The following is a 57,671-nucleotide window of genomic DNA, read 5'->3' on the forward strand; positions in this document are numbered from 1 at the left end:
GCACCTAAGAAAAACTAGGAGCGCACCTAAGAAAAACTAGGAGCGCACCTAAGAAAAACTGGGAGCGCACCTAGGAAAAATTAGGAGCGCACCCGGTTAAAATTTGCCTTCCTCAAATTTTTCTTTCCCTTCCTCTAGTTTTTCTTTCCCTTCCTCAAATTTTTCTTTCCCTTCCTCAAATTTTTCTTTGCCTTCCCATAGTTTTTCTTAGCCTTCCCCTAGTTTTTCTTAGCCTTCCCCTAATTTTTCTTAGCCTTCCCCTAGTTTTTCTTTCCCTTCCCCTAATTTTTCTTAGCCTTCCCCTAGTTTTTCTTTCCCTTCCTCAAATTTTTCTTTCCCTTCCTCAAATTTTTATTTGCCTTCTTCAAATTTTTCTTTGCCTTCCTCAAATTTTTCTTTGCCTTCCTCTCTCCAACTCTTCCTCTCTTTGTCTCTTTGTCTCTTTGTCTCTTAGTTCCCATGTAGGGTTCAATGCAGGGTTTGTGTAGGATTTTTGGTTCAAACCCTACACATCGTAACACGCGGAGAATCAGCGAGATACGAAGAAAATGTAGGGTTCTGTGTAGGGTTTGCAGGATTTTTATTTCCCCTTTATTTATGTATGTAGATGCTGCGTGCCGGTGCATTTTCTTCATGACGAGTTTCAGTGGTGCACCGTTACGTCCGCAGTCTTCTTTGCACTGTTATTCCGCAGTCTTTTCGCACTGTTATTCCGCAGTTTTCTTCGCACTGTTACGTCCTCAGTCTTCTTCGCACTGTTATTCCGCAGTCTTTTTCGCACCGTTATTCCGTCATCTTCCGCAGAGTTTTCGGTAGTTGCATTGCTTACAGTTTCTTTCGTTCAAGGTAGGTTGGAAGGGGATGTCCGGATTGAGAATCTCTTCAAAGAGCGCGCGTAGGTTTGCCTCCACTTCCGCTGCGATGCTTCGGAAGTCTCGGAGTGTTTCTTTAGCGATGTTGAGGTAGGGATTATAGTCTTTTGCTGCAGCGCGGTGAATGAAGAAGAGTGCCGGCATGAGCGGTCGTGCGACATATTTCTCAGCGTCTTTGCATCCGAGGAGCATGTAGGCGTAGAGGCAGGTTTGTAGGGTATAGCGCGGGTGCGGGTGTCCCTCCTCGTCAAATTGGAAGAGCGCTTCCACGTCCGCTGCTTTTTCGACGTGTCCCCCTGTTTTGTAGTCCACGATGCGCCAGACCATTTCGTTGTGTCCTTCGATTTGCGCCAGGTCGAGTCGGTCAATGATACCGTTGAGCGTGATGGTTTTCTCTGTTTCTCCGACGCAGACCGTGATTTTTCGTTCCACCTTTTTTTCCGCCTCGCAGACTGTGAAGTTCGTGGCGGGTAGTTCGGCAGGCGTTTGTCCGGCTTCGTAGGCGAGGAGGCGTTCCAGGTATCGCATGACCGCTTCGTGAGCAAGAGGCGGTGCGGTGATGTTTTCAGTGTGGAACGCTTCTTCGACGAGTTCTCGGAGTCGTTTTTTTTCTTTGGCGAGAGGTGCTAAGTTTGTCGGTGTGAGAGGTTTGCCGAGCAAGGGTTGGTAGAAGAGTTCCGCTGCTTTGTGGCAGACCGTTCCGAAGTCTTGAGGTAGGATGACGGCGTCGGCGGGCGTTGTGTCCGGTAGTTTGCAGACATAGTGAAAGTAGAAGGAGAGTGGGCATCGCAGATAGGTGTTGATGGCAGAGGGCGACAATCTCTCCAATTTCATGTCTTTTGGCTTCTTTCCTTCTTCCAAGATGCGGTGTTTCGGAAGTGGGTGTGCTTCGAGGGTGAGTCGGCTGATGGGGTGTGGGCTCTCCACGCAGAGTGCTCGAACGAAGCGGCTCATTTCTCCTCGGTTCATGCCGGAGGTGGAGGAGTCAAAGACAATCTCCACGTCGGGGCAGCGTTGCAGGAGGCGGTGGAAGTAGTAGGAAAAGACTGCGGTGGTGAGGTCCGCGGTTGTCAGTCCGTAGCGTTTTCTGAGCAGTCTGGGAATGAAAGAGTTCTGTGCCTCCTCCGTTGGGAGTTTTCCTTCGTTGACGGAAAGGAGGATGAGGTGTTCGAAGTCCAGGCATCTCGATTCGAGCACCCCCATGAGTTGCAATCCCGAGAGAGGTTCTCCGTGGAAAGGCACAGTCAGCGTTCTCAGCACTGTCAGGAGTAGTCGTCCTTTCATTTTTTCGTCGCCGAGGGGCAAGTTCCCCTCTTCTTCCATCGCCATCAGGTGGGCGACGGCAGTGAGGCAGCGATAGGTAGATTCGCAGCGCAGATTCTCCAACCAAGTTTTGCCGGCGTCCGTGTTTTCGGAAGTGGTCGTGCTTTCGGAAGTTATGTTTTCTTCGTTGTCCTCTTCGGTGTCTTCGTTTTGACGAATCATTTCTTTTTGCAGGGCTTGGTATATTTCCGCCAGTGAACTGCCGTTTTCCACCATGCGTGTGGCGAGGTCGAACGCCGGTGTCTGACTCAGCGGGAAACCCTTTGTCACGTTCACCTCCTTCACCTGAGCGGGTAGGGTGTTGAGCATGGGTTGCAGGAGTGTTTCGTCGCAGAGGACGACGGCAGTTTTTCTTGCCTGCTCCGCCGCGAAGTGCTGTCGGTCTTTCAGCCAGAGCGCGGCGTGGTGCGCTTGTGCCACGCTTCCCGGTGCATCCACGATGGTGATGTGGCGCGCCGGTTCGGGGGTGCAGAAATTGTGGAAGCATTTTTCGGGCAGTGCAGACGGATTTTGGGCGAGGTTTCGTCTCATGAAAAGTCCCGCTTCGTGAGCCTCGTCCTGCACGTAGGAATCGTCGTAGTCCCAGTAGAAGAGCACGTAGTCCTTCCATCCTTTTTTCTCCCCGTGTGCTTTGAGTGCGTCGAAGAGCGTTTGTGTGGCACGGTCGATGACGTTGAGTCCGACGAAGGCGATGTGTCGGATGGTTTGTGGCGGTTCGAGTGTTCCGTTCTTCAGTTGTTCCGCCACGTCGCGATAGAGTTGCCCCTCGTATGCCAGCCCCTCCGCCGCGAGTTCCGAGCGCAGGGCTTCGTAGAGCGGGAGGAGGTTCTGCCAGAGTGCGGCATAGCGTTCGCGGAGCACCGATTTCCCCTTTTCGAAATCCGCGAAGAAACGTCGCAGTTCCTCTCGCTGTTCGAGAGTGAGGAAACTGTCGTCCACGAGTTCCTCCAGTTCTTTGAGGTCTCCGAAGACCTTGCTTGCCGGTGCCATGTTTTTGTCCACGTCGTCAAAGTCAGAGAGAATGCGTTGTCCCCAGCCATAGAAAAGTTCCGGCGCGAGTGTGCTGTCGGTCAGGCGAACGTAGTGGGCGTAGAGTCGGAAGACCGTCTCAATCGGGTCTGCGACGCGCAGCGTCGAGAGCGAGCGGAAGAACTCCGCGATGGTGAGGTAGCGCGGTGTCCAGATGGGTTGGTCGGCTGCGAGGCTCTCGTTGAGGAAGAGGGCGGGGCGTTTTCCGGGAAAGATGACGAGCGTGTGGCTGAAATCGTGTCCGATTCGTCGTTTCAGGTCTTCGGCGACCAAAGAAAGGAATGAGTTCATGGGGACTATGTAAGAGCGTGAGGCGTATATATATATAATAAGGAGTCCTATATGTGTACCTAAAGAGTCCTATATATAATTAAGGTATATGATGATTTAGAGGGTTCAGACGGCGCGGAGTTCGTCGTGGAGTACATACCAGACGAAGCCGCTGACTTTTTCGTATCCCATTCGTCGCAGGAGTTCGACGTATTGGGCGACTTGGCGTCGGTGCGCTTCGGTGGGACGTGCGAATTTGTAGTCCACCACCACCGCTTCTTTCTCTTTCACCATGACGCGGTCGGGTCGTCTTGACACGGGTCTCCCCGCAGCGTCTCGGAAGAGGATGGCGCACTCGTTGTAGAGTTCGTAGGTTCCGTCGAACCACTTTCGTGCGTGGGGTGCGGCGATGCGTTTGGCGAGCAGTTTTTGAATGTGGTCTGCCTCGGAGCGCCGTGCGAAGAGTCCCTCGTCGCGGGCTGCGCGAACCGCTTTTTCCAAGTCATCGGCGGTGCGCACATTCTCCAAGATTCGGTGGCACGCCGCACCGAAAGCCATGTCGTTGGCGGGTGACTCTCCATCGCCGTTCTCGGCGGCACCTTTGAGGTTCTCGGCAAAGGTGCGCGCGGCGTTCGACTGCAGCAACGTCACTTGCGGCGCTTTGGGCTGCAGCGCTACCGGCAGGACCGGGAGACTGTTCTCGCCAAAGGGGTTGGCGGACTGCTCCTTCGTTTTTTCTTCCCATTTGACCGGTTCGCCGCTGAGGAAACAAAGAATCGGTTCGGGTGTTTTCTGTTCTTCGTCGTTGTCGGTGGTGTTGTCATCTTCTTCGGTGGCTTCCTCTTCGCAGCACTCAAAGATGTTTTCCAGTTCCACCTGCTCCAGCCCTGTTTCGGGAAGAACTTCCGCCATCAGCGTCGCCATGTCCCCCCCCTTTTTTCTCGGTGTGCCCCAGATGCAGAGGTGTGCCACGGCACGAGTGAAGGCGACGTAGAGCAGGTTCAGGTTGTCGATGTGTTGCTGTGCGATTTCAGTCAGATAGTCCTCCGCATAAATCGAAGCGGTGACCGTCTTGGAGGCGTAAGTTCCAACCGGCACTGAGGGCAGTTGGTTGAAGGGCGAGAGTTCTTTCGGCGGTGTGCACCAAAGCACGTCCTCCGGGCGGCGCGTCTCCATTGCCCAATCCGCGAAGGGCATGAAAACCGTGTGGAACTGCAGACCTTTTGATTTGTGTATGGTGCAGATGCGAACGGCGTCACTGTTCTCCGTGTTGCTCGGGACAGATTTTGAAGCGAGGTTTTCGTCGCACCAGGCACAAAATCGGGTGATGTCCGAGGAATGCTCGCAAAGGAATTCCAGGACTTGGTCGAAGAAGGCAAACAGATAGGCAGACTGACCGTGCGCTGCCCGCTCCGGTGAGTCTTCGCTGAGTCCGAAGCGTTCGGCAAGGTTGGAACACAGTTCAAAGAGCGGCATGTCCTTGAGCGATTCGTCAGCCAGTTCCGACAGGTCGTGAGAGGGGAGAAGCAGAAGTTCGCATTGCCGATTGAAGACCGCCTGCTGCAGCGCGCGCTCCTCGTTTGCAATCCATTTCAGTGCCGCGACGAGCATCAAGACGGCAGGGGAGGAGAGGAGGTGATAGGCTTCATCCGAGGAAACCGGTACGTCGGGATGATGAACCGAAAAGTGAGAGGCGACGAATGCCGCTTCGTTGTTGTAGCGCACGAGGATGCCCATCTTGCCGTAGGGGACACCTTGATTTTCATGAAGGTCAGTCATGAAGGCATGAAGATGCTCCAGCACCGCCTCGCTGCTCATCGATGAGGGCGGCAGACACACGCTGACGAGTCCGCCGTTGCGTCCACTGCGTGGTTCCTGCACGACGTCGGCATAGAGTTTCGCCATGTTCAAAGGCTTCGTCGCGCCGCTCTTCTTCCACTGCTCGTCCAAATGGGCAGCAGCCAGTTGAAAGAAGACATTGTTGAAATCCACCACGTTCGGCAGACTGCGGAAGTTCGTGTCGCAGGGCATTTCGCCCTCTTTGGCGGGAGCGTCCAAGGACTGACCTTTCGTGTTGAAGACCGCGGCGGGAGGCTTCGAGTTCGGACCGAGGGCAGAGAGAATGTTCCAACTGCCACCGCGCCAGCGATAGATGCTCTGTTTGATGTCGCCGACCACCACGCATTTCTGCCCGCTTGCCACCAACTCGTCAAGCAACATTCGGAAGTTGTCCCACTGCATTTGCGAGGTGTCTTGAAATTCGTCAATCATGACGTGGCGCAGGGTGGTTCCAATGCGCTCATAGATGAACGAGGCGTCACTCCCCTTCACCATGTTTCCGAGCAAAACGGGCGTTTTGGCAAGCATGAAATGTCCGGCGGTACGGTTGGCGGCTTCGACCTCGGCATCCACGTGGGTCAGCAGGGTCAGCGGCGAGAGCAACTGCAGCGTGAGCCGAATGCTCGTCAGCGTCAGTGCTGCGTTCCTCCGTCTCTGTTCCAGTCCGCCAAGTTTTTCGGAAACCGTTTCGGCGGCGGTGAGCATGTCCCCATTCTTCGCATCCGCTTTCTTCACCAGCGTCGAGGAGTCCTCCATGTTTTTCAAGAGCGTGGCAGAAGGTTCGGTGATGAAGTCGCCGTCGGCGATTTTTGAAGCGTATGTCATCAGAGACTTTCCGCGCGAGAAGGCGGTGTAGTCGAACGGCAGTTCTTGCAGTATCTTTTGATAAGCCTGTGCCTCTTGGTGCAGTTTCTCGGTCTCTTCCTTCTCTGCCGCGCGGAGGCATCGTCGCAGGTCGTTCATTTTCTGTGGGTCGTCCGTCACTTTTCGAATTTCACGTTCGTGGCGGAGGTAGGTGTCTCGGAAGAGGTTTGAGCCGGCGAAGGATTTGAGCGATTTAGAAATGTTCCACCCCTGTTCGTCCTCGATGTGCTCTTCCATGTAAGCCACCAGGCTCTCCATCAGTTTTTTCTCGTCTGCGCATCCCTTCTCCGGGTTTGTCTGGGCGAGGAGTTTGTCCACCGCCTTCGCAATGATTTCCTTGTCGGCGAGGTCGATTCGGAAGCCGCGCATGAGTCCGAGTTCGTAACTCATGTTTGCCAGCACCGCTTGAAAGAAGGCGTCAATGGTTTGAACCCGGAAGTTGTCGTAGTCGTGGAGAATCGCTTTGAGCAGCGCTTCGGCTCGTGCGGCGAGTAGGCTCGGGGCAAGTCCTGTTTCTTGGGCGAGTGAAGCCGCAAAGTTCAGGTCGCCCGTGCCGCGGGCGATGTCAAAGAGATAGGCAAGGATTCTGTCTTTCATCTCTCCCGTCGCCTTGTTGGTGAAGGTGACGGCAAGGATGTGTCGGAATTCGCCGGGATCTTCGCTTCCGAGAGCGGCGGTGAGGTATTCGAGCGCGAGACGATAGGTTTTTCCGGAGCCGGCAGAGGCTTTATAGACGTGTAGCATAGATTGTTTGCAAGTTCGTTGTGCGGGAACGTTGCCCCAGTGTGTTGTTCGCAGCAAGACGTGTGGGCAACGCGGTGACAAATTTACACATATCTTTTTTTCCGCAATGAAGACAAAAGAAAGGCTTTGCGTTTCATTCCTTCTGGAAAAAAGGCGCGTTTCTGTCAAGTTCGGTGCGCAAAAACGCCGGTTGATTCACTCATCTGCTTGAAATACAACAAAAAAACGTGATTTTATTTCTCAGTGTTTGCCAAAATGAACTAATTTTGCAGTGCGTTTCAGAGAGTTGCGAAAGAAACTCCCGGAAAGAGAATCCGGAAACGCGTCCCTCAAAAGATTATATTTTTAATATTTCCTTCATTTATTAACCAATTCAAAACTAATTATGTTTGAAGAAAAGACCGGTGCATTTGCCGGAAAGATTTGGGAAGCCCTCAACGAAGGCGGCAAACTCACAGGCAAAGAATTGAAAAAAGCTGCAAAACTTCGCACTGACAAAGAACTCTATCTCGGCTTGGGATGGTTGCTCCGCGAAGGTAAACTCGTGATTGAAGAAGTTGAAAAGGACATCGAGGTAGCTCTCGCCTAATCCTTCTCCGACACAAACCCAAAATGAATTTTCGCCGACTTACATATAATAATGTGTAGGTCGGTTTCGTTAAAAGAAGCGAGTGAGGTCCACTTTTCCTTTTGAAGTGACTTCGCTCGCTGCTTTGTTTCCAAACTTCTTTCTGTCAGTTTTTCTTCATGACGGACACGACTTTCAAAGACGGCATCTCGGTGCTCATTCCGGTCTATAACTACGACTGCTCCGCCTACGTTCGCGGACTCTCCGAACAACTCCGCGCCCTCTCGGCGGAAGAGGGTGGGGTGGAGCATGAGATTCTTCTTTTTGACGATGCCTCCACCGATGTCGTGACGCTCCAAGCCAACCGCTCACTGCACCGTGTCCCCGGCGTCCGAGTTTTTGAAGGAGAGAAAAACATTGGCAGAGCCCGCGCACGGAACTTCCTGCTCGACCAAGCGCGCCATCGCTTCGTCCTCATCACCGATGCCGACGCTGCGCTCATCAGCCCCCGTTTCCTGGCGACCTATTGGCAGCGGCGCGCCGAAGCGTCCGTCCTGGTCGGTGGACTGACCTCCGCCGTTCCCAAACAGCGGGGACACGAACTTCGCTTTCGCTATGAACAACATGCCGAACTGCAACGTCGGCGACGTGCCGCGCAGAGTCAGAAGAGCGAGGCGGACGATGCCTATCACCACTTTTCGACTTTCAACGCCTGGCTGGATTGTCGCGCCGTTGCTTCCCAGCGTTTTGACGAACGATGTGAGGAGTATGGCTATGAAGACACGCTCTTCGGTCTCACGCTCCGCGAGCAGGGCATTTCGGCGCGCATCATCAATAACCCTTTGGGGCATCTCGGCATTGACAGCAACGAAAGTTTCCTCGCCAAGACCGAAGCCTCGCTCCGCACCCTCTCCCGCCTGACAGGCATCATGCAAGACACAGCAGGCACCTCGCGCCTCTGGCAAAGCCTCCGGCGCGTCGGGCTTTCCGGGCTCGTGGCACACCTCTTCCGTCTGTCGCAACCCCTTTTGCGCCGACAACTCCTCAGCCGACACCCCTCGCTTTGGGTTTTCCAACTCTACAAATTGGGCTACTATGCCGTGCTCATGAAGAGCCAAAGACAAGACAAAAAACAAAATTAAAAGCATTTAAACTTTGCTCTTTGAACGCGACACCGTAACTTTGCCGTGTATAACCAAACGAATAGCAACGCTTACACTAATTTCTTAAATAAAACAATTACCATGAGTAAGAAAATTCTTGTGACCGGCGGAACCGGTTTTATCGGTTCTCACACAACTGTCGAACTGCAGAATGCAGGCTATGAGGTAGTGATTGTGGACAACCTTTCCAACTCAAAAGCAGACGTGGTGGATGGCATCGAAAAGATTACGGGCATTCGTCCCGCCTTTGAAGAAGTCGATTGCTGCGACCTCCCCGCTCTGGAAGGTGTCTTCAAGAAATACCCCGGCATTCAGGGCATCATCCACTTCGCTGCCTCCAAGGCTGTCGGCGAGAGCGTGGAGAAACCGTTGATGTACTATGAAAACAACATCGTTTCTCTCATCAACCTCCTCAAACTCATGCCCGAGTATGGCGTGAAAGGAATCATCTTCTCTTCTTCCTGCACCGTCTATGGTCAGCCCGACCCCGAGAATCTCCCCGTCACCGAGGAAGCTCCCATCAAGAAGGCAGAAAGCCCCTACGGCAACACCAAGCAAATCAACGAAGAAATCGTGCAGGACTTCGTTCACAGCGGTGCCCCCATCAGCGCCATCCTGCTCCGCTACTTCAACCCCATCGGCTCTCACCCCTCCGGCATCATCGGCGAAATGCCCAACGGAGTGCCCGCAAACCTCATCCCCTATCTCACACAGACTGCCATCGGCATCCGTCCCTGCCTCAAGGTGTTCGGTGACGACTATGACACGCCCGACGGCTCTTGCATCCGCGACTACATCTACGTGCTCGACCTCGCAAAGGCTCACGTGGCTGCCATGGCACGCATCCTCGAAGGAAAGAACGCTGATCCCGTCGAAATCTACAACGTCGGCACGGGCAAGGGTGTCAGCGTGCTGGAACTCATCAACACGTTTGAAAAGTGCACCGGTGTGAAACTGAACTACGAAATTGCTCCCCGTCGTGAAGGCGACATCGAAAAAGTTTGGGGCAACGTGGACAAAGCCAACAAGGTGCTCGGCTGGAAAGCCGTTCACACGCTCGAAGAATCCCTCTCCTCTGCTTGGAACTGGCAGAAGAAGTTGCGTGAACGCGGCATCATGTGATTTGTAAACTTCGTCCTGAGGGTGTGTCAAAATGCACATTTTGGCTTCACCCTTGAAGGTGCGTCAGAATGGCTAAGATGCAAGGCGCCGAGGATGAGGGCGCAGGGAGTGTACTGAAGTACATGACCAAGCCCGAATCCGATAGCAACACAGCAGATTGGCTATTATGACACACCGCCGGAATGAATCTCTTTGATAATATCGGACACTGCCGTCACTTCCTGAGTCCTTGGAAGTCGCTCCGGCAGTGTCCGTTTTGTTTGTACGCTTTTTTTGCTATTATGTCCCGACCTTACTATCTCCTCGAAGAAACGCGCCTGCGGAAAAATCTTTCGCTCATCAAATCTGTGGCGGAACACACCGGCGCGGAGTTCATCCTCGCCTTCAAAGCCTTCGCACTCTGGAAGACCTTTCCCATTTTCCGAGAATACATCTCCCACACCACTGCCTCCTCACTCCACGAGGCTATGCTCGCCTTCCACGAGTTCGGAACGAAAGCCCACACTTATTCTCCCGCCTACGAAGAAGACACCTTTGACCAAGTCGCAGCGTGTTCTTCCCACCTGACCTTCAACTCCCTCTCGCAGTTTGAACGCTTCCTGCCCCGCCTGCACCAGATGGGAAACAGCGCACCCTCCGTCGGACTGCGCATCAATCCGGAGTATAGTGAAATTGAAACGGAACTCTACAATCCCTGTGCGCCGGGAAGTCGCTTCGGCGTGCTCTCCGACGAACTGCCCGACGAACTGCCCGCAGCCATCGAGGGCTTTCACTGTCATTGTCACTGCGAAAGTTCGGCGGAAAATCTGGCGCGCACGTTGGTGCATCTTGAAGAACGCTTTGGACGCTGGCTGCCCCGCCTCAAATGGCTGAATCTCGGCGGAGGACATTTGCTGACGCGAGAAGGCTACCACGTCGCTTTGCTCGAAGAAACACTCCTTGGGCTGCGTCGCCGCTATCCCAACCTGCAAATCATTCTTGAGCCCGGCTCCGCCTTCGGCTGGCAGACCGGCTCGCTCTTCGCTCAGGTCGTCGATGTCGTGTGTCACCGCGGCGTCTCCACCGCCATCTTGAACGTCAGTTTCACCTGCCACATGCCGGACTGCCTCGAGATGCCCTATCAGCCCGCCGTCCGCGGCGCCGCCTCGGTGGAGGACAGCGAGGCGAAGAACCCGAAGGAAGGAGACTTTGTCTATCGTCTCGGCGGCAACAGTTGCCTCAGCGGAGACTACATGGGAGCCTGGCGTTTTGACCATCCGCTGCAAGTCGGCGAAGAGGTGGAGTTTTTGGATATGTTGCACTACACCAACGTCAAGACCACTCAGTTCAACGGCATCACTCTTCCCGACATCCGACTCTTGAAACAAAACGGTGAAGTCGAAGTGCTCCGACGCTTCACCTACGAGGACTATCGCGACCTCATGGACTGACGATGCTGAGGCTTTTTCGCTCGTCCGGCTCTCCGTTTGGGCGCATAAAATGATTCACAATTCCCTTCTTTGTTTCCCGCTCCGCTCCTCCTTTCAAACTTCATGGAACTCTCCAATAAGTTCATTTAATGAACGTTTAATGAATCAGTTAGTGAGCACAGTTTTTTCAATTCCGTTTGACTATCAACCCCAACTGCTTTGATTCTTCTTCCCCAACATCTTCCCGCAGCAGAAATTTTGAGAAACGAAGGCTTCGATGTACGTGAAGTCCCCTTGGAGTCTTTCTCTCAGCCAGCCCCCGGCTTCTCCGACGTGGCGGTTTTGAACCTCATGCCCGTCAAGCCGACCACCGAACTCGACTTCGCACGAGTCTGTGTCCGCACCGGACTTTCGCTCCGTCTCTGTTTCTTTCGCCTGGACGGTCAGACCTTCAAACACACTTCCGAGGACTACATCCGTTCCTTCTATCTCTCTTTCTCGCAGTTGCGACAGTTGCCGCCGCGCCGCCTCATCGTCACCGGTGCTCCACTGGAACAAATCGCTTTTGAAGACGTGCGCTATTGGCAACCGCTTTGCGAACTTATGGATTGGGCGGACCGTCACGTCCCCTCCACGCTCTATGTCTGCTGGGCGGCACAGGCTGCGCTCTACCATTTCAATCGTGTGCCGAAACACGCCATTCCCGAAAAGCGTTTCGGCATCTTCCCTGTGGAAACCGCCGGAGAAGACGTGTTGAAGACGGCTCCCGCGTGTCGTCGTTTTCTCGAGCCGCTCGCACCTTGTTTCATGATGCCCCATTCCCGCCACAGTGAGGTGCGTCTCGCAGACTTTCCGACCACCGGTGCCGATGCACCGTTGCCGCTCGCCTCGGGAGCAGACTGTGGGCTTTCGCTGGCTGCCACAGCCGATTTGCGTCGCGTTTTCGTCACGGGTCATTTGGAATATGCTTCCGAAACGCTTCACAACGAGTATCAGCGCGACCTTGCCAAAGGGCTTCCCATTCAGCCGCCTTTGAACTACTACTCTCCCGAAGGGGAAATCCAAAACCGCTGGCTTCCCTCTGCCGTCACTTTCTACCGCCGCTTTTTGGAATAAGGTTTTTTCGCGCTTTCGCGAAGGCGTGCGGAGTCTTTTCGATGGGTTTTGACGCCGTGCAGCGTCAAAGAAAATTCTGCTTCGTTTTCACAATAAGCCACGCAGTTTTCCGTTATATGTAAGTTATGATAGATTATATTCGCGGAACAATAGATAGTCTGACCCCGACGGAAGCGGTGGTTTACACCCCCGGCGGCGTGGCATATTCCTTAGGTATCTCTTTGAACACCTTCACCGCCCTGGAAGGCAAGGAGGAAGTTCGGCTGTTCGTTTATGAGAGCATCCGAGAAGACGCTTGGCAACTCTTCGGTTTTTCAACCCGCGAGGAGCGCGCCATCTTCCTCTGTCTGATTTCAGTGCCCGGAGTGGGCGGTCAGACAGCACGAATGGTGCTTTCCTCCTTCACGCCGAGCGAACTCATCGAAGTGGTCCGTCGCGAAGATGCTGCTGCGCTCAAGCGTGTCAAAGGCATCGGACCGAAGGCGGCAGCTCGCATGATTGTCGATTTGCGTGACAAAGTCGAAGTGCTTTCGGGCGAGATGGCCCTGGCAGACACGCCTGCGCCCAAGTCGGCGGCAGCGTCTGGCATCGCCCACGAAGCCGTCGATGCACTCGCCGTGCTCGGCTTCCCGCCTGCCATGGCGCGCAAGGTTGTGGCAGCCGTTCTTGACGAAGAGCCCGACGCCTCCGTCGAAAGGGTCATCAAGTTGTCGTTGAAGAGAATGTGATTCTCCGTAGCATAGAAAAAACACTCCCTTGAAGGTATCGCGCAACATATTAGTAGCAGTTGGAATCGCGGTGGCAGCAATGGCTGTCGCCTCGTCCCGTTTTGTCGCGTTCCCTTCCTCCCGCTCCGCCGAAGTGTCTGCCGAAGTGTCCGCCGAGACTGCAACTCCTGCCGAGTCCTCTGACGCATCCGTCGCCGCACCCTTCCACTCGGAACTTCCCGCCCTTCCCGCCGAGGCGGCAGACACGGTCAAGAAGTCCGGACTCGTCACCCTCGCCGACACAGCACACGGCGTCATTGACCTGAAAGACCCCGAGAACCTCCGAACCGAAGCCACCTACGATCACAAGAGCGGAAACTTCCTCTTCGGTACGAAACTCGGCACGGGCGACAAGGCGACCTATGTCGATGTGCCGTTCTCTTTGGATTATAAAGAATATTGTGAACTCATGGCTCAGCGCAGCCGTCGTGCTTTCTACAAACAAAAGAACGCCGAGGAGTTCAAGGCAAAAGGAAAAGAGAAGTTTGACTTCACCGACATGCACTTCTCGCTCGGAAAACTGGAAAAGATTTTCGGTCCCGGCGGCGTCAGAATCAAAACCCAAGGTTCGGCAGAACTCAAAATCGGTGCCAACACCCGCTTCACCGACAACCCCTCGCTCAGTGAGAGAAACCGAAAAGTCTTCGGATTCGACTTCAACGAAAAGATAAACCTCAGCCTGAACGGTAAGGTCGGCGACAAAGTCAACATGGACTTCAACTATAACTCCGAAGCCACCTTCGACTTTGACGCCCAACAAATCAAATTGCGCTATGAGGGCAAAGAAGACGAAATCATCAAACTCATCGAAGCCGGTAACGTCAGCATGCCTTCCAACTCGTCGCTCATCAGAGGTGCCAGTTCGTTGTTCGGCGTGCGCGCCGACTTGCAGTTCGGCAAACTGAAACTTCAGACCGTCGTGTCGCAGAAAAACTCTACTGCCACAACCGTCAGTTCCAAAGGCGGAAGCCAACTCTCCTCTTTTGAAATTGCTGCCGATGCCTACGACGAGAACCGCCACTTCTTCCTCAGCCATTTCTTCCGCGACCGCTACGATGCCCTCATGAAGCAGTTGCCCAACATCACCTCCGGAATCACCATCAACCGCGTCGAGGTGTGGGTCACGAACAAAACGGGACAGACCAACGACACCCGTAACATCGCAGCCTTCACTGACCTCGGCGAACACGACCGCATCAGTAGTCCCCTCTGGGTTCCCGGCGCAGACACGAACCCCTCCAACCAATCCAACGACCTTTACACCTCGCTCGTCAACACCCTCCCCGGCGCCCGAGCCATCTCCACCGTCACACCCACACTGGACGGTGTGGGACTTGTTGGCGGAAGCGACTACGAGAAACTCGAGTCCGCACGTCGTCTGTCTTCCTCAGAGTATGTGCTGAACAGCGCACTCGGATTCATCTCTCTCAAACAAACCCTGCAGACCGACCAAGTGTTGGCGATTGCTTATGAGTACACCTACAAGGGCGTGACCTATCAAGTCGGAGAGTTTTCCACCGACCGCAAAGACAACACGGAAGTGCTCTTCGTCAAGGCACTGAAGAACACCGCCTGCGTGCCCGGCATGGGGAACTGGGACCTCATGATGAAGAACGTCTATGCCCTCGGAGCCACCCAGGTGCAGAAAGACAAGTTCCGCCTTGATGTCAAATTCCTCTCGGACACCACCGGCGTCTATCTTTCCTATATTCCCGAGCCGGCGGTTAAAGACAAGAAAATCATTCAACTCCTTGGTGCCGACCGCCTCGACAACCAAAACAAATTGGGGGCGAATGGCTATTTTGACTACGTCGAAGGCTACACCGTGCTTTCCCAAAGCGGCAGAGTCTTCTTCCCCGTCGTCGAACCCTTCGGCAAGGGATTGGCACAGGCTCTCGGCAGCGAAGAACTGGCAAAAAAATATGCCTTCCAAGAACTCTACGACTCCACACGCACCGTGGCGCGACAAGTGGCGGAAAAAAACAAATTCATGCTCACCGGCGAGTATAAAGCCTCACGAAACGACGAGATTCAACTCGGCGCGATGAACATTCCCCGCGGCTCCGTCGTTGTCACCGCCGGAGGACAAACCCTCGTGGAAGGAGTGGATTATACCGTTGATTACAATGCCGGCATCGTTCGCATCCTCAACCAAAGCATCCTGGATGCCGGCACGTCGGTCAGTGTCAGCCTTGAGAGCAACACCGACTACGGCATGCAGCGCAAAACCATGGTCGGTTTGAACTGGGACTATGAGTTCTCGAAAGACCTGCAGTTCGGCGGTACGATTATGCACCTCGGGGAGAAACCGCTCACCACGAAAGTCGCCATGGGCAGCGAACCCCTCAACAACACCCTTTGGGGACTCCACATTTCTTGGAAGAAACAAAGTCAACGGCTCACCGACTGGCTCGACAAACTCCCGCTCCTCCATTGCACCGCACCCTCCAGCATCAACTTCACCGCCGAGTTCGCACAACTCATCGCCGGAAAAAGCCAAGGCGCACAGGGAGATGCCTCCTACATCGACGACTTCGAAAACGCCAAGTCAAACATCGACATTTCCACACCGCAGGAGTGGACGCTTGCCAGCGTGCCCTCCATGTTCCCCGAAGCGAGTCTCACGAACGACGTGCGCTACGGCTACAACCGCGCCCTCTTCTCATGGTATTTCATCGACCCGCTCTTCACCCGTCGCTCCTCCAGCCTCACGCCCGGTCACATCAAGAATGACCTCGTTCAACTCTCTGACCCCGACGTGCGAGAAGTCTATCGCAACGAACTCTTCCCCAACAAGAGCATCAACATGCAGGAGGCAAACACACTCAATGTCTTGAACCTTGCCTACTATCCCAATGAGCGCGGTCCCTACAACCTCGACCCCTCGCTCGACAACGACGGTAAACTCCTTGACCCCCGCTCCCGCTGGGGCGGCATGATGAGACGCTTGGAAAACTCCGACTTTGAGACCTCCAACATCGAATACATCGAGTTCTGGATGCTCGACCCCTTCATCAAAGCCCGTGACAACGGAACCACCTTCGACGGAGACCTCTATTTCAACCTCGGAGAAATCAGCGAAGACATTTTGAAAGACGGAAAGAAGTTCTACGAGAGCGGACTTCCCGTCAATGACGACCCGACGCAATTTACCGAAACCATCTGGGGACGCGTGCCGACGCAGTCCTCCGTCACCTATGCCTTCAACACTTCCAGCGGCTCGCGTCAAAAACAAGACGTCGGCTTCAACGGACTCACCTCCGAGCAAGAGCGCGACTATCCCGCCTACGCACAGTTCCTCGCTGCCGTGCAGGGAAAGGTGAGGGGAGAGGTCTATGACTCACTACTCGCTTCCCCCTCCGCCGACAAGTATCACTACTTCCGCGGTTCGGACTACGACCTCGCGCAGCGCTCCATCCTCGATCGCTACAAATACATCAACAATCCCAACGGCAACTCCGTCGATTCCGACCACTCGCCCGAAAGTTATAGCACCGCCTACAAAACCACGCCTGACGTCGAAGACCTCAACCAGGACTACACCCTCAACGAGTATGAAAAGTACTATCAGTATCGCGTTCACATCGCTGAGGAGGACATGCAGGTCGGAAGAAACTACATCGTCGATAAGCGCGTCGCCAACGTGAAGACCCGCGACAACAACCGCAGAGACTACACGTGGTATCTTTTCCGCATCCCCGTGGATCAGTACGAAAAGAAAGTCGGCGGCATCAACGATTTCTCCTCCATTCGTTTCATGCGCGTCTTCATGACCGGCTTTGAGAAGCCCGTTGTGCTCCGTCTCGCCACCATGAATCTGGTTCGCGGCGAATGGCGTGGCTACGAACAGGCACTCTATCAGGGCAGCGCGCCCGAGACGAGCGGAACACTTGCCGTCAGTGCCGTCAGTTTTGAAGAAAACAACGACAAAGAGCCCGTCAACTACATCCTCCCGCCCGGCATCAGCCGTGTGCAAGACCCCGGACAGACGCAAATCCTCCAAAACGACGAGCAGTCCCTCGCTCTCACCGTCAAAGACCTCTCACCCGGCGACGCCCGTGCCGTCTATAAGAACACCACGCTTGACCTCCGCCGTTACAAACACATCCAACTCTTCACCCACGCCAACACCGTCCCCGGTGCGGACGAGGTGCAGGACGGTCAGATGTCACTCTTCGTGCGCTTCGGCTCAGACTACAAGAGCAATTTCTACGAATATGAAATCCCTCTGAAAATCACACCGGCAGGAAAATATGCCGACAACAACACCAACGCCCTCATCGTCTGGCCCGAGAGCAACATGCTCGACATCGACCTCTCCGTCCTCACCGACGTCAAACGCAACCGAAACAAGCAAAAGTCGCTCGGCTTGGCATCCTACTCACAAGCCTACTCCGAATTTGACCCCGCCAAACCCGCCAACAAAGTGACGGTGATGGGTAACCCCACGCTCGGGGAAGTGCGCACCATGATGATTGGCGTGCGCAACAACTCCCGCCGAGTGCAGAACGTAGAAATCTGGGCAAACGAACTCCGATTGCAACAGTTCAGCAACAAAGGCGGATGGGCTGCGCAGTCCCAACTCAACCTCCAACTCAGCGATGTCGCCACCGTCAACCTCACCGGACACATCGAGACCGAGGGATTCGGCGGACTGGAAGAAACCGTCAGTCAGCGCCGCGACGACAACCTCTACGAATACTCCATCACCACCAACGTCCAGGCAGGACGCTTCCTCCCGGAAAAGGTCAAACTGAACGCGCCCATCTACTATTCCTACTCCAAACAACGCACCTCGCCCCGCTACAATCCTCTCGACAGCGACATGGAACTCGATGAGGCACTGGACGCCATGGCGACTCAGCACGAAAAAGACTCGCTCAAAAACATTGCCGAGAAAGTCGTCATCACCAAAAACTTCAGTCTGTCCGGCGTCAGATTCAACATCGCCACCAAGAACCACCCGATGCCCTACGACCCGGCAAACTTTACCTTCGGCTATGCCTACTCCTCCCGCAACACGAGCGGGGAAACTACCGCGTGGGAAAAGAGTCAGAACTGGAAATGGTCGCTCAACTACAACTGGTCGCCCAACTTCAAAGCCTTCGAACCTTGGAAAAAGTCCAAGAAAAAATCCAAGTGGTTCAAGATTCTCAAAGACCAAAGTTTCAACTTCCTGCCTCAGTCCGTCGGTTTCAACTCTGACATAACCCGTTCTTACTATGAACTCCAGGAGCGTGACATGGAGAACCTCGAAAACAACTCCCTGCCCCTGACCTGGTCCAGCGACTTCCTCTGGAACCGTACCTTCCAACTGCGATGGGACCTCACGAAGAATCTTCACGCCTCCTTCAGTTCCGGGACAAACGCAGAAATCGAACAACCCTACACCGCCGTCAACAAAGACCTCTATCCCGACCGCTACTCCGCTTGGAAGGACTCCGTCTGGAACTCCATCAAAGAAATGGGACGCCCCTTGACTTACCAGCAAACCTTTGATGCTTCTTGGAAACTGCCCATCAATAAACTGCCCATCTTTGACTGGGTGACAACCGACGTGTCCTATAACGGAACCTACAACTGGGCACGCGGAACGGAACTGCAAGACGGAAGTACGCTCGGAAACACCATCAATAACTCCCGAAGCATCACAGGCAACGGACGTCTCAACCTCGAGACGCTCTACAATCACGTGCCCTTCCTCAAAAAGGTGAACAAGAAATACTCACAAACGCCGAAAGACAACAGCAAAGAAAAAAAAGACGAGAAGAAGAATTTCCAAAAAGAAATCAAACTCCTCGCCGACACCACGCAAATCGTGCCCCACAATCAGCGCACCAAGAAAATCAGAGTCACTGCCCTCCGCGCCGACGGCAGCCGCTATCCCATTCGCTACAAAGTGCTTGATGCCAACCGAATCCTGGTGCTCACCCAAGACACTGCCAAAATCAAACTCTCCGTCAGTCCGAGAAAACGAACCGAAGACCAGAAATGGTATAAGTTCCTGCAAATGGGCTCCCGCTTCCTCATGATGGTGCGAAACGTCAGCGTGAACTACTCCAACAAATTCAGCATGAGCATCCCCGGCTTCCTTCCCAACGTCGGAGACTACTTCGGTCAGCGCAGCGGTGGCGGACTCGCCCCGGGTTTGGACTTTGCTTTCGGCTTCACCGATGAGGGCTACATTCGCAAGGCGGCAGAAAGAGGCTGGCTGCTCATGGCAGACAGCGTCACCACGCCTGCCACCACCAACCTCACCGAAACGGTGCAACTGCGTGCCACGCTGGAACCCTTCCGCGATGTCAAAATTGACCTCACCGCCAGCCGCAACACGACGAAGAACCGCAGCATCCAGTTCATGTTCGACGGTATGCCTGCCACCGAGACCGGCTCCTTCTCCATGACCACCATCTCCATTGGCTCCGCCTTCGAGAAAACCGGAAACCCCGACAAAGGCTACACCAGCAAAACCTTCAACAAGTTCCTCGGACTTCTCGAAACCTATCGCCAGCGCGTGGAGAACAAATTTGCTGATGCCGTCTATCCTGCAGGCACTGCCCTCGCCGGGCAGCCGTTCAATCCCGCCAACGGAACCGTCAGCCCTTACTCCTCCGAAGTCATGATTCCTGCCTTCCTGGATGCCTACACCATGGGCGGTGGTGGGCTGGACATCTTCCCGTCCCTGCTCAAGATGCTTCCCAACTGGAACGTCTCCTACGGCGGTCTGGCGAAACTGCCTCGCATGAAAAAGGTGTTCAAGAGTTTCAACCTCAATCACGGCTACAAGAGCGTTTATTCCGTCGGCTCCTATAACACCTATACCACTTTCATGGAGTATATGGGCGGTTTCGGCTTCATCAACGATGTCGCCTCCGGCATGCCCGTGCCGAGTTCAATGTATGACGTCTCGACCGTCAGCATCAACGAGAGTTTCTCTCCGCTCGTGGGCATCGACATGACCTTCCTCAACAACATCACAGCCAAGGTGGAGATGCGCAAAACCCGCGTGCTCGCGCTCAGCATGACTTCTCAGCAACTGAGCGAAACAAAATCCGATGATTTCGTCGTCGGACTGGGCTACAAAATCACAAACCTTAACCTCTTCGCCCCAAAACGTGCCGTGCGCACCAAGGGAAAGAAAGGAAAGCAGGAAGCAACCACCAACAGCAAAGGCTTCTCCAACGACCTCAACTTGCGCCTGGACTTCACGCTTCGCAACCAGACCGCGCTCAACCGAGACATCTTGACGGGCATCTCGCAAGCCACCAGCGGAAACAAATCCATTCAGATTAGTTTCGCCGCAGACTATGCGCTCAGCAAGTTCCTCACTCTCACCGCCTACTATGACCGTCAAATGAACAAACCGCTCCTCACTTCCAGTTCCTATCCCGTCACCACGCAGGACTTCGGCGTGAGTCTCAAGTTCATCTTGAACCATTGAGAAAGGGTGGTGTGAATCCCTAAGATGGGGTGGGCGATGACCTCTTTTCAGACCTAAGTAATCCTCAAAAAATAACCTGCATCATCTTTGAAAATCTTTTCGGTTCATATTTCCTCCCTCATCAGTCACGTAGCTACGACTATGCTCCTTCTTCGGGTGAAAATCTGACCTCGAAAATGTCATTCAAATCTGACGCAACTCATTATTTTCATATTACTTAAAACGATATTCTTCATGACTTTATATTATATTTGTGCCGACTGCGACGAGCACTCCCCTTCGGTGATTGCACTTCCCGACACCGCTTTGCTGCTTCGGAGGATGCCGTTCTTCATTCCCGATTTTGCCGAACATTGCCTGGCGCAGCCATGCTGGGCTCTGCGCATCACCCGACTCGGTCGCAGCATTCACGAACGCTTTGCTGCTCGCTACTATGACGCCACACAACTCACGCTCGCCTATCACTTTGAGGCGCATCCGCTTCTCGAGCGTTTGCGTGAGGAAGGAAAACCTTGGGACATGGCAGTCGGTTTTGACGGAGCCGTTGCCTTGGCGGAACCATCCCGGGAAGGGATTCAAGAGGATGAAGAAGTGAAGGAAGTGAGGGAGCGTGCCAACAAGGTGATTGCGCTCGTTTCTTCCCACCACACCCTCCGACAGGGTGACGTCTTTCTCTTCCCACGAAAGGACACTCCCGCTTTTGAGGTCTTCCGAGAAGACAAACTCGTCTTGCAACTCCAAGGGAAGGAACTGGCTTCCTTCCACGTCAAATGACATATTCTCGCAGTCTTCATTCACAGACTCCCCTTTAAGCAGTCTTCATTCACAGACTCCTCTTTAAGCAGTCTTCATCAACTTTCTGCCGCATGAACCATTTCTCACGCACGTATATATATATAGGAGTGCTTGCTCTTCTTTCCTTCTTCTCTTCGGAATTGCGAGCACAAAACTTTGTTTCCATTTCTCCTGAGGACTATCCCATCACCTCTTCTGCGCTTCCGATTGTGGAAGAACAGGCGGAGTTGGGGTGGGTGTTGCCGACCGACACCTTTTCCATCACGGTGGAATATCCCGAAACTGAACCGCTCTCCGAAGCCGAAGTCAGGATGCTTCGCGGACTCGGCTTTGAAGCAGAGGAACACGTGCAGTTCCACGTGCTCTACAGCAAGATGCGTGGCAAAACATTCGCCGACATAAACTTCGTGCCGGTGGTCAAACAGGGCGGCCGCTGGATGCGTGTGACGAACTACTTGCTCCGTGTGCGCAACCTTGGACCGAAGGTGATGCCCTTCGTGCGCAGTATCTCACGAAGGGTGGAGGCAACGGTGGCTTCGTCGCGCTATGCCGAGAATTCCGTGCTGGCACAAGGAAAATGGGTGAAGATTCGGGTCAAAGAAGAAGGAATCTATCAAATCTCCAATTCCCAACTCTCTTCTTGGGGCTTCAGCGACCCTTCCAAAGTGAAACTCTACGGCTACGGGGGACGTCTCCTCCCAGACGTCTTCACGTTCACGGGCAGCGAAGCACTCATCGATGACCTTTGTGAAGTGCCTCTCTGTCGCCGCGAAGGTTCCGTGCTCTTCTTTGCCGAGGGTCTCACGCGCTGGGGTGAACGCTCGTTCAACGTAAACACTTTCTCCAACTACAGTTACTATTTTCTGACAGAAGGCGAGAATCCGCTGACGCTGGAAACCGCAGAGGACTTCACCTTTTCGACGGTCACCAACGTGAACCAGGTGCCGGCTTATGCCGTAGTCGATAACGACGCTTTTGTCTGGTATGGCGGAGGTCGAGATTTCTATGACTCCAACGAACTGCAAGGTTCGGGTCACACTTTCAAACTCAAGTTGCCCGGCTGCGAGAGCGAAGAGGTCACAATTAATTATGATGTTTCTGCCCAAAACACTTCCGCCGCCACCCGTGTCTCTTTCCTCATCAACAACACCGAGGTCGCTTCGGCGCAGGTTGGTAAATACACCACCGAAAGCGAGAGTGCGAAGGGGCATCGCGGCTCTTTCACCGTGGCTGCAGCCGACGCGCTCAACATCAAAATTGCCACGACAAACACCGGCAGGTTGAACTATCTCTATGCGGTCTATCCTCAGCATTTGGAAGCCGGCGTGACGACCCACGCCTTCACCTGCGGACAGAGCGGAAAGGTGAGCATGGAAGTCGCCGCCGCTTCTTCCGGCACACGTGTCTGGCAACTCCAAACCTCCGATGCCCCCATGATGCAACTCCCCGGCGAACTTGTCGATGGAAGTTATGTGGCGCGTGCTGTTTCCGGAAAAAAACGTTTCGTGATTGTGGATTTAAATGCGACCTACGAAACGCCCGAGTTTGCCGGAGAAATAGATAATCAGAATCTTCATGCCGACGAGAAGATTGACTATGTCATCGTTGTTCCTGCCTCGGGCAAACTCACTGCGCAGGCGGAACGTTTGGCTGCGTCCCATCGCGAGATGGGCAAACTGCGCGTGAAAGTGGTGCGTGCCGACCAAATCTACAATGAGTTCTCCAGCGGAACGCCCGACGCCAATGCCGTGCGTCGTTACATGAAGATGCTCTATGACCGTGCTGCCACTGACGCCGACGCGCCGCGCTATCTTCTTCTTTTTGGTGAGGCATACTACGACAACCGCATGATAACCTCCGAATGGAAGGGCTCGAACCCCGACGATTTCCTTCTTGCCTGCGAGCGTAATGACCAAGAGACCTATTTCAATTCAGACTATTCCATCGGTACGCTTCACTCTTATGTCAGCGATGACTTCTACGCGCTGCTCGATGACAGAGAAGGGAGTCGTCCGGCATTGGAGAAGATTGATCTCGGCGTCGGTCGTTTCCTGTGTCGCGATGAAGCCTCCGCAGCTCGTCTCGTGGATGTTTCAATTGCCTATCGAAAGTGTGAGCAGACGGGCCCTTGGAAAAACCGAATCTGGATTGTGGGCGACTCCGGCGACAACAATCTCCACATGAACGATGCCCAAGCCGTGGTCAGTCAACTTGCGAAAAATGTCAACGGAGGCATGATTACGCGAAAGATTTATCCCGACGCCTACAGCATCACGTCCACTGCGCAGGGCGGCACCTATCCTGAAGCGCGAGCCAAATTCAAACAGGCGATGCAGCAGGGCGCACTGTGGTTGAACTACAACGGACACGGCGGACCGTCCTATCTTTCCCACAATTTTCTCCTGATGCTGGACGATGTGCGCGAAAACTCAAGTTCCTCGACTCCGCTCTGGGTCTTTGCATCCTGCGAAATCACTCCCTTCGACCAGCCCATCACCGACCTTGGACGCCTCGCCCTTGCTCACGAAAATTCTCCCGCGCTGGCGGTGGTGTGTGCCTCGCGTTCAGTCTATTCAAACTATAATCGTGCCTTGAACATGGGACTTGCCAGTTTCGCCTTCCGCAAAAACGAACAAGGCGAACGCTACACGCTCGGCGACGCCATGCGTCTCACCAAAACGCAGCTCATCAGCAACACCATCGTTTCCATTGGCATTGACCAGAGCATCAACAAAATGAAATACGTGCTGCTCGGCGACCCTGCCGTCGCGCTGACTTATCCTGAAGAAAGACTCGTCATTGACAGTGTGAACGGTAAGCCTATCTCTTCAGCCCTCTCCGCACTTGAAGCGGGTGGGGAAGTGGCTTTCAGTGGATTTGTTGCTCGAGAGAATGGTAGCGCCGAGGTGGACACCGATTTCAACGGAACGTTGACCGGCACACTCTTCACGCCTGCCGAGACGATAAAGTGTAAAGGTTATGGTTGCACGAGCGTCTCTCCGCTGACCTACACAGACTACACGAATACGCTCTTTGAAGGAAACGTCGATGTCGTGAACGGTCGTTTCAAGCTGAGGCTGATTGTGCCCCCCAGCATCAAACTCTCTGCCGACCCGGGCATGCTCGTGCTCTATGCGGTCAGTGCAGACTCGCTCCGCACGGAGTGCAATGGTTCGTTTGACCGTTTCTGTTTCAACGCCATTTCCTCCTCGTTGCCTGCGGACTCCGTCCCGCCTCACGTCTATCTTTATCTTGACCGCCCCGACTTCCCCGACGGCGGCATCGTGGGGTCTTCGCCCGTTTTCTTTGCCCACATTGCAGACTCCGTGGCTCTCACCATGATGTCCGGCAACTTGGGTCACGACATGGAACTTTGGCTGGACGACAAGCGTGCCGAGTCTGTCATCGTGAACGATTGGTTCCGTTTCGACAATGGCTCTTTTTCTTCCGGCATGGTTGAATATCAGTTGGAGAATCTCACTTCCGGTCGTCACTGTCTTGACTTCCGTGCATGGGATGCTTTTGACAATTCCACGACTGCTCGTTTGAATTTCACAGTGAGTGAGGAAGGTGCTCCCGTCTTTGACGTCTATGCCACGAACTTAAACTCCGGCAGTTCGAACGTTCGCTTCATCACGTCCTTCCCCAACGAAAACGCCGCACCGACAACGGTGGAGACGGAGGTCTATCACATCTCCGGCATGCGCATCTGGTCCGCCTCAACCGTGACGGAGTCCGGCTATGTCGGCTTTGACTGGAATCGTTGCGACTATTCCGGCGCTCCCATTGCACCCGGAGTCTATCTTTATCGCAGCAAGGTGAACGGCGAAGAAACCAAAACCCGCCGCATCGTGCTGACAAGGTGAACCACGCAGCGAAGAACCACCAACTCTTCGGTTCCTGCGGAACAAGGAGAACCATCTCCTCCTTGCTCCTAATGTTACGGACAAACATGGTGCCATCCTTATCTCAAAATTCCCCTATATAGATATGTATGACCCTCTGAACTTTCGTGCTTCCGACGACCGCTACGAGCGGGGCGAGGCTTTCTATCGTCGCTGCGGGCGCAGTGGCATCCTCCTGCCAGCCGTTTCGCTCGGACTTTGGAAGAATTTTGGCGACACCGTGCCCTACGAACGCAGCCGCTCGATTTTGCTCTATGCCTTTGACCACGGCGTTTGTCACTTTGACCTCGCCAACAACTATGGTCCTCACGCCGGCGCTGCGGAGCAGACCTTCGGACGGGTGATGCGCGAGTCACTGCATCCCTATCGCGACGAACTCTTTGTTGCCACGAAGGCGGGCTACGACATGTGGCAAGGTCCCTACGGCAACTGGGGGTCACGAAAACATCTCATGGCGAGTCTGAACCAAAGTTTGCAAAGGATGAGTTTGGACTATGTCGATTTGTTCTACACGCACCGCTTCGACCCTGCCACTCCGCTTGACGAGACGCTTCAGGCGTTGGTTGATATCGTCAAGAGCGGGAAGGCTCTTTATGTGGGCATTTCGCGCTGGCCGCTTGATGCCACCCGCTATGCTTTGAACTTTCTCCGCCAACGCGACGTTCCTTGTCTCTGCTATCAGGGTCGCATCAATCTTCTGGACCGCGAGCCGCTCACGAGTGGCATTCTCTCCGCCGTGCGTGACGCGGGTTGTGGCTTCGTCTCCTTCTCGCCGTTGGCGCAGGGACTCTTGGCAGGACGCTACAACCAAGGGATTCCCGAAAACTCTCGAATGCGCCGTGACGTGACGCTTCGCGAGGAACAACTGACGCCCGACTTGTGTCAAAAGTTGGCTCGTTTCTGCCAACTTGCCGCTGAGCGTGGCGAGACTCCTGCCTCCCTTGCTCTGCGTTGGGTGCTGAGTCAGAAGGGGGTCACTTCCGTCATTGTCGGTGCAAGTTCTGCGGAGCAACTCGGTCAGAGTCTTCCCGCAGCCTCGGCTCCCGCCCTCAGCGAAGAAGAATTGGCGATGCTGGAATGTCTGTTTGAAACACCGAAAGGAGCATAGCGGACTGTGTGACTGACGAAACAAACAAAAAATGGAACGGAAGAGGCATGACGTTGAGTGACGAAAACAATGTCCTTCAGTAGTGTCTTAGGGCAAAGATTTGGGGATTTTCCGACATTTCTTGGAAAAAGATTTGGGGATTTTCCGACATTTCTTGGAAAAAGATTTGGGGATTTTCCGTTTTCTCTTGTATAAGGCCTTATACACCAAAGACTTGGGCAAAGAAAAGGATGTGATACTCTTGCCGGTATATCTTGTGCCATTCTTATAGATGAGTGTAAAAATGGAGAGCCGTATTGTCTAACAAAATTTTTTATGCGCCTCCACACTAAAACTTTTCTTTTCGCGTTATAATATTTGTGGGTCTATGTTCCCGCCACTCAAAATATTTATCTTTTCCAAGCGGTTCGCCGCTCTTCAACTTTGAAATTTGAAACGCAGCGTGCAGCGACTCAGAACGACGCTCCGCCGCCACAGTATTCCAGATGAAACGAACACTTCTCACCACGCTCTTCTCTCTCTTCACCCTTTGCCTCATGGCAGAGGATGAAGTGCGCGACCAGTTCAATCCAGTGCGGACTGCTGTAGTCTCACAGTCCATTGCACCCGACGCCCGTGCCGGCGGTATGGGTGACGTCGGTGCTGCCACCGACCCCGACGTGCATTCTCAGTTCTGGAATCCTGCAAAATATCCCTTCACGATTTCCCGTGCCGGCTTCGCCATCAACTACACTCCCTGGCTTCGCAAACTCACCACCGGAATCGCTTTGCTGGACGCCGTCGGCTATGTCCGCCTCGGAGACTATCAGGCGCTCTCCGCTTCCATCCGCTACTTCACCCTTGGTGACGTCATGGCGGGCGAAGAAGGAATGACGGTCAAGCCTTACGAGTTCAGCGTCGATGCTGCCTACTCGCGAATGTTGAGCGAGAAGTTCTCTGCCTCCGTTGCCTTGCGCTACATTTACTCCGACATCACGGGGCACTATGACGACAGCACCGAACCCGGCTCGGCGTTCGCTGCTGACTTGGCAGTCTTCTACAACAACTACGTCATGATGGGAAGCCGCGAGTGCCAACTTTCGTGGGGTGTGAACATCAGCAACATCGGTAGCAAGATTAGTTACGGCGACGACCGCTCCTATTTCATTCCGACAAACCTGAGACTCGGCTTGAGCTACATGATTCCGCTGAACGAGTACAACCGAATTGCCTTCTCCGCCGACGCCAACAAACTCCTCGTGCCTTCCATGCCGCTGCAGCGTGCTGACGAAGACGATGTGGACTATGAGGAACGTCTTGATCGCGAGTACTACAGCAAGTCCGGCATCGCCGGTATCTTCAGCTCTTTCGGCGACAGCGAGCGCGGCTTCAAAGGCGAATTGGAAGAGATTCAGTGGAGCATTGGTGCGGAATACACCTACAACGACAAGTTCACGCTCCGTGCGGGCTATCACCACGAAAGCGTCATGCAGGGCAACAGAAAATATGCCACCGTCGGAGCGGGCTTCCGCATGAACGTGCTTGCCATCGATGCCGGCTACGTCATCGCCACGCAACCTTCCAACCCCCTTGACCAGACTCTTCGCGTGTCCCTCTCTTTCGACATGGACGGCATCCGCGACCTTTTCAACCGCAGAAGGTGAGAAAGCGGAACGCCGCGAAAACATAAGGCTCGCAAAGCGTGCTTCTCGGAGTGCGGTTTGCGAGTTTTTGCTTGAAGGGGTGTTCTATAAATTAGGGGATAAGGAACGTTCAAAAGAAAGATCAAAATCAACTATTTTTTAGAACATCCCTAAACTCATTTATTGCAAAATATGACAAAGATTCGTGTAGGCATGGGCTACGATGTGCACCGCCTCGTACCCGGTCGTCCGCTTTTCCTTGGCGGCATTGAGATTCCTTTTGAACTTGGTTTGGACGGTCACAGCGATGCCGACGTCCTGATTCACGCCATTTGCGACGCCCTGCTCGGTGCCGCCGGATTGCGCGACATTGGGCATCATTTCCCCGATACGGCAGGCGAGTTTGCCGGCATTGACAGCAAGATTCTTTTGCAACGCACGGTCGCACTGCTCAAGGAAAAAGGCTGGAGCGTCGGCAATGTGGATGCCACCGTTTGTGCCGAGAAACCGAAACTGAATCCCCACATTCCGACCATGCAGAAAGTGCTCGCGCCTCTTTTGGAAGTCGAGCCGGAAGAAGTGAGCATCAAAGCCACCACCACGGAGCGACTTGGTTTCACGGGGCGCATGGAAGGCATCTCTGCCTATGCCGTCGCCCTCATCTCGCGTTGAACACCCTTGATTTTAAACTTTCTCATGTCCCCCTTTCATCTTTCTCCTTTGACTGCTGTTTTGCTGCCACAGGCAGTGGCGCTGTTGGAGTCTGCCTTTCCCCCTGCAGAGCGTCGTGACACCGAGGCTTGGGTGAGACTCTGTGAACAGCCGCGTGACGGCTTTGCGCCTTTTTCCGTTCTCGACGAGGCGGGCACTTTTGCCGGTTTCGTCACCGTCTGGCTTTTTGAGCGTTACGCTTATGTGGAACATCTCGCCATCCTTCCCTCCTTGCGTGGTCGTTCTGCCGGTTCCCACGTCTTGGAGATGCTGCGCCGTCAGGTAGCACCGCTCCCGATTTTGCTGGAGGTAGAAGACCCGGCGGATGGCGAATGGGAGCGCCGTCGCGTGGAGTTCTATCGCCGCAACGGTTTCCACCTCCTTTCCATTCCCTATCTTCAACCGCCCTATCGCAAGGGCGATGCTCCGCTTCCGTTGTGCCTCATGTCCACAGACGCCGCTTTCGATGCCGAAACAGATGCCGCTTTTCTTCGTCCACTCCGCCGTTTCGTTTATGGTGTGGAAGAAGAAAATTTGGCGTAAAGACCGCTGACCGTCGGCGACGCATTTCACACCTTTGTTTTGTCTTTCTGTATCACAGTCTCCGGCTGTGGTGTGTGGGTGGTGCAGCATCTAATATACGTAAATTAAGGGGGAAAGAAAAAAACTCTGCAAACTATACACAAACCCTACATTCTGCTCTTTATCTCTTTGATTCTCCGTGCGTTGCGAAATGTATAGTTTGTGCTTTAAACTATACACAAACTATACATTAACTATACATTGAAGCGTTCAAAACCCTACACAAAACGGCGCACAAACCCTACACAAAACGGCGCGCAAACCCTACACAGCAGCGGCGCGCAGTTTTACTTGGGAGCGCACCTAAGTGAATTTTGAGGAAGGGAAATTAAAATTTGAGGAAGGGAAATTAAAATTTGAGGAAGGGAAATAAAAATTTGAGGAAGGGAAATAAAAATTTGAGGAAGGCAAAGAAAAATTAGGGGAAGGCTAGGAAAAACTAGGGGAAGGCTAAGAAAAACTAGGGGAAGGCTAGGAAAAATTAGGAGCGCACCTAAGTAAAACTAGGAGCGCACCTAAGTAAAACTAGGAGCGCACCTAAGAAAAACTAGGAGCGCACCTAGCAAGAAATGTTTTTCCATTAATGCCCATTAATGCCCATTAATGCCCATTAATTGTCTCATTAAATGTCTCATTAATTTCTGAACATTTCGCGTGTTCCGTGTTCCAAAACAAATTAATGGCTTTTTAATGAATCAAATTCATGAACATTAATGTTTCAAAAAGGGTGCGCTCTTAAATGAAATGATGAAACTCTGCTCCCGTGACACCTCGGTGACGTCCCGTTGACACCGTCACCAGCCCGTCCTTTCGTTACGCCCGTCCTTTCGTTACGCCCGTCCTTTCGTTTCGCCCGTCCTTTCGTTACGCACGTAACACACGTCACGTTCGTCACGCCCGATTCATTTGTTTCATCTGTTTGATTCGTGTTCAAAAAAGAGAATGTATAGTTGCGGTGTAGGCTTTCGTGTATAGTTTTTGTGTAGGGTTTGAAACGTCTCAATGTATAGTTTGTGTATAGTTTGTGTATAGTTTAGAGCATAAACTATACATTTCGTAACGCTCGGGAAATCAGATAGATGCAGGGTTAAATGTAGGGTTTGTGTATAGTTTGCATAGTTATTTCGCATTCCCTATCATTTATGTATAGCACATCCCTTAAGCGTCACAGTTCACCCATGCCGACGGAAGTTTTAAAAGCGTTTTGTCGGATAATCCGTTTTTACGACCTATATTTGCAGTGTCTGAAAGGGCAGTCCTCGGTGTCTGCCTTGTTTTTTGAAAAATCTAATATGAAAAAATACGTACAGGACTTGCGAGTCGTCGCCAAAGAGACGCCCGGTTCGGGTTATGTTCTTCTCAAACTTAGTCCTTTGGAAGGTTTGCTGCCCGAGATTCTGCCGGGACAGTTCGTGGAGATTCTCGTTCCGAATGCTGACCACACGTTTTTGCGTCGTCCGATTTCAGTGAACTATGTGGAAAACAATCGCCTCTGGCTTCTCATCCACGAAGTGGGCGAGGGGACTCGTTCGCTGGGGCGTCTGGAAGAGGGCAGCCTCTTGAACTGCGTCTATCCCTTGGGCAACGGTTTCTCCTCGCCGGAAGAGGTGGGTGAGAACGTGTTGCTTGTCGGCGGCGGCGTGGGCACGGCTCCGCTTCTCCACTACGGCAGATGTCTTCACGAGTCCGGCAAGCATGTCACCTTTCTTTTGGGCGGTCGCTCCGGACGTGACCTCATGCAACTCCCCGAGTTTGAAAAGTGGGGACGCGTTTGCGTCACGACCGAAGACGGTTCGCTCGGCGAGCGCGGTTTCGTGACGAACCACTCCGTTTTGCAAACTGAAAAATTTGACACCGTGGCGATGTGCGGTCCGAAACCCATGATGGTGGCGATGGCTCGCCTAAGTGCCGAGTTGGGCATCTCGCATGTCGAGGCGTCTTTGGAGAACCTGATGGCGTGTGGCTTGGGCGCCTGCCTCTGTTGTGTCGAAAAAACAGCCGATGGTCACAATGTCTGTGTCTGCAAGGAAGGTCCCGTGTTCCAAACAAAAGATTTGTCATGGCTAAGTTAAACGTAAAAATTGGCGACCTCGCCTTGAAGAACCCCGTGCTGACTGCTTCCGGCACCTTCGGCTACGGACTCGAGTTCGCAGACTTCATCGATTTGAACGCTCTCGGCGGCTTCATCGTGAAAGGAACCACCCTGCATCCGCGAGAAGGCAACGACTATCCGCGCATGGCGGAGACCGCCTCCGGCATGTTGAACTGCGTGGGACTCCAAAACAAGGGTGTGGAACACTTCTGCACGGAAATCTATCCGCAGCTGACGGACTTCGACTCCCACGTCATCGTCAACGTCTCGGGAAGTACGATTGAAGACTACGCAGCCTGTGCTGCCAGAATCAATGAGCTGGAACACATTCCCGCCATCGAACTCAACATCTCCTGCCCAAACGTCAAGTCGGGCGGCATGGCGTTCGGCGTAACCTGTGAGGGAGCAGCGTCGGTCGTGAAGGCAGTGCGAAAGGCATATTCCAAAACCCTGATTGTCAAACTCTCGCCCAATGTCACCGACATCGCTGCCATCGCTCGCGCCGTTGAAGCGGAAGGTGCAGACAGCGTTTCGCTCATCAACACGCTGATGGGCATGAGCGTGGACATCGAACGCCGTCGCTCGCGTCTCAGCATCGGTACGGGCGGACTCAGCGGTCCCTGCGTGAAACCCGTGGCTCTGCGAATGGTCAGCCAAGTCGCACGCGCCGTCAAAATTCCCGTGATTGGTCTCGGAGGCATCATGAACGCAGAAGACGCTTTGGAATTCCTCATGGTGGGAGCCACGGCGGTCGAAATCGGAACGGCAAACTTCATTGATCCCGCTGTCACCATCAAAGTGATTGAGGGAATGAACGACTGGCTGGACCGTCACGGCGTCAAAGACGTCAACGAAATCATCGGAGTGATTGACTGATGCAACCTTTCTCTAAGAACCAACCATATAATCAATAAAAGGAAACAAAATCCACACATTTAAATAGTTATGAAGAAAATCCTCTTTTTGCTGACTTTCTGCCTTTTGGCAAGTGTTCAAACCGTCAGCGCACAGCGGAGAGACGACCTGTCGCGCTATCTTGCCGGTGCCGTTCCCGTCGTGGACGGTTACGTTCAGTTTGAAAAGTCTTTCACTGTGAAAGGAAAGACCAAGGCAGAAATTCATCAGGCATTGTTTGATTTCACCAAGAAAGAACTCGTCGAAGGTCCCGAGCAACTGCCGCAAGCAAGAATCACAGAATCCGATGCGGCAGAAGGAGTCATCGCTGCCAGCATCGAAGAATATCTCTATTTCAAGCGCACAAACTGGGTGACCCACCGCGTCCGCTTCTACTATCAAATTGTCTATACTGTGAAAGATGAAGCCTATACGGTTCAAATCCGTCGTCTCCACTATCGCTATGACCCCGAGACCACCGCAGGCGAGTTTGATGAAGACCGCCGCGCAGAAAAATGGATTACGGACGAAGAAGCGCTGAGCAAAGACGGCAAGAAACTCACTCGCATCGCCGGAAAATTCCGCCGCTTCACCATTGACCGCGTGGACGACATCTTCTATCAGTCTGCGATTGCCACCGGTGCGAAAAAACAGAAGAAATATAAAATGGTAGAGGTTGAGGACGAGGACTGAAAAAGTCCGTCGCACTCAGTCTCTTGAGAATCAACGACAAAACCTACTAAAGCAGGAACGAAGAAGCGTGGCTCCTTTGTTCCTGCTTTTCGGTGGGGCAATCTGCAAAGAGCGATGCCCGATTCTTTTGTGTGGTTTCAGGGGTGTTCTAAAAAAGGTTGCAAGAGTAAGTACTTTCTTTTGAACGCTCCTTGTTCCGTAGTTTATAGGACATTTCTTCAGTGTTTCGTGGTTTTCTCCATCACGTTTGCGGTGAGCATGTCTGCGGCTTGGAGGAGCGCGACGAGGGGAGAGCGTTCCATGGCGGAGCGGAAGGAGTAGCGTTGTGCGCTGCCGTTCTCCGCCATGTCAAACATGCCCATGTGCCAGCGGATGGCGAGGAGTTCCTCCTCGGAGAGTTTCATCATCCAGCAAATGATGAGACAAGACTTTTCGCCGTGACCGAAGGGAAGCTTTTCGTCAATTTCGTAGCCGGGATAGGTCACCCATCTGCCGTGCTCATCTTTTTTATATTTCTCCGTGCGTCGATACATGCTGGTTTTGCAGAGGTCGTGGAAGAGAGCGGCGATGGCGATGCTTTCCGTTTTCAAAGGTTCGGTGAAGGGTGAATTTCCGCTTTCGATGGCTGGTTTCACAACGTTTTCGTAGAGCGTCATGGCAGTTTCGAAGACGTTGATGGAATGGCGACAAAGCCCGCCTTCTTCGTTCAGGTGATAGGATGCGGAGCTCGGAGCAGTGAAGAAATCCGACTTCTCAAGATAGTCAAGGAGTTTCTCCAATCCTTCGCGTTGAATGTATTTGTGACAATAGTCAATGAAAGTCTCTTTCGTTTTTTGGATTTCTTCGGGCGTCATGGTCTTTTGAGGTATTAAATCAGGTGTCAGATGAGGGTGGTTTTCAGTTTTGAAACAAAAAAGGCTGCGTCAAACTCTTCGTTCTGACACAGCCTTTGAATGAAAAAGGTGATTCCGTTGGGGTTCGAACCCAAGACCCACGCCTTAGAAGGGCGTTGCTCTAATCCAACTGAGCTACGGAACCTTTTTGCTGTGCAAAGTTACAACATTTTGTGATTCCGGCAAGGAAAGATTTGTTTTTCTTGACGCAGCGTCTTCTCAAAACTGAAACTGAAACTTGAAACGGAAGAGTCCCAGCGCGGTTTGTTTTGTGAAAGAGGCGTCTGCGAGAGGTTCATTGCACTTGAACGGGAAGTTCCTGTCCTTGAAAGTCAAAGGTGAAGTTGTGTCCTTTTGCAGAGGGGAACTGACTTCTCGCGTCAATTTCTTGTCTTGACTTCAAGTGGTTGATGATGCGCTGATAGGATTCCATGCCGCTTTTTGCTTTGACGAAAGCGACGAATTCGGTGTCAGTGTAGCGAAACTTTCCGGTTTGCATGCTTGGAATGACTCTTTTGAAGGTCATTTTGCAGAAATACCAGCCTTCCTTTTCTTCGGCGAGGAGCGCAAGTTTGATTTCTTTTCTTCCGAGAGGCGTTTCGGGATTGTATCTCTCATCGCCGGGGGTGACGGCTTCTTTTTTGTTGGTTTTGAACTCCTCGATGGTTTCCGCCGTCGTTTTGATGAGGATGAAATAGATGCGTGGGCGGATTTTGTAGCGCTTAGGATAGGGCATGTCGCTGTTGACGTAGTCTCGAATGTCCTTGGCGAGCGCATCGTTGATGGGAATGTCAGGGATGGAAGAAAGGAATTGAATCAGCTCGTCAGCGTCTTTGACGAGCGCGTCGATGTCAAAATAACGTACGTAAATGTTCATTTTTCAATCATTTACTGTGGAGCAGGCATTTTTTTGAGAGACATAATTTTTTTCCTGTTCCGAGAACTTGAAACAAAAAACCGGAGCATTGAAGGAGGTGATTTCTTAATGCTCCGGTCTGTGGATGATGGACTTTTCAGTCCTTTGAAGTGAAGAGGAGGAGACTCGAACTCCCACGTCGCAATTGACACTACCCCCTCAAAGTAGCGCGTCTACCAATTCCGCCACCTCTCCATTTCGGGTAAAACAAAAAAGGAGTCCTTCTCCTTTTTGTGTGCCCAGAACAGGACTCGAACCTGCACGTCATTGCTGACACTAGTACCTGAAACTAGCGCGTCTACCATTCCGCCACCTGGGCAAAGAGCGGAAAACGAGACTCGAACTCGCGACCCCAACCTTGGCAAGGTTGTGCTCTACCAACTGAGCTATTTCCGCAGGGCGTTTTGTCGGAAGACAGGGCGTTTGTTGTCAAACGCGGTGCAAAAGTACAATCTTTTCCCGAAACTCCAAACATTCCGGCGCTTTTTTCGCAACTTCGTTCCATTTTTGAAGGCTTTGCTCAAGGGTGGTTTTACATTTTAGGGCGTGTCGTTTTCTCAGAGATGCACTTTTAGGGGTGGAGGCGGGAGCATGGCGGGTTGTGTGACTGACGTGACTTACAAAAGGCGCCACCAAAACGAAAACCAGCAAAACGCATGCTCGTTCTTTGGGTTGCTCCTTATTCCTTATTCTTTACTCCTCCTTACTCCTCCTTACTCCTCCTTATCCTCCTTATCCTCCTTATCCTCCTTATCCTCCTTATTCCTCCTTCCTCCTTCCTCCTTCCTCCTTCCTCCTTCCTCCTTTCTGTAAAACCTCCCTATAATTCTGACATGAAGCGTGTGAGTTGTTCGGAAAATGTTAATTTTGTGCGGTGAGAATCATTTCATCTTTCCATCCATTTGTTTTTCTATTCAAAATCCTTTCTGCTCATCATGGATAAAATTGCTGTGCTCATTCCTTGTTATAACGAAGAAACCACCATCGGCAAGGTGATTGACGATTTCAAAGTCGCTTTGCCGGAGGCGACAATTTATGTCTATGACAACAACTCCACAGACCACACTTTGGCAGTGGCTGCTGCGCATGGTGCGGTGGTGCGGCGTGAAACAAAACAGGGAAAGGGGCACGTGGTGAGAAGAATGTTTCGAGAAGTGGAGGCGGAGTGCTATGTCATGACGGACGGTGATGACACCTATCCTGCTGACTTTGCCCCAAAACTTTGTGAACCAATCTGGAGAGGGGAGGCAGACATGGTGGTGGGAGACCGCCTCTCTGCCACATATTTTGAAGAGAACGACCGCCCTTTCCACAATTTTGGAAACCGTCTGGTTCGGAAACTCATCAACAGCATGTTTCACTCGCACGTGAAAGACATCATGACAGGCTATCGTGCTTTCAGCAGATTTTTTGTGAAGAACATGCCGGTGACTTCGTCGGGGTTTGAGATTGAAACGGAAATGACCATTCACGCCTTAGACAAAAACTTTTCGTTGGCGGAAATTCCTGTGGATTTTCGCAACCGCCCACAAGGCAGTGTCTCCAAACTGAACACTTTGACGGATGGTTTCAAGGTGATTTGTACGGTGATTCGTTTGTTCCGCGACTATCGACCCTACGCTTTTTTCTCCTCCCTTTCCTTGTTGCTGTCGGTGGCTGCCTTGACTGCATTGTATCCTGTGTTGTGTGAGTATTTCGCCACGGGTCTTGTTCCTCGTTTTCCGACCCTCATCGTGTGTGGCTTCGTTCTGTTGCTTGCCATACTGCTTTTCATTGGCGGTGTGATTTTGGAAGTTATCAATCGCAAACACAGACAACTCTACGAACTCCTTCTTCTCCGTTTTCAAGAAGCGAAAAAGAAGGAGTGAGGGTAGAGACGGGGAAGAAAGCAAAAGAGTGGAACGTTCCTTATTCCATAATTTATTTTTGCTGTCCGCTAAAAAAAATTTGAAGTCAATGATGTCCGGTAAATGTCTTTTGTAGTTTTGTCTAAACACCTCCGTGACACCTCCGTGACATCTCCGTGATACCGTCACCGCACCGTCATGACAGCGTTGGAATATTGTAGAAGGGGCTTTTTCTGCGTAAACATCAACGGAGTCAAACCATAAAGTGTGTTTACCGTACAGCAAAAATAATTTATAGAACAGTCCTTTAGTCTTTAGGGATTCCGATGCGGAAGGCGAGTGACCAAACGAAGAGAGACGAGAGGAGCGTGAGCACGGCAATGCCAACGGTGTTGAAGAGGAAATACGCCCAAGGCGTGATGCCGTGAACCGGTGCCACGTCAAACATCATGGCACTTTGAATCTCTGCCAAGCTGCCGCCAAAATAGGTTACGGCGGGGATGAGTACAATGGCTGCCGCGGGAAGAAGCATCAGGAACCAAAGGAAGAAAATGAGGAAAGAAGCGTGTGCCGGAGCACGGAAACTTCGTCCAATGCTTTTCAAGAAGGAGACCTGCTGCAGGCGTCGAACCACCTGCGCGGTGTGGGTGACGACAAGCAAGAAAAGCAGCAGAAGCAGCAGCGGCAGCAGATAGATGCTCTGACTCTTCACGAGCAGCCATCCGGCGGCAGCCGTGAATCCCAACCAAAGCAAGAGGCGCAAGAACGTGTAAGGAAGATGAATCCATGTTCTTTTCAGGCTCTTTTTCCAGATGAGTTTCTGTGGAATGTGCGGAAAGAATCCTTTCTTTGCCGTCAGTCGAATTGTTTCGCAGAGTTGGGCTTGCAACCAGGCGTCCGCGAAGAGGAGAAAGACCAGACTGACTGCTCCCACGATGAGACTGTGGTCCGAAGGAAGCAAGAGCAAGTGCCACGGAAACTCTTCTTCTCCGGTCGTGCGGAGAAGGAGATAGGGCTGCACGCTGTTGGAAACATAGTCCGTCAGTGCTTCCATCAGTCCGCTCAAGGAAAGCGAGAACAAAAGCAGTGCGGGGAGAACGGCGCGCAAATAGCCGGAAAAGTTCAGCGAAAAAGTTTTCCACGCCATCCAAAGACTCTTGAATGGTCCGTGGGAAGAAGTCAAATCAATTTTCTGTTTCATGAACGTGAATGTGGGGAGCGGGGAGTCCGCTTGTGTCATTTGATGTTTCTTTGGTCCAAAGCCTCCGCATATTTTCGAGCATTTTCCATGTGCTCTTCGTAGGTCGTGGCGAAACAATGTTTTCCCGAAAAGTCCGGACTGGCACACATATATATATAGGAGTGTTCTGCCGGATGGAGCACTGCTTCCACCGAAGATTCCGAGGGAATGCAAATCGGTCCGGGCGGGAGTCCCTCGACACGATAGGTGTTGTAGGGGCTTTCGACAGTCAGGTGGTGGTGCATGATGCGTTTAATCGAGAAGTCATTCAGTGCATATTTCACCGTTGGGTCTGCTTGCAGTTTCATTCCTTGGCGCAGTCGGTTGAGATACATTCCTGCCACGGCGTTTCGTTCCGGTTCGTAGGCGGTTTCTTGTTCGACGATGGAAGCCAGTGTCATCACCTCGTTGGGGGTCAGTCCCAGAGCTTCAGCATCTGCTTTCCTTTGCTTTGTCCAAAAGTTCTGATATGCTTTTTTCATCTTCCACAAGATTTCATTCGGCGTGATGTCCCAATAGCAGTAATAGGTGTTGGGAATGAAGAGTGCGATGGCAGTTTGTGGAGTCATGCCACATTCCTTCAACGTCGTGGTGTCGGTGAAGGCTTCCAGCAGTTGGAGCGAATCGGCAGCGAGGCAGGTGGAGAGGCGTCCTGCAAGATCTTCCACCTTTCGGATGCAAGGCACGACCACCAGTTTCACTGTTTCCTTGTGGTTGCCCCTCAGTCTTCTCACGATGGTGAAAGCCGAGGCTCCCTTGCCGACTTGGAATTTACCGGGGTGAATGTGTGAGGAATAGTTCGTAAGGAAAGCAAGCAGTTTGACGCCTTGCATTTTCAGCGAGTTCCCTGCCAGCGGTTCAAGTTGCTCCATCACGGAAGCTGCGGTGTCTCCTTCACGGACATAAATGCTCGCCGGAGCATCGGAAGAGCGGAAGGAGGAGAAAAGAGTGTAGGCGAAAACGGAGACAAACAGCAACAGTGCGCAGAGGATGCTGAGCCAAGTTTTCTTTTGGCGACTGTATGATGAAAATGGTTTCATGAGACTTTATTCTTGAAGTGTGGTGAGTTGACTTCCGGGATAGTAGTGTGAGAGAATTTGTGCGTAGTCATAGCCCTGCTTTGCCATGACGGCAGCACCGATTTGGCAAAGCCCGACGCCGTGTCCCCAGCCCGCTCCGGTGAGTTTAAAGCATTTCAATTCTCCGTTCTCATATTCTTTATCTACGACAAAGGCGGAACTGTAGAGATGAGTCGGACTCAGCAGGCGGCGAATTTCCAGTTCTTTGCCCACGGTGAGTGTGCGTTCGCTTCCCACGATTTTCAGCAGAGAGAGTCTGCCGCCGGCACCACGCTTTACAGGAATCAAATCCGTGATGCGCCCCAGTTCCTCGCCGGATTTCTCAAGAATCCAGGCGTGCACCTCTTCCGGGGTGAAGTTGACGGTCCAGCGGTAGAAGTCCGTCGTTTCGCAGTCATAGTCATTCAAAACCTCCTGGAGCAGTTCTTGGTCCGTGGTGTGACAGAAGGAGGGCGGTGCGGAGCGAATCCATTTTTCCGCTTCCTCCTCGTTGGTCAGGTCGGGGAGGTCGGTGTGCGTTTGGTCGTCTCTCACGGGAGAGAGATAGGGGAAGGTTTGTTCTTCCCAGCAGGTGTCGTAACTTTCGCTCACTCCACCGCAGCACTTGGAGAAGCGCGTGTCGCAGAGTGCTCCTTCGAAGGTCAGAATCTGTCCTCGCGTGGCTTGCACCGCCTCCGCCACTTGCGGGAGGACAGCTTGTCCGATGCCTTGGTAGCGCTGGCAGTGGTCATCGGCGCACACATCAAAGAGCACGTGGTCATTGCCGTTGTACCATTTCACAATGGAGTCCTGGTGGCGCACGAAACTGAAAGAGTTTGTGTGGCGCGGTGCGTTGTGGCGTCGGATGATTTGGTTATAGACCCAACTTCTGGAAATCACGGCGTGTGCTCTCAGCAGTTGCGGCGAGGAGGTGGCTTTCATTTCTGAGGAAATCACGCTGACGAGATAGTCCTCGATGGCGATGATGTTGACAGCCAGAAGTCTTCCGTCCTCGATGATGAGTTTCAGTGCGCCGTGGAAGGACTGGCGGCAGTTTCGCTGCCAGTGAAATCCGATGCCGATGGGAACCTCGTTCAGTGTGAAGAAGTCCGTGCAGGTAGAGGGGGTGAAACAAAGTTCGGAGTAGAGGTTGCCGTTCCATTCCACTCCTCCTTCTTTGACGCAGACTTTCTGTAAGCCCGAGACCTTTTGTCCTTTTGCGGAGTAGAGACCGTTGAGACTGAACTCCAGTGTTTCAGCCTTCATGATTCCGACCGCCACTTCGGAGTCTGCTTCCGGCAGTTTGACAGCACGTTCTGTGGCGTTTTCGTTGTTCGGGGCAGAGTGGAGGCGTTTAGCAATTTTGTTTGCGTCGCCGGGTGTGATGGCAACCTCTCGCAGGATGGCTTGTGCTTTGGCAGGCGTGATTTTCTCAAAGTCCTCCAATCGGGGTGCCACGAGCAGTCCTCCCATGTCCAGTGCTCCCGGACTGATGAGTAGATGCTGTTTCCCTTCTGCCGTGTAGCACGCCGGGCGGTGGGCTCGGCGGGGGAAGATGACGGTGGTGACGGAATCGGCGTTTGCGTTCTCCTCCATGTTGCTCCAGCAAAGCAGGTTGAAGTCCGGTTCTTCTCGGTCGCCGCGCTCCAAAGCCTCAATGACTTTCAGCGTCAGCAAGATGTTCGCTTTCACGCTTCCCTTGACCACAAAGGCGGGGCAGGCGTAACCCTGCAGACGGAAAATGCCGTCAGTCTGCGGCGAACAACCTTTTTCCGCCATTTCGTTTTTTTCCTGCGGAGAGAAAGGATAGATTTGTTCAAGCTGATTATCATATTGTTTCCAGTCTCTTTCAATGGGCACAAACCCTCTTGCTCCGGCTTGCAGGTGAGCATGGTCGGGTGCCGACGCACCGCAGCGCGCACCGTTGTAGAAGAAAAGGAATGAAGGCATCTGTTTCGCCAGGAGCGGTGTCTTTTCTGCGAAGAGACTGTAGGTCTGTGGCTGATGAGCGCGAGTGGGAATCGTCAGGTGGTGTGGAAGGATGGGGTAGGGATTTACGAGAATGCGAAGTGTGCCGTAGGCGGGCAGGTTATACTGCTCGGCAGGTCGGTTCTCTTCGCAAAGGAAGCAGGGACGGTTTTTGATGGTGCGTTTGTCGATTTGTGCTCCCGTGCTTTTGATTCTGCGCGGATTGCACTGCACTGCCAGTTCGCACTCCTCCAGGGGTAGTGTTCTGGTTTTCATTTGCTTCTCCACTTCTTCGAAGCGCACTTTCACTTCTTCCCAGCGTTCGAGCTGTTTCTGAAAGAACGTTTTCACCTCCACCTCGTCGGCTTCATGTTTTCTGAGTCGGATGAGTTGTTTGCGAGCGTTCAGTTCCATCTCGCGCAGTCGGTCCTTGTAGAGGTTGTTCTTGTTGATACGGGTGATGTCGAGCGCTGCGTCAGAGTTCCCTTCCCATCTGCGGCAGAGATAGAGTTCGTCGTAGATGCGGTGGATGTGCCAGGTGCGGGAGATGGTCAGTCCGAGTGCATAGTCTTCTCCGTAGCTTGTGTTGGGGAAACCAATGCGGCGCAGGATGTGGGTGCGGAAGGCTCGTGGTGCTCCCAACCCGTTGATGCGGAGTGCGTTGTTGCGTCCGTTTTCGGCAGTCCATTCTTTGTGGTCGATGAGTCCGGGCGGAAGAGTCTGAAGATGGAAGTCCACCATGCGATAGCTTCCAATCACCATCGCTGCCGGTGCTGTGCCGGAGAAGGCGTTGCGGATGCGCTCCAACACGTCCGGTGCGGAGTAGAGGTCATCGGAGTCAAGTTGCACGGCATATTTTCCGCAGTGTTCCGAACGAATTGCCACGTCCCAGCATCCTCCGATGCCCAAATCTGTTCTTTCAGGTCGGATGACCACGAGACGGTCGCCGATGTCGGGACGTTGTTTCATTTCTGCCAGAGCCTCCGTCGTGCCATCGTTGGAGTGGTTGTCCACCACGATGACGTTGAAGTCAAAGTCTGCTTGTTGCGAAAGCGCACTTTCCACGGCGTCTTGAATCGTTCGCACACGGTTTCTGACGGGAATGATGACAGAAACCTCCACGGGATAGTCCTCCTCGTTGTCGGGCGGAAGGTCTTCCCAGTCTTGCGGGGCGAGATAGGCATCAATTTGTTTCAAGTGTTCGGTGCAGGCACGCTCCATTTCAAGTTGCACGGCACGCGCGGCGGGGTTCACGTAGTCAAACTGTTTTTCGCCCGATGCTCGGTGGTCGGTCTCGATTTCGGTGTAGAGGATTTCCGGCAGGTGGAAGATGATGCCTTTGCGGGAGAGGAAGAGGCGGAGGGCATACCATCCGGCGTAGCGGAAGCGCGGGGTGGGAGTGGAGTGCAGAAACTCTCTGAGCGACTCCGTTCGAATGAGCACGAGACTTCCGAAGTCAAAGTCATCGCGCAGAGCTCCCGCGGTGTAGTCAATGCACGGGTGAGCTCCGTGACTGTCGTTTCGGTCGCAATAGACCATTTCTGCTCCGGTGGCTTCCGCTGTTTGCAGCATTCTTTCCCAGCATCGGTGGGAAGGGATGATTTCGTGGGTGCTGAGCGAGAGGAAAAGATAGGGTGACTCTGCTGCTGCCGCCACGGCACGCAGGAATTTTGTGCCGGTGAGCACTTCGCTTGCCTCCAGAAGTTTCATTTTCTCGTTGGAGGGAAGGCTGACTGTTGAGGTGTTGTCGGGTGAAACGAGGAAAACGTTTTTCACCACGTTGCTTTTTGCGGATTCCGCGAAGTCCGGATGCGCGGCTGCGCTGGCAGGCAGAAAGATATCGGTTAGCATTGGCTTTTGCTTTTTGGGGGAACACGAATGGTTCATGAATGCTTGCGAAATGTTTCATGAACTTTTCGTGTCAAGGAGTTTATGGGCAACAATGATTTTGCGCTGCGCGGTTGTAGCGTGGCGAAGTTGCATTTTCGCCACGTCTTGTTGCGTTATTTCCAGTTTTTGGCGAGTCCTCCTTCGCTGGTTTCTCTGTAGAGAGAGGGGAGGTCGTGTCCGGTTTGTTTCATCACCTCCACCGTTTTGTCGTAGGAGATGCGGTGCACGCCGTCGGCGAAGGTGGCATAGACGTTGGCGTCGAGGGCGCGTGCGGCTGCGTGGGCGTTTCTTTCGATGCAGGGAATTTGAACGAGTCCGCAGATGGGGTCGCAGGTCATGCCGAGGTGGTGTTCCAATCCCATTTCTGCTGCATATTCAATCGTGGCGAGTGAGCCGCCGAAGATGTAGTTCGCAGCAGCGGCAGCCATGGCACACGCCACTCCGACCTCAGCCTGACATCCGGCTTCTGCGCCGGAGATGCTGGCTCTGCTCTTGGCGATGTTTCCGATGAGTCCGGCAGTGGCGAGGGCGTGGAGGATTCGCGGAATGGGGAAGCGGCGAGATTTTTGGATGTGATAGAGCACAGCCGGGACGACGCCTGATGCTCCGCAGGTGGGCGCTGTGACAATCACTCCACCGGAGGCGTTCTCCTCGCTGACGGCGAGGGCGTAGGAAAAGACGAGGCCGCGGCTTCGGAGATTGTCGCCGTAGCCCATGGCTCGGATGTAGTAGTCCGGTGCTTTTCTTCTCAGTCTCAGCACGCCCGGCAACACGCCTTCGTGGGCGATGCCTCTTTCGACGGCAGCGCACATGGTTTCCCAGACCGTGTTGAGGTAGTCCCAAATGGCGGAGGACTCTCTTGCTTCGACATATTCCCAGTAGGACTTTCCCTCTGCGCGACACCAGGCTTGGATGTCGCTGAGGTGGTCCAAGTCATAGACGTCGGGAGTTTGCAGAATCGTGTCCCCCTCCTCTGCCAGGGCTCCTCCTCCAACGCTATAGACGGTCCAGGCGTCTTTTCCCTCCACCTCGTTCGTGACGGGTTCGGTGGCACCGGGGCAGAACTCAAATTTCATGCCGTTGGGGTGGTAGGGGAGCACCGTCTCCGGTTTCCAAACGAAGTCAGTTTTTTCTTCGCCGAGCACTTGGGCGATGGCGAAGTCCGTGAGGTGACCTTTTCCTGTGGCGGCGAGACTGCTGTAGAGTGTGACGCGGAAGCGTCCGTTTTCTTGGCTGTGTCGTTGCAGATAGATTTCGGCGGCTTTGCGTGGTCCCATCGTGTGGCTGGAGGAAGGTCCTTGTCCGATGCGAAAAAGTTCGGTGAGTGATTTCATGAGAAAGTGGATGTATGTCTTATTTTTCTCTCCGCAAATGCGCTCTAATTGGTATTATCATGAAACCCTTTATTAGATTTACCATATATATAAGCGGTGGCGGGGAGAGCGTCTGTGTTTGTTTGTGGTATTCTGTTTGAAGTGTTGGTTATTAGTTTTTGATGAGTCCTCGTCGATAGGCAGCGAGGAGTCTTTCGAGGTCAGCCACTTGTTCTCGGAGTTCCGCTCCTTTGTCGGTGTCAGCCACCATGGCGCGTCGTCCCATCATTTCCACGATTTGTGTGGTGGAGCGGATGTCCGTTCCGTGAGCGATGGCTTCCTCGGTGGAGGTGAAGGGTTCGTGTTGCACGAGTTGGAAGCCTCGGCTGTGATAGACCAGCGTGTAGCCCGCGATGCCCGTGGTGTCGTGATAGGCTTTGGCGAAGCCTCCGTCGATGACCATCATGCGTCCTTCGGCTTTGATGGGACTTTCTCCGCGTGTCGCTCTGACGGGGACGTGCCCGTTGATGATGTGACGGTGAGGTCCTTTCACTCCGAAGGCATCCATGATGTAGTCACACACCTTGGCTTCGGAGCGCAGGCGATAGTATGCTCCTTTCTCCTCCGTGTGTGTTTCCTTTTCTGCGAGGAAGTAGCGTTCGAAGGTTGCCATTTTGCGTTTGTCGAAGAGCGGAGAGTGTGGTCCGCACCAAAGATACCAAAAGAAGTCTCTGGCGTTTTCTCGGAATTTTGGTTCCGCCTTTTCGTCGTAGGCGGTGCGCACCAAAAGTTCCGTGCGGTCCAACAGTTCTTTTCCTGCCACTTTTTCGCCTTCGATTTCCACAGCGAGGAACTCGCCGTTTTCGTCCATCGGGACGGAGGCGTGGTAGAGCAGGTTGGAGTTGCAAACGCCATACATTCCACCGTGGTCCAGGAGTTGTCTGACGTGGGCTTGGAGTCGTTCGCTGGAGCGGAAGGAGTGGGTCAGTCGTTTGATGAGTTCTTCCTCTTCCGGTGTCAGCGCGTTTGGAGCGTGGCTGTCAAGCGTGGGCCAGAAGGTGTCGTTCATTGCATATTCCTTTCCTTCCACCTCCACTTTTGTGTGGTCCGCACTGATTCGCGCCGGCATGTTTCTGTCCGTCATTTCCCATTCCGGGTGTTTGTCGTAGAGTGCTCCCTCGAGTTTGAACTGTATGATCGCGATGGCTTTGTGCATCTGTGCCATCATGCGGCAGGTTTTTTCCTCCAGAGCGTCTTCCTCGCCGAGTTGTTTCGGTTGGAACGCTTTGCACTCGTCTTTGCCGTAGGTTTCCATGGCAAAGGTGGCGAGCGGAAGGAGATTGATGCCGTAGCCTTCCTCCAAGGCTCGGGTGTTGGCATAGCGCAGCGAGAGACGCAACACCGCCGCCACGCAGGCAGGGTTTCCGGCTGCCGCTCCCATCCAAAGAATGTCGTGGTTTCCCCACTGAATGTCCCAGTGGTGGTAGCGGCTGAGGCGGTCCATGATGAGGTGCGCACCGGTGCCGCGGTCGTAGATGTCACCGAGGATGTGCAGGCAGTCGATGGAAAGTCGTTGAATCAGTTTGCAGAGTGCGATGACGAAACCTTCGGCGCGTCCCGTTTCGATGATGGTGCGAATAATCACGCCGACATAAGCCTGTTTGTTGTGGTCGTCAGAACTTTCGTGAAGGAGTTCTTCGATGATATAGGAAAACTCCTCGGGGAGGCTTTTGCGCACTTTTGAGCGTGTGTATTTGGAAGACACGGAGCGGCATACAGCCACGAGTCTGTTCAGCGTGGTTTGGAAGAAGTCCTCTCGGTCAGCCTCTTCCGGTTGCATCAGTTCCAGTTTCTGCCGCGGATAGTAGATGAGCGTGCAGAGTTCACAGATTTCCGCTTCGCGCAGGGTGTTGCCGAAGAGTTCTCTCACTTTTCGTTTAATGTTTCCCGAAGCATTTCTCAGGACGTGTTCAAACGCCTCGTGTTCTCCGTGGAGGTCAGCGAGGAAGTGCTCGGTTGGTTTGGGGAGATGGAGGATGGCTTGCAGATTGATGATTTCCGTGGTCACGCTGGAGATGGTGGGAAAATTTCCTGCCAGCAGTTTCAGGTATTTCATGTCTCGGTCATTGGTGACCGTCTTCGTTTCGTTGGGATTTGGATTCATCAAGGTGTGTGATTAGATTAAGGGTGGGGCGCACTAATATATATAAGGTGTGATGCGCTAATATATATAATGTGTGGCGCACTAATAAGTAAAAGACGTGTGCGCGCTATCATATAAAACAATGAGTTCGCGCTTGCTGAAAGTGAGTCTAAGCAAGACCCGCTTGCAAAATTAGTCCACTCTGCGCGATTCCGAAAACATTTCCTTTGTTTTTTGCTCCCACAGCCACGGCTCTTTCACTTCACGCTCATTGGACGGTGTTTTGACGGTGGGGGCAGAGAGGTTTGACGCCGGCGTCACGGAGGCGTCAAATTGGTGTCACCGTCACTTTTCCCATAGAGTTTCTTACTTACCGTTTCGGTGTCAATTCGGCAGAAGAGGCGGCAAAGTGACATAAAACTTTAAAAGATTTATACTTTCCCGTCAGGTTGTCAGCACCGTTTGTTTTGGCACGCGGATTGCACTTAGAAGGGCGAAGCTCAAAGTCCAAAGAGTTGAGAAAGACTCCAAGGCGAGAGTTCAAGAAACAATTCAACACAAAATTTCAATCCATTAAAAAATAGGAGGTTATTATGTTACAGGTTATGAATTCTAACAGTTGGTTTCCCACCATGTTTGACGATTTCTTCAACAATGACTGGATGCCCAAGATGAAAGCCACCGCTCCTGCCGTCAATGTCAAGGAAGACGCAAACGCCTACACCATGGAGTTGGCAGTGCCCGGCATCAAAAAAGAATTTTGCCGCGTGAACATCAATGCCGACGGTAATCTTGAAGTCGCCATCGAGAACAAGTTGGAACACAAAGAGGAGAACAAGAAGGAGCACTTCCTGCGCCGCGAGTTCAGTTATTCCAACTATCAGCAGACCTATGTCTTGCCCGATGACATCGTCAAAGACCACATCGCTGCCAAGGTGGACAACGGCGTACTGACCATCACCATGCCGAAAGTCAGCAAGGATGAAGTCAAACAGATTCAGCGTCAAATCAGCATTGACTGACGCTTGAGCGCAGCCTCGTCTGACGCATCCCATTTCATGTGAAATGAGTGAGTAAAAAGAGAACGCTTCGTTTTGAGAATTCCCAAAACGAAGCGTTTGCTTTTGATTTAGTTGAAGGGGTTTGTTTTCAGAGGTTTAGGCTCAGAATGTGTAACCCCTTTCTGTGTGGTCTGAAGCCAACCGCGATTTTCTGTGTGGTCAGAAGCGGGCGGTGACTTGGAAGTCAAGCGTGTTGTAGAATCTGTCTTTGGCGGTGTTTTGGCGGCTGCGGTCGTCGGTGAACGTGTAGTTCAGTTGGAAGATGAGATTCTTTCCGAGATAGTAGTTGGCAGCGAGTCCATAGTCCGTTTTGAGACTGTTCCAAGTTTTGGCGGCGCGGTAGCAGTCGTAGCGTCCATAGATTTTGAGGTTCTTCATGACGGGTGCGCCGAGTGTGGCATACCACGCATCGGAACGGCGGGGCTGAGTCACGTCCGTGGTGACGCCGCCGACACTGCTCATGTATTCTCCTCGCACGGACCAGTCACTTTCATATTTCACACCGGCTCCCCAGCGGACGCGTTTCACTTTTTTCTGCGTGTTGCCCGGAGCGTTGGCATTGTATTTCTCATTGACGTAGGTTCCGTTCCAGCCGAAGCCGCCGATGCAGAGGTTTTTGATGGGAGAAATCCAGAGTCCGCCGATGAGGTCCTTTTGTTTGTCTTTGTCGGTGTGGTTGATTCCTTGACCGTTGAAGACGCCAATCTGATAGTGCAACCATTTGTGTCCGTCTTCTGCGGGGAAGAGGTCACCCTGCACTTGGAGTCCGAGGTCACGTCCTGAGCTTTTGTGTTCGCCGTTGCGGTCACCGATGGAGGCGAGTTTCATGGTTGCCTGCGAGTAGGAGCCGAGTCCGACGTTCAGAGGGGAGTAGGGGTTTTCGAAGCCGAAGGAGCGTTTGAACTGTCCCATTTTGACGCGGAAGCAGTCAAACTTTTGCCATTCGACGAAGGCATCGACAATGCGCGGTCCTTTGTCCTCACCGGGTGCTCCGTTGACTTCGAGTTGGAATTTATAGTAGAAGTCTTGATAGACTTTTCCATCGACATAGAGGCGGAGGAAGCGGAGGTCGAAGCCGCCGTTTTCTTCCGTGTGGTCTTCGTCGCGCCAGTTGAACTTTCCGATGATGTAGCCTCCGAACTTCATGGTCGGTTTCATGTCTCGAAGGATTTTGGGCGTTTGGGAAGATGCGGAGTCGCGGGGTGCGAGGATGGTGATGCCGGTTGTTTCGGAGTCGTTGTCCGTGGTGTTCTCGTTGCCGTTGTTTTCAGCGTGGGCAGAGGCAGCGAGGAGGAGGAGTGGCAGGAAGAGATATTTTTTCATTGTCACTTTTTTCGTCACTTTTTGATGTTAGGTTCTTGCAGACCATAGCCTTTCAGTTTGTCTTCCAAGAGGAGGAGCAGGGAGATGATGATGGCGACAACTCCGAAGCCGGCGAAGATGGTCATGGTTTGCGTGTAGTCGATGGTGCCGTCGGCAGCGGTGTTGGCTTGGTTCACTTTTCCAATCCAGACGGGGACGAGTGCGAGTCCGATGTTTTGGATGTAGAAAATGAGAGCGTAGGCTGTGCCGAGGAGTTTCATCGGAATGATTTTGGGCACGGAGGGCCACATGGCAGAGGGCACAAGACCAAAGGCGATGCCGAGGACAATCATCACGGCGATGGCAATCACCCAAGAGTTGAACGGGAGGGCGAAGACCATGTGCACGAGGGTGAGCAGGGCACTGCCGATGAGCATGAGCGTGGCGCCCTTTCCATATTTGTCATAGATGTGACCAAAGAAAGGGGTGAGGAAGATGGTGCCGAAGGGGAGCATGGCGGGAATGAGTCCGGCGACACCTTCATCTACGCCATATTTGAAAATCATGAATTTCGTGGCAAACTTCAGGAAGGGGAAGACGCCGGCGTAGAACATGAGGCAGAGCACGGCGACAAACCAGAAGCCGCGGTTGCAGAGCAAGAGTTTGAGGTCGGCAAATTTGAATCCCTCTTCCGGTTTGGCGTTGGCAGCAGCGGCGGAAGCGTCTTCCTTGCGGTCCATGACGCAATAGACGAGGTAGGAAATCAATCCGGCGCCGAGCAGGCAAGCGCCGAGGCCGACGGAGCAGTGAACGCCGCCGCACATCTTGGCGAAGGGAAGTGCCACTGCCAGCGCAGCCGCCGTTCCGATACGTGCCAAAGCGACCTGAAGTCCCATGGCGAGGGCGAGTTCGTGTCCCGTGAACCATTTGACAATGACTTTGCTGACAGTGATGCCGGCAATTTCGCAGCCGACGCCATAGATGGCAAAGCCGAGGACTGCCCAAAGCACCTGTGTTTGGTAGGTGCCGATGCCGAGGGGCAGGGTGATGCTGCCTTCAAACTGGTGGCTGACAGCCCAGTATTTGATGAGTGCTCCGCCGAACATGAGCATGGTGGACATGATGCCGGTGAAGCGGATGCCGAATTTGTCGAGGATGATGCCTCCGAAGAAGAGGAGGAGAAGGAAGACGTTGAAGTAGCCGTAGGCTCCGGAGAAGAAGCCATATTCGTCACTGCTCCATCCGAGTCCGAGGCTGCCGGGTTCTGCGGCGGCGGTGAGGAGTGGTTCGAGGGGCGACATCACGTCGGTGAAGAAATAGCCAGCCATCATGGTCAGACTGACGATGACCAGAGCGGTCCAGCGAGCTGCTTTGGAGTCGCTGAGTTTGCGTTGAAGTGTTGCAGTCATTATTGATTTATGTTTGAGATATTTTATAAGGGGGGTCTAAAAATTAGGTTCGGAGCGTTCTAAATACTTTTATTTCAAGTATTTGTCCAGCCAGCGGAAGAAGGTGCGTTGCCAGAGGATGCCGTTTTGTGGTTTCAGCACCCAGTGGTTCTCGTCGGGGAAGAGGAGGAGTTGGGCGTCGAGTCCGCGCATTCTGGCTGCGGTGAAGGCGCTTTCGGCTTGGGTGTATTCAATTCGGAAGTCTCGTTGTCCGTGGATGCAGAGGATGGGTGTGTCCCATTTATCAACGTAGAGGTGAGGCGAAGTGGTGAACACTTTTTGCATTTGTCCTTCCGCGTTTTTCTTCCAAGGTGCGCTGCCCATGTCCCAGTTTGGGAACCAGAGTTCTTCGGTTTCGACGTATTGCTGTTGCGTGTTGTAGATGCCGTCGTGGGCGATGAACGTCTTGAAACGTTTGTCGTGGTTTCCGGCGAGCCAATAGACGCTGTAGCCTCCGAAACTTGCGCCGACGGCGCCGAGGCGGGAGCGGTCAATGTAGGGTTCAGTGGCGAGGTCGTCGATGGCGGAAAGATAGTCCTGCATGCACTGACCGGAGTAGTCGCCGCTGATTTCTTCAAGCCATTCCATGCCGAAGCCGGGGAGACCGCGGCGGTTCGGGGCGATGATGACATAGTCGTTCGCCGCCATGATTTGGAAGTTCCAGCGGTAACTCCAGAACTGACTGACGGGAGACTGCGGTCCTCCTTCGCAGAAGAGGAGGGCGGGATATTTCTTGGCGGGGTCAAAGTGAGGCGGATAAATAACCCAGCAGAGTTCCTCCTTGCCGTCGGTGGTTTTGACCCAGCGCTCCTTGACTTCTCCCCAGGCGAGGTTGTTGTAGAAGTGGTCGTTTTCGTGGGTGACTTGTTTGGCTTCAGCGGTCTTTTTTGTTTTCGTGGAGAGCGTGAAGATTTCGTCGGCGCGGCTCATGCTGTGTCGCTTCGCCAGAAGTGTGACGCCGTCGGCGGCGAGTCCGATGAGCGAATAGTCTGCCACGTCGTCGGTGAGTGCGCGGTGCTGTCCTTTCAGGTTGGTGACATAGATTTGCGTTTTGCCGTGCCACACCCCGGTGAAATAGAGGTTACGGGAGTCTGGTGCCCAGCAGAACTCGTTGACTCCGCTTTCGAAGCCTTCGGTGACGTAGGTGCATTGCCCTGCGGCGAGGTCATAGACGCAGAGGCGGAGACGGTCGCTTTCATATCCGTCACGCTCCATGCTGAGCCAGGCGACGAATTTTCCATCCGGTGAGAATTGCGGGTTTTGGTCATAGCCGGCGTGTAGGTCGGTATCGCCTTTTCGGTTGGGCGTTTGTTCGCGGAGAGAGACGTCGGCATGTTCGGGTTCCAAGGTCTCGAAGCCTTCCGGCTTACAGATGTTGCGAACCTTTCCGGTTTCCACGTCGTGGAGGAAGATGTCGCTGTCGGTGCTGATGGCGTAGGCTTTCCCCACCTTTTTGCGGCAGGTGTAGGCAATGGTTTTGGAGTCGGGGCTCCACGCCAGTTGTTCCATGCCGCCGAAGGGCATCATGGGGCATTCAAACGGCTCGTCCTTCAGGAGGTCGCCTTTGACGGTGACGCTTTGTCCGTCAAAATCAGCGAGGAAGGGGTGGGGCACGGAGGTGACGTAGGTGTCCCAGTGTTTATACATCAAATCGTTGATGACCATTCCCGTGCTGAGCGGAAGGTCTTCTTCTTTCTTTTCGATGGAGTGGTTCATGGGCACTTCCATGACGAGGATGACCTTCTTTTCATCGGGTGAGAAGAGGAAGCCGGCGATGTCGCTGTCTGTGTGTGAGATCTGTCGGCGTTCTGTTCCGTCGGCGTTCATGACCCAAAGTTGGCTGCTTCCGGATGCGCTGCTGAGGAAGGCAATTCTTCGTCCGCCGTCGATGAAGGCGGCACTTCGTTCGCTGTTCTTTCCTTCGGTGAGGCAGCGTGAAGCGCCGGTGGCGAGGTCAAGCGTGTGGAGGCGTGTGCAACTTTTGTTTTGCTTCACGCTGTAGTAGGTGACGCCGTAGGCGATGGTGTTGCCTTTCGGTGCGATGCCGACTTCGCCGATGCGTCCCATTGCCCAGAGCGCCTCGGGGGTGAGGCGGTCAGAGGTGAAGGCGGGCGTTTGTTTGCCGATGAGTTCCTCGGCGGTAGCAGTGGAGGCGTTGGCTGCGTTGGCAGTCGAGGTGAGGAAAGCGGCTGCTGCGAGCATGGTGGTGAGGTGTGACATGGTTTTGTGCTTCTGAGTGTGCTCTTCGTGAGGAGTAAATCCATATAAATATACGAGAGGGAGACACCTTATACCATATTATATATATAGTAAGGTCTCTCCCTCAGTGTGAGGCTGGAAATCAGGAACGGTTGCGCGCCTGTTGTTGGCGTTTCATGATTTCCTCTTGTTGTTTCTGGAGTGCTTCCAGACGGGCAGCGAGTCCGCTGGGTTTCTTGTTCGGATTGTTTTTGTTGGCGATGAAGTTGGCTTCCAATTTCTCCAAGAGTTTTTTGTCATCGGTTGTCTTGCGCAGGAACCACATCGTCAGTGCGCTGAAGAGCAGGGAGATGAAGTAGTAGTAGTTCAGACCTGCGGAATACTTGTTGAACATAAAGAAGAAGAAGAGCGGCATGAGCATCATCATCCATTGCATGACCTTCATTTGCTGCGCTTGTTCTCCGGACATGGATTCTCGCTGCTGTCTCATGGTCATGAAACTGTAGAGCAGGTTCGTGGCGCAGAAGAGGAGGCAGAAGAGGCTGATGTGGTTGCCCAAGCCCCAGATGGGCGTGCTCCAGGAGATGAGACTGTCGTAGGTGGAAAGGTCATCCGCCCAGAGGAAGCCTTGCTGTCGCATTTCGATGGCGTTCGGCACGAAGTTGAACATGGCAATCCAGATGGGCATCTGAATCAGCATCGGGAGACAGCCGCCCATGGGGCTCACGCCATACTGTGAGTAGAGCGACATGATTTCCTGCTGTTTCTTCATGGCGTCTTCCTTTTTGGGATATTTCGCCGAAATCTCATCCACTTTCGGTTTGAGCACTCTCATCTTTGCGCTGCTCATGAAACTCTTGCGTGTCGGCACATAGACGATGACGCGGAGGAGAATCGTGATGAGCAGCAGCACGATGCCCATGGGGAGTCCCATGCGGGTGAAGAAGTCAAAGACGTAGAGCGTGAAGTAGCGGTTAATCCATCTGACGATGGGCCAGCCGAGATAGACAAGTTCTTGCAGGTCGTAGTCCTGTCCCGTGATGCTGTGGTCGTCCATGGACTGAAGCAACCGGTAGTTGTTCGGACCGAAATAGTATTGGAAACGAGTGGGTTGTTTGCCCTCCGCATCGAAGTCCGCTTTCATGTGGGCGGAATAGTTCTTCAAGTGGTCTCCGTTTTCGGGGAGTTGTTCGCTGCGGAGATTCACTTCCTTCAAGGGTTTCTCTGCGATGAGGATGGAACTGAAATATTGGTTTTTGAAGGCAATCCAGTTCACGGCGTCTTCAGCGGTGACCTCCTCTGTCTCGGCTTCCGACATTTTTTCAGTTTCGCCGTTTTGGAGACGGTAGGTCAGTGTGGAGTACATGTTCTCGAAATAGAATCCCTTCTCATGGCGCGCCACCTTGTCGTTCCATTTCATTTGGAGACTGCGGGTGGAGGAGGGGAGGATTCGGCGCAGGTTGGCGGAGCTGACGGTGAAGTCGAGGAGATAGTTGTCAGCCAGGAGTTTATAGTTGAGCGTGATGGTTTCGCCTCCGGCTCCCTGCAAGGTCAGCGTGGCGGTGGAGTCAGTCACAGCCGTGGGTGTGAAGACATAGTCGTTGAACGCCATGACGCCCTCTTTCGTGTCGAGGAGGATGTTGGAAGAAGCGTCTTTTTCGTTGTAGAGGCAGAGTGAAACGTTGCGTTCGGCTTCAAAGTCGGCGTAACTTTTGTATTCGTTGAGTTTCACTTCTTTCAGCGTGCCGCCTCGGGTGTTGAGGGTGACGGTGATTTTCTCGTTTTTCAGCACGATGTCTTTTGCTTTGCCCTGTTTGGCTTCGCGGAAGACATCAAGACTGTCGTTGGTGGCGGCAGGTGCTGCTGCCACGGCGGATGGTTGGGTCTTGGGGGCTTGGGTTTGCACGATGGTCGTGTCGTTCTGAACCATTTGTTGGTATTCGGCTTGCTGGGCACTGTTGTACCAACTGAAGCCGATGAGCACGAGCACGATGAGCACGAGTCCTGTGACGGTGTTTTTGTCCATTGGGTTGAAATGTTGTGTGTTTGAGAGGTCTGTGGTGGACGGAAGTTTTGCGCCGAGGAAAAAAATCCGGAAAAATTTCAGCGGCAAAAGGATGGTAAAGACATCTGCCGTGAAGGCATCTTTTTCGCTGACTTTCTGACAAACCGCAGGGGCTGTGTCTCACAACAAGTTGCGACGACACACGCCCCATGAACGTTGTTTTAATCGGTTGCTTTTATTTTTGGCATGCCTTCACGAAACTCAGGAAGAGAGCGTGTGGCTTGAGCACGGTGCTGGAATATTCCGGGTGGAACTGCGTACCGATATACCATTTGTGGTTCGGTATTTCCACGATTTCGACGAGGTCGGTTTCGGGGTTTGTTCCGACGCACTTCATGCCGGCGTTTTCGTAGGCAGCGCGGAAGTCGCTGTTGAACTCATAGCGATGACGATGACGTTCGCGGATGACTTCGGACTGATAGATTTCAGCCACCTTGCTGCCCGGTTTCAGTTCGCATTCGTAGCCTCCGAGGCGCATGGTGCCGCCCATGTTTGTGATGTTCTTTTGGTCTTCCATCAAGTCGATGACGTTGAACGGCGTGGTCGGATTCAGTTCCACGGAGTTGGCGTCGTTGAGACCGAGCACGTTTCTGCCGAACTCAACCACCATCATTTGCATGCCGAGACAAATGCCGAAGGTCGGGACGTTCTGTTCGCGACCATAGCGGGCAGCAATAATCTTTCCTTCTGTGCCGCGCTGTCCGAAGCCCGGACAGATGACGAGACCGTCATATACCTTCAGCGTCTCCGCCACGTTTTCCGGCGTGAGTTTTTCGCTGTTGACGAAGTGGCTCTTGACCTTCAGGTCGTTGTAGGTGCCGGCTTGGGAGAGTGCTTCCAAAATGCTCTTATAGGCATCTTGAAGGTCATATTTTCCGACCAAACCGATGTTCACTTCTTTCGTGGCTTTGTGGCGACGGTCGAGGAAGGAGCGCCAGGGACCGAGTCCCGGAGTTTCTCCGACGGGCATGTCGAGTTTGCGGAGAATCGTGGCGTCGAGTCCTTGCTCTTGCATTCGCAGGGGCACTTCATAGATGGTCGGCATGTCCAGGCTCTGCACAACGGCATCGGGGGAGACGTTGCAGAAGTTGGCAATCTTTCTGCGAAGTCCGGCATTCAAATCGTGTTCGGCGCGAAGCACCAAGATGTCCGGCTGAATACCAATGCTTTGGAGTTCTTTCACCGAGTGTTGCGTCGGCTTCGTCTTCAGTTCTCCGGCGGCGGCGAGGTAGGGGACGTAGGTCAGATGCACGCAGACCGCCTTCTTTCCCAGTTCCCATTTCAGTTGTCGGATGGCTTCCAAAAACGGCTGGCTTTCAATGTCGCCGACGGTGCCGCCGATTTCTGTGATGACGAAATCATATTTGTTCTTCTTGCCCAAATAGAGCATGTCGCGTTTGATTTCATCGGTGATGTGCGGGATGACCTGAATGGTTTTTCCGAGATAGTCCCCTCTGCGCTCTTTGTCGATGACGCTTTGGTAGATACGCCCCGTGGTGAAGTTGTTGTACTTCGTCGTTTTGATTCCCGTGAAGCGTTCGTAGTGTCCGAGGTCGAGGTCAGTTTCCTGTCCGTCGTCGGTGACGTAGCATTCCCCGTGTTCGTAGGGGTTGAGTGTTCCCGGGTCGATGTTGATGTAGGGGTCAAACTTTTGGATGGTGATTTCGTAGCCTCTGGCTTGCAAAAGTTTACCGATGGAGGCTGCGATGATGCCTTTTCCCAAGGAAGAAGCCACGCCTCCGGTCACGAAGATGAATTTCGTTTCAGTCACGATGATGAAAGATTTGGGGGTTACTCGGAAAGCGGGAGATGGAAACTGACGGGACAAGTAAAACTGCGCGCCAAAGTGTCCGTGCGAACCGCCTTCGCATTTTCGACTGCAAATTTAGATAAAATCCGCGAGGTTTTGCACATGTGCATTAAATATCCTTTCGTTTCTCACCTCGCGGCGTTGCTCTTGCCTCGGTCGGAGACTGGGAAGACAAGGAGGCATCATGGAGCGACTGCACCACAAAGATTTCGTTCATGTAGGTTTTTGCGCGCGCTTCGCTTGTACATTCTTATACGTAAATAAAGGGGGAAACAAAAAAACTCTGCAAACTATACACAAACCCTACATTTTGCTCTTTATTTTGCTGATTATCCGCGCGTTGCGAAATGTATAGTTTGCGGCGCAAACTATACACAAACTATACACAAACTATACACGGCAACCCTACATTGAGAGACAAAGAGTCAAAGAGTCAAAGAGTCAAAGAGTCAAAGAGACAAAGGACGAAAGGACCGCCTTTTTGAGACATTAATGTTCATGAATTATTCACGAATTGACCATGAATTGATTTTTTGAACACGAATTGTTCAGAAATTAATGAGACAATTAATGGGCATTAATGGAGAAACATTTCTAGGAGCGCACCTAGGAAAAACTAGGAGCGCACCTAAGAAAAACTAGGAGCGCACCTAGGAAAAACTAGGAGCGCACCTAAGAAAAACTAGGAGCGCACCCAGTTAAAATTTCCCTTCCTCAAATTTTTCTTTCCCTTCCTCAAATTTTTCTTTCCCTTCCTCAAATTTTTCTTTCCCTTCCCCAAATTTTTCTTTCCCTTCCCCTAATTTTTCCTAGCCTTCCCCTAGTTTTTCCTAGCCTTCCCCTAGTTTTTCCTAGCCTTCCCCTAGTTTTTCTTAGCCTTCCCCTAATTTCACTTAGGTGCGCTCCTAAGTAAGACTGCGCGCCGCCATCTTCGCGGGCGTACAGCCCTCCAGGCTGACACTGAGGGGGTTGCCGCTGTCCGGGGGCGATGCCCCGGCATTCACAGTACAGCCCTCCAGGCTGGATAGTCTTGCTTGCCAACGGGCTGTCCGCGCAGGGTTGCCGTGCAGGGTTCTGTATATAGTTGTCGTGTAGGCTTTTGTGTATAGTTCTGTGTATAGTTCGTGTATAGTTTATGCCCTAACTATACACACTACACGCGTTTGATTTTCAGCGCAATGTATAGTTCTGTGTATAGTTTGTATAGTTTTTGTATAGTTTTACGTGTATAGTTGTATATAGTATGTAGTGTATAGTTTTGCGTGTGTAGTGTATAGTTTTTTGTATTGAAAAACGGAGGTGCAACGTGTGTCGCACCTCCGTTTTATCTTGCTTCGTTCTTCCGAACGTTTTATCTGTTCTTCCGAACGTCATCTTCGTTCTTCCGAACGTTTTGCGTGTTCGGGTTTTCAGTCGGGGACTTTCGAGCCTCCACCGAACCCGATTTCTTCGTAGTCTTCGGGCAGCTCCTCGGGCGTCCAGCCGCCGCCAATTCCGCTGCCGCCCGAGGCGGCGAGGATGCTGACGGGACTCAAAGCGAACTGCTCGGTCTGAGGTTGAATATATCTTTTTTTCATAATCTGGTTTGA

Annotated in this window: 34 protein-coding genes and 4 tRNA genes; 18 read left to right on the forward strand and 20 right to left on the reverse strand. The window is 53.0% G+C overall.

Translation table 11 applies throughout. The annotated features are described in order from the left end of the window. Positions 1-302: 302 nt before the first annotated feature. From I6E40_RS01300 to I6E40_RS01310, 3 genes are all read right to left on the reverse strand, one after another. Positions 303-461 carry a hypothetical protein gene (locus I6E40_RS01300; RefSeq protein ID WP_235385048.1) on the reverse strand — a complete coding sequence of 53 codons (159 nt, stop codon included), beginning with the start codon at positions 459-461 and terminating at the stop codon, positions 303-305. A gap of 330 nt (positions 462-791) precedes the next feature. After that, positions 792-3,515: a PD-(D/E)XK nuclease family protein gene (locus I6E40_RS01305; protein WP_235385049.1), complete on the reverse strand. Its 2,724-nt coding sequence runs from the start codon at positions 3,513-3,515 to the stop codon at positions 792-794. A 105-nt stretch (positions 3,516-3,620) separates the two neighbouring features. Beyond that, entirely contained in the window at positions 3,621-6,941 is a 3,321-nt protein-coding gene (locus tag I6E40_RS01310) for a UvrD-helicase domain-containing protein (protein WP_235385050.1), read from the reverse strand. Between the two features lie 385 nt (positions 6,942-7,326). On the opposite strand from I6E40_RS01310, the gene I6E40_RS01315 reads away from it, so the two are divergent. From I6E40_RS01315 to I6E40_RS01390, 16 genes are all read left to right on the forward strand, one after another. Beyond that, positions 7,327-7,530 (forward strand): winged helix-turn-helix domain-containing protein, encoded by a 204-nt coding sequence (locus I6E40_RS01315; RefSeq protein ID WP_235385051.1) that lies wholly within the window; start codon positions 7,327-7,329, stop codon positions 7,528-7,530. Positions 7,531-7,688: 158 nt separating this feature from the next. Continuing rightward, positions 7,689-8,651 (forward strand): glycosyltransferase family 2 protein, encoded by a 963-nt coding sequence (locus tag I6E40_RS01320; protein ID WP_235385052.1) that lies wholly within the window; start codon positions 7,689-7,691, stop codon positions 8,649-8,651. 102 nt (positions 8,652-8,753) lie between these two features. Further along, positions 8,754-9,794 carry a UDP-glucose 4-epimerase GalE gene (gene galE, locus I6E40_RS01325; protein ID WP_235385053.1) on the forward strand — a complete coding sequence of 347 codons (1,041 nt, stop codon included), beginning with the start codon at positions 8,754-8,756 and terminating at the stop codon, positions 9,792-9,794. Between the two features lie 281 nt (positions 9,795-10,075). Then, entirely contained in the window at positions 10,076-11,224 is a 1,149-nt protein-coding gene (gene nspC, locus I6E40_RS01330) for a carboxynorspermidine decarboxylase (protein ID WP_235385054.1), read from the forward strand. Between the two features lie 198 nt (positions 11,225-11,422). Beyond that, positions 11,423-12,319 carry a homoserine O-acetyltransferase/O-succinyltransferase family protein gene (locus I6E40_RS01335; protein WP_235385055.1) on the forward strand — a complete coding sequence of 299 codons (897 nt, stop codon included), beginning with the start codon at positions 11,423-11,425 and terminating at the stop codon, positions 12,317-12,319. Positions 12,320-12,444: 125 nt separating this feature from the next. Beyond that, complete coding sequence (gene ruvA, locus I6E40_RS01340) at positions 12,445-13,047, forward strand: Holliday junction branch migration protein RuvA (protein WP_235385056.1); 603 nt, start codon at positions 12,445-12,447, stop codon at positions 13,045-13,047. Positions 13,048-13,126: 79 nt separating this feature from the next. Then, entirely contained in the window at positions 13,127-20,527 is a 7,401-nt protein-coding gene (sprA, locus tag I6E40_RS01345) for a cell surface protein SprA (RefSeq protein WP_235385139.1), read from the forward strand. Positions 20,528-20,761: 234 nt separating this feature from the next. Continuing rightward, a complete protein-coding gene (locus tag I6E40_RS01350) occupies positions 20,762-21,301 on the forward strand; it encodes a hypothetical protein (protein WP_235385057.1) in 540 nt (179 codons plus the stop codon). 92 nt (positions 21,302-21,393) lie between these two features. Further along, positions 21,394-25,188, forward strand: a complete 3,795-nt coding sequence (gene porU / locus I6E40_RS01355; protein WP_235385058.1) for a type IX secretion system sortase PorU — start codon at positions 21,394-21,396, stop codon at positions 25,186-25,188. Positions 25,189-25,312: 124 nt separating this feature from the next. Then, positions 25,313-26,335, forward strand: a complete 1,023-nt coding sequence (locus tag I6E40_RS01360) for an aldo/keto reductase (RefSeq protein ID WP_317207389.1) — start codon at positions 25,313-25,315, stop codon at positions 26,333-26,335. A 485-nt stretch (positions 26,336-26,820) separates the two neighbouring features. Beyond that, positions 26,821-27,978, forward strand: coding sequence for a type IX secretion system outer membrane channel protein PorV (gene porV / locus I6E40_RS01365; protein ID WP_235385059.1), 1,158 nt, complete (start codon positions 26,821-26,823; stop codon positions 27,976-27,978). A gap of 171 nt (positions 27,979-28,149) precedes the next feature. Then, the gene (gene ispF / locus I6E40_RS01370) at positions 28,150-28,629 is read left to right on the forward strand and encodes a 2-C-methyl-D-erythritol 2,4-cyclodiphosphate synthase (RefSeq protein ID WP_235385060.1); all 480 of its coding nucleotides are present in this window, start codon (positions 28,150-28,152) and stop codon (positions 28,627-28,629) included. Between the two features lie 24 nt (positions 28,630-28,653). Continuing rightward, positions 28,654-29,211, forward strand: a complete 558-nt coding sequence (locus I6E40_RS01375; RefSeq protein WP_235385061.1) for a GNAT family N-acetyltransferase — start codon at positions 28,654-28,656, stop codon at positions 29,209-29,211. Positions 29,212-30,542: 1,331 nt separating this feature from the next. Continuing rightward, complete coding sequence (locus I6E40_RS01380; protein ID WP_235385062.1) at positions 30,543-31,322, forward strand: dihydroorotate dehydrogenase electron transfer subunit; 780 nt, start codon at positions 30,543-30,545, stop codon at positions 31,320-31,322. Continuing rightward, positions 31,310-32,218 carry a dihydroorotate dehydrogenase gene (locus I6E40_RS01385; RefSeq protein ID WP_235385063.1) on the forward strand — a complete coding sequence of 303 codons (909 nt, stop codon included), beginning with the start codon at positions 31,310-31,312 and terminating at the stop codon, positions 32,216-32,218. Before I6E40_RS01380 ends, I6E40_RS01385 begins: the two co-directional genes overlap by 13 nt. 69 nt (positions 32,219-32,287) lie before the next feature. Further along, positions 32,288-32,929, forward strand: a complete 642-nt coding sequence (locus I6E40_RS01390; RefSeq protein ID WP_235385064.1) for a DUF4468 domain-containing protein — start codon at positions 32,288-32,290, stop codon at positions 32,927-32,929. Positions 32,930-33,147: 218 nt separating this feature from the next. Here the strand turns inward: I6E40_RS01390 and I6E40_RS01395 are convergent, their stop codons facing one another. From I6E40_RS01395 to I6E40_RS01420, 6 genes are all read right to left on the reverse strand, one after another. Further along, entirely contained in the window at positions 33,148-33,783 is a 636-nt protein-coding gene (locus I6E40_RS01395; protein ID WP_235385065.1) for an HD domain-containing protein, read from the reverse strand. A 109-nt stretch (positions 33,784-33,892) separates the two neighbouring features. Next, positions 33,893-33,967: transfer RNA gene (locus I6E40_RS01400), tRNA-Arg, on the reverse strand. Between the two features lie 150 nt (positions 33,968-34,117). Then, a complete protein-coding gene (locus tag I6E40_RS01405) occupies positions 34,118-34,699 on the reverse strand; it encodes a hypothetical protein (RefSeq protein WP_235385066.1) in 582 nt (193 codons plus the stop codon). Between the two features lie 150 nt (positions 34,700-34,849). Next, positions 34,850-34,933, reverse strand: a tRNA-Leu gene (locus tag I6E40_RS01410). Between the two features lie 41 nt (positions 34,934-34,974). Continuing rightward, a tRNA-Leu gene (locus I6E40_RS01415) sits at positions 34,975-35,057 on the reverse strand. 4 nt (positions 35,058-35,061) lie between these two features. Continuing rightward, positions 35,062-35,134: transfer RNA gene (locus I6E40_RS01420), tRNA-Gly, on the reverse strand. 539 nt (positions 35,135-35,673) lie between these two features. On the opposite strand from I6E40_RS01420, the gene I6E40_RS01425 reads away from it, so the two are divergent. Next, a complete protein-coding gene (locus I6E40_RS01425; protein ID WP_235385067.1) occupies positions 35,674-36,606 on the forward strand; it encodes a glycosyltransferase family 2 protein in 933 nt (310 codons plus the stop codon). A 286-nt stretch (positions 36,607-36,892) separates the two neighbouring features. Here I6E40_RS01425 and I6E40_RS01430 read toward each other — a convergent pair whose 3' ends face one another. The 5 genes from I6E40_RS01430 to I6E40_RS01450 all read right to left on the reverse strand — a co-directional run bounded on the left by I6E40_RS01430 (position 36,893) and on the right by I6E40_RS01450 (position 46,218). Further along, complete coding sequence (locus I6E40_RS01430; RefSeq protein WP_235385068.1) at positions 36,893-37,786, reverse strand: hypothetical protein; 894 nt, start codon at positions 37,784-37,786, stop codon at positions 36,893-36,895. 35 nt (positions 37,787-37,821) lie between these two features. After that, complete coding sequence (mltG, locus tag I6E40_RS01435) at positions 37,822-38,865, reverse strand: endolytic transglycosylase MltG (protein WP_235385069.1); 1,044 nt, start codon at positions 38,863-38,865, stop codon at positions 37,822-37,824. A gap of 6 nt (positions 38,866-38,871) precedes the next feature. Further along, positions 38,872-42,702 (reverse strand): DUF4922 domain-containing protein, encoded by a 3,831-nt coding sequence (locus I6E40_RS01440; RefSeq protein WP_235385070.1) that lies wholly within the window; start codon positions 42,700-42,702, stop codon positions 38,872-38,874. 152 nt (positions 42,703-42,854) lie between these two features. Beyond that, positions 42,855-44,075 carry an L-serine ammonia-lyase, iron-sulfur-dependent, subunit alpha gene (locus tag I6E40_RS01445; protein ID WP_235385071.1) on the reverse strand — a complete coding sequence of 407 codons (1,221 nt, stop codon included), beginning with the start codon at positions 44,073-44,075 and terminating at the stop codon, positions 42,855-42,857. A 151-nt stretch (positions 44,076-44,226) separates the two neighbouring features. Continuing rightward, entirely contained in the window at positions 44,227-46,218 is a 1,992-nt protein-coding gene (locus I6E40_RS01450) for a fructose-1,6-bisphosphatase (RefSeq protein WP_235385072.1), read from the reverse strand. A gap of 584 nt (positions 46,219-46,802) precedes the next feature. On the opposite strand from I6E40_RS01450, the gene I6E40_RS01455 reads away from it, so the two are divergent. Beyond that, positions 46,803-47,219, forward strand: a complete 417-nt coding sequence (locus I6E40_RS01455; RefSeq protein ID WP_235385073.1) for an Hsp20/alpha crystallin family protein — start codon at positions 46,803-46,805, stop codon at positions 47,217-47,219. Positions 47,220-47,417: 198 nt separating this feature from the next. Here I6E40_RS01455 and I6E40_RS01460 read toward each other — a convergent pair whose 3' ends face one another. The 6 genes from I6E40_RS01460 to I6E40_RS01485 form a co-directional block, all read right to left on the reverse strand. Next, positions 47,418-48,581: a porin gene (locus tag I6E40_RS01460; protein ID WP_235385074.1), complete on the reverse strand. Its 1,164-nt coding sequence runs from the start codon at positions 48,579-48,581 to the stop codon at positions 47,418-47,420. Positions 48,582-48,595: 14 nt separating this feature from the next. Beyond that, the gene (locus tag I6E40_RS01465; RefSeq protein WP_235385075.1) at positions 48,596-49,969 is read right to left on the reverse strand and encodes an MFS transporter; all 1,374 of its coding nucleotides are present in this window, start codon (positions 49,967-49,969) and stop codon (positions 48,596-48,598) included. A gap of 69 nt (positions 49,970-50,038) precedes the next feature. Continuing rightward, complete coding sequence (locus I6E40_RS01470; RefSeq protein ID WP_235385076.1) at positions 50,039-52,228, reverse strand: prolyl oligopeptidase family serine peptidase; 2,190 nt, start codon at positions 52,226-52,228, stop codon at positions 50,039-50,041. A gap of 121 nt (positions 52,229-52,349) precedes the next feature. Next, positions 52,350-54,233, reverse strand: a complete 1,884-nt coding sequence (gene yidC, locus I6E40_RS01475) for a membrane protein insertase YidC (RefSeq protein ID WP_235385077.1) — start codon at positions 54,231-54,233, stop codon at positions 52,350-52,352. A gap of 214 nt (positions 54,234-54,447) precedes the next feature. Next, entirely contained in the window at positions 54,448-56,043 is a 1,596-nt protein-coding gene (locus I6E40_RS01480; protein WP_235385078.1) for a CTP synthase, read from the reverse strand. Positions 56,044-57,491: 1,448 nt separating this feature from the next. Further along, complete coding sequence (locus I6E40_RS01485; protein ID WP_235385079.1) at positions 57,492-57,659, reverse strand: hypothetical protein; 168 nt, start codon at positions 57,657-57,659, stop codon at positions 57,492-57,494. Positions 57,660-57,671: the final 12 nt, after the last annotated feature.

It is taken from the genome of Prevotellamassilia timonensis (genome assembly GCF_021531665.1).
In the GTDB taxonomy this organism is placed as follows: Bacteria; Bacteroidota; Bacteroidia; order Bacteroidales; family Bacteroidaceae; genus Alloprevotella.

Coding starts and splice junctions, on each gene's coding strand:
- I6E40_RS01300 (WP_235385048.1), bottom strand. CDS start 461: ATGGGAACTAAGAGACAAAGAGACAAAGAGACAAAGAGAGGAAGAGTT.
- I6E40_RS01305 (WP_235385049.1), bottom strand. CDS start 3,515: ATGAACTCATTCCTTTCTTTGGTCGCCGAAGACCTGAAACGACGAATC.
- I6E40_RS01310 (WP_235385050.1), bottom strand. CDS start 6,941: ATGCTACACGTCTATAAAGCCTCTGCCGGCTCCGGAAAAACCTATCGT.
- I6E40_RS01315 (WP_235385051.1), top strand. CDS start 7,327: ATGTTTGAAGAAAAGACCGGTGCATTTGCCGGAAAGATTTGGGAAGCC.
- I6E40_RS01320 (WP_235385052.1), top strand. CDS start 7,689: ATGACGGACACGACTTTCAAAGACGGCATCTCGGTGCTCATTCCGGTC.
- galE (WP_235385053.1), top strand. CDS start 8,754: ATGAGTAAGAAAATTCTTGTGACCGGCGGAACCGGTTTTATCGGTTCT.
- nspC (WP_235385054.1), top strand. CDS start 10,076: ATGTCCCGACCTTACTATCTCCTCGAAGAAACGCGCCTGCGGAAAAAT.
- ruvA (WP_235385056.1), top strand. CDS start 12,445: ATGATAGATTATATTCGCGGAACAATAGATAGTCTGACCCCGACGGAA.
- sprA (WP_235385139.1), top strand. CDS start 13,127: ATGGCTGTCGCCTCGTCCCGTTTTGTCGCGTTCCCTTCCTCCCGCTCC.
- I6E40_RS01350 (WP_235385057.1), top strand. CDS start 20,762: ATGACTTTATATTATATTTGTGCCGACTGCGACGAGCACTCCCCTTCG.
- porU (WP_235385058.1), top strand. CDS start 21,394: ATGAACCATTTCTCACGCACGTATATATATATAGGAGTGCTTGCTCTT.
- I6E40_RS01360 (WP_317207389.1), top strand. CDS start 25,313: ATGTATGACCCTCTGAACTTTCGTGCTTCCGACGACCGCTACGAGCGG.
- porV (WP_235385059.1), top strand. CDS start 26,821: ATGAAACGAACACTTCTCACCACGCTCTTCTCTCTCTTCACCCTTTGC.
- ispF (WP_235385060.1), top strand. CDS start 28,150: ATGACAAAGATTCGTGTAGGCATGGGCTACGATGTGCACCGCCTCGTA.
- I6E40_RS01375 (WP_235385061.1), top strand. CDS start 28,654: ATGTCCCCCTTTCATCTTTCTCCTTTGACTGCTGTTTTGCTGCCACAG.
- I6E40_RS01380 (WP_235385062.1), top strand. CDS start 30,543: ATGAAAAAATACGTACAGGACTTGCGAGTCGTCGCCAAAGAGACGCCC.
- I6E40_RS01385 (WP_235385063.1), top strand. CDS start 31,310: ATGGCTAAGTTAAACGTAAAAATTGGCGACCTCGCCTTGAAGAACCCC.
- I6E40_RS01390 (WP_235385064.1), top strand. CDS start 32,288: ATGAAGAAAATCCTCTTTTTGCTGACTTTCTGCCTTTTGGCAAGTGTT.
- I6E40_RS01395 (WP_235385065.1), bottom strand. CDS start 33,783: ATGACGCCCGAAGAAATCCAAAAAACGAAAGAGACTTTCATTGACTAT.
- I6E40_RS01405 (WP_235385066.1), bottom strand. CDS start 34,699: ATGAACATTTACGTACGTTATTTTGACATCGACGCGCTCGTCAAAGAC.
- I6E40_RS01425 (WP_235385067.1), top strand. CDS start 35,674: ATGGATAAAATTGCTGTGCTCATTCCTTGTTATAACGAAGAAACCACC.
- I6E40_RS01430 (WP_235385068.1), bottom strand. CDS start 37,786: ATGAAACAGAAAATTGATTTGACTTCTTCCCACGGACCATTCAAGAGT.
- mltG (WP_235385069.1), bottom strand. CDS start 38,865: ATGAAACCATTTTCATCATACAGTCGCCAAAAGAAAACTTGGCTCAGC.
- I6E40_RS01440 (WP_235385070.1), bottom strand. CDS start 42,702: ATGCTAACCGATATCTTTCTGCCTGCCAGCGCAGCCGCGCATCCGGAC.
- I6E40_RS01445 (WP_235385071.1), bottom strand. CDS start 44,075: ATGAAATCACTCACCGAACTTTTTCGCATCGGACAAGGACCTTCCTCC.
- I6E40_RS01450 (WP_235385072.1), bottom strand. CDS start 46,218: ATGAATCCAAATCCCAACGAAACGAAGACGGTCACCAATGACCGAGAC.
- I6E40_RS01455 (WP_235385073.1), top strand. CDS start 46,803: ATGAATTCTAACAGTTGGTTTCCCACCATGTTTGACGATTTCTTCAAC.
- I6E40_RS01460 (WP_235385074.1), bottom strand. CDS start 48,581: ATGAAAAAATATCTCTTCCTGCCACTCCTCCTCCTCGCTGCCTCTGCC.
- I6E40_RS01465 (WP_235385075.1), bottom strand. CDS start 49,969: ATGACTGCAACACTTCAACGCAAACTCAGCGACTCCAAAGCAGCTCGC.
- I6E40_RS01470 (WP_235385076.1), bottom strand. CDS start 52,228: ATGTCACACCTCACCACCATGCTCGCAGCAGCCGCTTTCCTCACCTCG.
- yidC (WP_235385077.1), bottom strand. CDS start 54,233: ATGGACAAAAACACCGTCACAGGACTCGTGCTCATCGTGCTCGTGCTC.
- I6E40_RS01485 (WP_235385079.1), bottom strand. CDS start 57,659: ATGAAAAAAAGATATATTCAACCTCAGACCGAGCAGTTCGCTTTGAGT.